Below are 57504 nucleotides of genomic sequence, written 5' to 3' on the forward strand. Positions count from 1 at the left end.
CCTGCCCTGGGCGCCTCGTCCACCAGGTCGTGCGCCCTGCGGTGAACTCGCGGACCCGCTCGTGCTTCCGGGTAGACGCCCGTGCGGGGTGGACAGCCCCCTGAGCCATCCACCCCGCACGACAGGCGATGCTGAACGCGGCGTACGTCGCCGATCGGATGGACTGGCCCGCGCGCGAGGTGAAGCGGTTCTGGAGTGCCGTCTAGTGTGTCGTGCCGGAGACCTCCGGCGTTGGGTCGAGGTCGTCCAGCTGCCGCTGGACGCGGTGAACGTCGGCGGCACGCCCTTGCTCCCGGTACAGCCGCAGGGCCTCCTGCCACGCCACGCGGACCTGCTCGCGCTGACCGAGGGCGGCGTGGGCGTGGCCGAAGTGGTCGAGGACGCCGGCGGCGTAGAACGTGTTGCCCAACTCCTGGTACAGGGTGAGGGCCTGCCGGTAGCGGTCGAGGGCTTGCTCGTGGTGGCCGGTGTGGTGGGCGATGAAGCCCAGGCTGTCCAAGGTGTGCGCCTCCCCGACGGGGTCGTGGTGGCGTCGGTGCAGGATGAGTGCCGCCTGGCAGTGGTCACGGGCGGTGTCGTACTCGCCGACGCCGGCGGCGTACCAGCCCACCGAGTTCAGCGCCACGGCTTCCCGCCCGGGCAGGTCCGCGGCGCGGTACAGGCCCAGGGCCCGCCTGGCGTGCGCCAGCGCCATGCGGTTGTCACCACCCAACTCCCAACTGGTCGCCAACTCGTGGTGGGTCAGTGCCTGTTGGGCGAGGTCGTTGTCCTCCTCGGCCAGGGCGAGAGCACGGTGCAGGTGGCCGAGCGCCTCCTCGTGGCGACCCAATCCGGCGCAGGCGAAGCCGACACCCCGGTGGGCCCGCACGGTGGAGACCGGATCGGGCAGGTCGGCGGCGGCGGTCAGCGCGGCTCGCCACGCGGTCAGGTCGCTCGAGAAGTCTCCGCGCTGGTAGTGGAAGGTCCTCAGGACCTGGGCCAGGTGCGACACCGCCCGGTGACGGCCCAGAGCGGCGGCGCTCTGCTGGGCGGCCAGCAGGTTGGTGTGCTCGGCCTGCAACCAGGCCAGCGCGGTCGGGCGGTCGGACAGCGGCTGCGCGCGCACACCCGGGACGGGCGGGCCGAGCACGGTCTGCTCGACGCGGGGGTCCAGGAGGCGGTCGGCGTCATGGGCGGTGTGCAGGTAGAAGTCGTTCACCCGCGTCAACGCCGCCTCCCGCACCGGTCGGGGGAGGGCTCGGGCGTGGGTGGTGGCGTAGGCGCGGACCAGGTCGTGCATCGTGTGCCGGCCGCCGGGAGCGCGGTCGACCAGGGAGGCGTCGGCCAAGTCGCGCAGCACGATCCGCGTCCTGGCCGAGGGCAGGCCGGTGAGGCAGGCGGCGGCGGGCAGACCGGTGTCGGGACCTGGGGCGATGCCCAGCAGCGCGAACACGGTGCGTTGCTCCTCGGTGAGCAGGCGCAGGGACCAGGACAGCACGGCGGGCAGGCCGGCAGTGGGGTCGTCGGCGTGGTCGAGGGCGTCCAAGCCGAGTTCGCGCAGTTCGGCGACGACCTCGTCCACGGGCAGGTGGGGCTGGGTACGAGCGCGAGCGGCGATCAGGCCGAGCGCGAGCGGGAAGCCACCGCACAGCGCGATCAACTCGGTGATCGCCTGCCCGGCCTCCCCGACGCGATGCGGCCCCAGTGAGGCTTGGAGCACGGCGTGGGCCTCGGCGTCGGTGAGAACTCCCAAGGGCAGCGGGTGGGCGCCGTGTCGGGCGACCAAGCCGCCCAGCCGGTTGCGGCTGGTGACCAGCACGGTGCACGAGGCACCTCCGGGCAGCAGCGGGACGACCTGCTCGGAGGTGGCGGCGTTGTCCAGCAGGACCAGCATCCGCTTGTTCGCGGCCCGGCTCCGGTACATCGCCGCCCGCGCGTCGACGTCGGCCGGGATGCGGTCGGGGTCGACCCCGAGGGCTTCGAGGAAGCCCTGCAACGCGTCCGCTGCCGACTTCGGCCGGTCCGTGGGGCTGAAGCCGTGCAGGTCCACGAACAACTGCCCGTCGGGGAACCGGTCGAGATGACGGTTGGCCCAGGACAGTGCCAGCCAGGTCTTGCCGATCCCGCCCGCGCCGCCGATCGCCGAGATCACCAGTGTCGCCCCACCCGTGGGCGCCGCACCGGTCCCCGGGGCCGACGAAACGGTCGAGGGACGCAGCGCCCGGTCCAGTTCGGTCAACTCCCCGACCCGCCCGGTGAAAGTGCCGGGCGTGGCGGGCAACTGCTGGGGCACCACGGGCGCGGGGCGCGGGTGGAAGTGCTGCTCGACGGTGACCGTGGCGTCCCGCCCCGCCTGCACCACCGTGGCGGTCGACGAGGCGACCACCCACTGCCCGACCGCACCACCACCGTCCGCATCGGCCAAGGGCCGAGGGGCGGAGAGGCGTTCCGACTCGGGCACCGCGGGCACCTCCCGACCGCTGCCGCCACCGTCGACCCCAGCGTTCCAGCCGGCCCCACCGCCCGCGGGGACGGCAACCGGAAATCACTCACTCGTGCGACCCATTCCGCAAAAACACGGGTGGAACGATGTCGTCACCGGGCTGCCAGGCGGGGTGCCGCTACTACGGGGCCCCGGAGCGCCGGTCGTCGCACCGCGCTTCGACAGGTGCCGGTCTCTGGTTTCGAGAGGGCCTCGTCGACACCTGGCTCAGGGCGGCTGCCGTGTGCGCAGGCGGTACTTCCTGGCGGAGCGCGAGCAACCCCATGCCCGACGACCGCGAGTCGCGGGTTGTCAATGTGGCCGGCCCATGCGCTGCGGCCGCGCTTGACAGCGTTCCGCCTGTCGCAACACATTCGGGTGCCGCTGCGCTTTCGTCAATCGCGACTGTTCGTCGCTTTCGGAAGGTACGGGTCGATGGGACGTGTGCGTGCTTTCGTGGCGGCTGCCGCCGCTGCGGTGACGGTCGTGACAGTGGTCCCGGGCGGGTCGGTGGCACTGGCCTGGCACCAGGGCGATACCCGGCGCACCACGTTCGAGGTCCAGGTGTCGGGCGACGGTTCGTCCTGGTCGACGGTCGTGGCCCGCAGGACGAGCGGCGGGTCGACGTCGCAGCCGGAGGTCTACGACCGGTCCGGGCAGGTGTCGCCGTCCGGACGCAGCCACGGCGAGACGTCGACCGCGAGCACCAGCCGACCGTCCGTCGCGCGGGGCAGCGGCAGCCCCGGCCAACGCGGCCCGTACTCGTTCGGTGTCGATCCGGCCGTTGTTGACCGCGTCGTACAGCCCGCCGTGCCCGCGTCGGTGCTCCGGCGCCGGCGACAGGCCGACCAGGGTCGAGATGGTGCACACTGATCACGCAGCCCTTTGGTCGATCATCCTTCTGTCGCAAGAGTGATGATCAACCAAGGGCTGCTTCCATGATCAACCGGGGTGCACGTCACCCGTCCGGGACCTAAAAAGGCAAGCTTAGTCGTCGGGCAGATTCCACCTGCCCGAGATCGACAACTGCTGCCCCAGCACGTCCAAACCGCCGTCGACCCGGATGATCTGGCCCGTCGCCGCCCCGAACGAGTCGTCCGCGACCATGCTGACCGCGTTCGCGAGTTCCTCGGGCTGGACCAGCCTGCCGAACGTCGTGTGCTCCTTGAAGTACCGGAGGGACTCGTCGTTCACCGCGACGCTGGTCGCCTCGGTGTCGACCACGCCCGCCGCGACCACGTTGACCGTCACGCCATGCCGAGCCGCGAAGCCCGCGACGTTGCGGGCGAACGTGTTGAGCGCGGCCTTGGCCGTGGCGTGCGCGATGCTGCCGCCCACGAGGTCGGCGGCGGTGCTGGAGATGTAGATGATCCGCCCGGACCGCTGCCTCTGCATGATCGCGAGCGCCTGCTTGGTGAGGAAGTACGAGCCCGCCAGCTCACCCGCGACCTTCTCGTGGAACCGGTCCCACGACAGGGAGCCGAAGTCCTCGAACGGCGGGTCGACCGTATTCGCGTTGCACACCAGCAGGTCGACGCTGCCGTGCGCCTCGTGCACCGACGTGACCAGCTTCGCGACCTCGTCCGGGTCGCACACGTCCGCCTGCCTGGCTTCCGCGCTGCCCCCGGTGGCCGCGATTTCCGCTACGACGGCGTCCGCCGCCGCCGCGTTCGAGCGGTAGTTCACCACGACGTGGTAGCCCGCTTGCCCCAAAGCCTTCGCTATCGCGGCGCCGATGCCCCGGCCCGCGCCGCTGACTATTCCGACACGCATTCCTGTCCTCCTGTTGCTAGCGCCGGACGCTGACGAACCGCTCGTACCGGGTGTTGGGGTCGGACGCCTTGACCGGCGAGGCGCTGAGCAGCCCGTTGATCAAAGTCTTCATGTGGGAGGCCGCGTGCTCCTCCGTGGTCCACTCGGAGAAGATCAGCACGTGGTGGCCCTCGGTGCTGATGTGGAAGTTGGCCGACACGGCGCCGGGGTAGGCCCGGTCCGAGCCCGTGGACCGCTCCTCGTGGCCCAGCAACCCGTCGATCCAGCCGCTCGCGGACTGGTCACCGACGTCGAAGAACGCGATGGGGAAGCACCTCGGTTCGACGCGGTGCTCCAGCCCGCCGCCCACCGCCCGGTACAGGCGGTACGGCACGTAGGGTGCGAAGTCGACGTCCGGGACGTCGGGGAACTTCAGCACGTCGTCGATGCGTGCGACGACGGGTTCGCCCGAGAACTGCGCGTATGCGAGCACGCGCATGCCGTCGGTGCTGGTGTACAGGTGCAATGACACCAGGTCGGCGGGCCATTCGCTCTGCTGCCAGTGCGCGACGACCGCCTCCGCCGCTCGCGCCTGCGCGTGCCGGTCGGGCACCTCGGTCGCGCTGAACAGCGAGTGGACGACGGCGGGGTCCTGCATTCGGGGCAGCGCGAAGGAGATGTACGGCATGGCAGGCCTCCGCGGACCGCTACAGGTGGGTGGTGTTGGGTTCGAGCCCGCACAGCACCCGGCCGTGCAGTTCGACGTTGGTCAACGGGTTGAGCAGCGCGTGCGCGGTCGTTGCGCCGAGGTCGCGCTGGATGCGCCGGATCGGCACCTCCAGGAACAGCGAGGAGCCGCCCGCGGCCTCGGCGAGGATGTCCGTGGCGCGCTTGGTCAGCTGGCCGACGCGGCCGATGTCGACGCGGGCGCGCACCCGCTCGGCCTGGGTCCACGGTTCGCCCGCGGCGACCTTGCGGTCGAACAGGTCGGCGAACCGGTGGGCCCGCTCCTCGGCCTCCTCGATCAGCAAGCTCGCCTCGCCGACCTGGAGGTGGGTGATCGGCGCCCCGGCCTGATCCGGGTAGTTCGTGTAGGAGATGCCGCGCCCGGAAATCCGCTCCAGGAACGATTCCAGCGCGTACTTGGCCGCACCGACGAGCTGTCCGATCGAGACCGCGGTGGACAGCACGGCGATCGGCGTCTGGTAGAGCTGCTTCGTCGAGTTGACCTCGGACAGGCATTGCCCCTGCACGTTGTCGGCGGTGTGGATGACGCGCCGCTCGGGCACGAACAGGTCTGCGGCCGTCGTGGTCACGCTGCCCGTTCCCTGCAGGCCGATGGTCTTCCAGTCGTCGACGACCTCCAGTTCCCGCGAGGGGATGAGGGCCATGATCATCTCGGACCCGTCGTCGAGCATGGCCGTGGTGATCTTCCAGTCGCTGTGCAGGAAGCCGCTGGTGAAACCCCATCGACCGGTGAAGAGGTACCCGCCGTCGACCTTGGTCGCGATGCCCGAGGGCGCGGTGGTGCCGCACACCTTCACGTTGGGAGTCGCGAAGACCTCGTCCAACACGTCGTCCGGCCAGAGACCCGCCATCCAGTTCAGCAGGGCGTAGACCGACACGACGAACGCCGTGGAGCTGTTGCCGCGGGCCAGTTCCGCGTGCACGTCGACCGCGGTCCGGGCGTTCGACTCGTACCCGCCGTACTGGCTGGGTGCGTACATCTTCAGCAGCCCGGAAGCGTTCAACGCTTCCACGACGTCATCGGGCAGCCTGCGGTGCTCGTCGATCGAGAGCGCGTGCGAGCGCAGCAGCGGTACGAGTTTGGCCGCGGTCTCGACCAGTTCGGCCTGCGGGGGTGTCGTGGTCTCCAATTCGACTCCTCGTTCGATGTGGGAGGTCGGGGAACGTCAGGGGATGTTGCGCTTGCGCGGGACCAGCTCGTGCGGCTCGACGTCGGGGTCCTCGATGCCGAGGCTGATGACCCGGAACGGCCTGATCCGGATGAACGGGCCCTCGCTCTGGATGTAGGCGTTGATGGAGGAGTCGCCGGTGTCCTCGACGATCTCGGCGACGCCGCGGATCTCAAGCGAGCTGATCCGCCACGGGTCGAAGGACCTGATGTTGTCGACGACGAGCGCGGCCCGACCGTTGTGCACGATGTTGCGGTACTTCTGGCTGGAAGTGAGCCGATAGCCGCCGATGTCGATGCTGTCGGTGGGCACGTTGTTGACGAACCGCACCGGGCACACCTGGACGGTTCCGTTGGCCTGCACCGTGGCGAGCCTGCCGATGGGCTGGCCGGCCAGGTACTCCGCCTCAGCGGGAGTGAAGATCATCATCGCCTCTCCGTGGAATCGTGATCGGCACCGACGGGCGGTGCTCAACCGGAATAAGGTCGCGCGGCGCGGGCGTCCCTCAGCGCGAGCGCCCACCAGAGCAGCCCGTCGAGCAGGGTTTTCGCCACGCCGGCCAGGAGATCGCGGTCCTTGGGCTTGCCGAGGTCGTCGCACACGGGCTCGCCGCCCGCGAAGCTGGCCGTGTCGCGGATGGTCACCGCGTGCAGTTCGGTGAAGACGTGCCGGAGCTGCTCCACGGCCGGCATGCCGCGGCTGATGCCCCCGCTGTAGGACACGAATCCGACCGGCTTGGCCTGCCACTCGGTCGTGTGCCAGTCGATGAAGCTCTTGAGCGAAGCGGGAAAGCTCCGGTTGTACTCCGGGGTGACCACGATGAACGCGTCCGCCGCGGCGAGCCTCGCGCTGGTGCCCGCGAGGACCCGGGCGGTCTCCTCGTCGGGGTCGAGGACCGGGCCGGTCGACGTGAGCGTCACGTGCGCCAGGTCGATCAGGTCCGACGACATCTCCTCGCGTTCGCCGATGACCTCGGCCAGCCACTCGACGAGGACCTTGCTGGTGCGCCCTCGACGGGCACTGCCGTTGACGATCACGACGCGTACGGGTTCGGTCGACACCCCGGCTCCTTCCGTGGTTCGAGTGGTCACGGCGCGACTCGGCGGGCCCGGTCCGTGGACGCCACGACGACGCCCACGACGCCGAGGCAGGTGACCAGGACCAGTGCGGTCCGATGTCCACCGACGTCGAGCAGCACTCCGGCCAACGGCAGGAAGACGACGGTGCTGACCTGGACCGAGGTCTGCAACAGGCTCTTGGCGGCCGGGTGGTTGGCCGAGGTCTCACGTGCCGCTTGGACGTTGAGCGGGGCGAACGAGCACAGGTAGGCGATACCGATGGCGAGGGCCGGGAGCAGCACGCCGAGTCCCCAGCTGCCCGGATCGGGCCTCCACAGGTAGAGCGCGCAGGTCGCGGCGGCCACGGCCGCGCCGGTCGTGATCAGCCGCGCCGTGCCCCACCGTTCGACCATCGGCTTGGCGTACCACGCCGAGAGCATGAGCGTGGCGAACGCGGGCGTGCACACCAGCGCCGCGTGCAGCGACGACCAGCGGAGTCCGTCCTGGAGCTGGAAGTTGACCACTACCACGAAGCCGAGCGAGGCGCCGTTGAGCGTCGCGGCGCCCAGGCACGCCCTGAGCAGCGGCGCGGTGATCGTGAACCGCGGCTTCGGCGCCGGGGCGGCGGACGCGCCGTCGTTCGGCACCGTCGCCAACGCGGCGATCCCCAGCGCCAGCACCACGGGCAGCGGCACCAGCAGAGCCAACCGCCAGCTCGTCTCTGTGAGCGCGCCGGACACCAGCATGCCCCCCGCGGCCCCGGCAGAGCCCGCGAGCGAGTAGACGAAGGTCGTCCGGAGGGCGTCACCCCCTGCGGTGGACGCGGCGCTCAGGATCATCATCCCGGCGGGCGCGCTCAACGCCGCGCAGGCGCCCTTCACCAGTTCCGCCAGCACCAGGACCTCGACGTTCGGCGCCGCGCCGCCCACGACCAGTGCGAGCCCGAAGGTGAACACCGCACCCAGGTACGTCCGGCGCAGCCCGACCCGTTCGACAATCGACAGGCCCGGTGCGAGCAGCGCGGCGAAGCCGGTCGCGAACGCGGCGGGCACCAGCAGCGCCGTCGCGTGCGTCAGGTCGAACGCGGACCGGATCGTCGGCAGCGCGATGACGAGCAGCGAGACCTCGAGGGTGTCGACGAGCATCGTGCCCGACAGGGCGAACAGCAGGACCCGGCGCCCGGGGCGTCGGTGTCCGGCACCGCGCGTCGGCGGTGGAACCGGGACGTCCATGCGAACACCACCGTTCTCGAATCGGCTACACCAGCACCGCGGTCGGGGACTCTCCGCGGCCGAGGAACCGGCCGTAGTCCTCCAAGGCGATGTACGGGTTGAACCTGGCGTGCCTGCTGCCGACCTCCAGGTCCCGCCAGAGGCGCTGCAGCGGATTCGAGCGCGAGAACGCGGACGCGCCGCCGAGGTCGAGCAGTTTCGACATCGCCGCGCGTGACAGCGAGATCGCCGACGACATGTCCATCCGAACCCGCAGCCGACCTTCCAGCGGCATGGGCCGGTCGGTGGGCGCCGCGTCCAACTGGTCGGCGACGACCCGCATGTGGTGGTACGCCGAATCGATTTCGTGCTTGGCCTCGGCCAGCGACTGGCGGGCCGAGGGCGAGTCGGAGATGTTCGCGTACACCGTGTCGGTTATTGGTCGGCCGACGTCGAATGAATGGCGCACCAGGTCGAACGCGCCGTGCGCGGCGCCCACCAGGGCCGGCAGCTCGATCGCGACCGCACGGAGGAGGTGCTGCGGCAGCGGCAATCCCGTGAACGAGTTCTCCTCGGTGCTGAACTCCGACACCGTGCAGTGGGAATCCGGCACGAAGACGTCTTCGGCGACCACGGTGTGGCTACCCGTTCCGTTCATGCCCGCGGCGTTCCAGGTCCTCTCCACCTTGAGGTCGGACGCGGGCAGCAGCACCGAGACCAGCCGCTGCCCGTTCGACCCGGACACCGCCACCGCCCAGATCACGACCCAGTCGGCCACCTCGCAGCCGGAGGTGAACCGGCCGCTGCCGGTGATCCGGTAGCCACCGTCGATCCTCGTCGCCGAGGCCTGCGCGTTGCCGACCGAGCTGACGAAGACGTCCGGGTCGGCGCGCAGGATGCCCTGGCTCACGAGCGGGAACCTGCCCAGCGTGAGCTGCTTGGCCGTCGAGTTGATCCCCACCAGCCACGCGGTCGACGGGCAACTGCGGGCGAGTTCGACCGCGACGGCCATCTGGGCGCGGAGGTTCGCGCCGAACCCGCCGAGCTCCACGGGGACCTCCAGCCGGAACAGACCCGCGTTCCGCAGTGCCGTGATCACCTTCTCGGTAGGCCTCGTCAACTCCTCCGTCAGCGCTGCCTGCTCGCGCAGCAGGGGCACTATGTCCCGCGCGCTTTCCAGCTCGACCGGAATGATTTCCTGCTGCTCGTGCGGAACGTGTGAAAGTGACATTCGGACTCCTGGCGCATACTTTCGAGTCGACTCCGTCTGGCTCGAACCTAAGCAACGCCTGGACCTCACGGACTAGGCTGTGTGATGCGCGCCACAGTCAATTAGTGGTGTGTCCGCAATGCTCGATGGAATGCCTTGACCGCGTCACCGGCGGGATGGGAGGGTGCGCGAACGGCCATCGTCGATCGGTCGCCGCAAGATGATTAAGGAGTAGGTGTCATGGCGCACCCTGCTGTCCACGAAGCGAGCCGCGAGGTCGTGGTGACCATGCCCGCGCCAGTCGTCCACCGGCTCGTCACCGAAGTCGGTGAATGGCCGTTGGTATTCCGGTCGGTGATTCACGTGGAGCGCGACGGCGACCCGGACCGGTTCCGCTGCTGGCACGTGGTGAATGGTCGGGTGCGGAGCACGACGCTGCTCCGAGTGTCGGACGCGGACCGGTCGACGGTCGAGTTCCGGCACGGGTCGGGGTCGGTGGCGGAGGCGTGGTCCGTCGAACCTCTGACGGCCGGGACGTGCCGGATCAGGGTGACCGAAGGGTCGCCGGCCCGGCTCGCCGAACTGCGGGCGCACGTCGATGCGCCGGAGCGCGTCCGGTTCGCGTTCTCCGAGAGCATCCGGATCGACACCGCGTCGTGGGTCCCGTACGACTTCCTCGTGCGCGCCGACCGGTGGGCGCGGGCCCTCCCGCACGTGGAGTCCGCCCGGGTGCAACAGACCGATCAGCACGATGTGCAGGTACTGGAACTGGGTGCGCGGATGCCCGGTGATCACATCCTGGCCACCACGAGCCACCGGGTCTGCCTGCCGGATCGCGGACTCTTCGGCAAGGACGTGGTGCTACCCGCCCTGATGGTGTTGCACCTGGTGAACTGGACTTTTGTAGCTGACGGAGCTGGACTTCTGGTGACCGCCGGGCACACCGCGGAGCTGGAACCGGCGAACGTGGAGGCGGTACTCGGCGTGGGCGCAGGGGTGCCGGAGGCACGCGCGCACATCCAGGACGCGCTGGCCGCGCACGACCGGGTCACCCTGCGCCACGTCAAGGACCTCGCCGAGTCGGCGAGGCCGGGCCGGTCGGACTAGCGCCCGGCGGGCGTCCTCGCGAGTTCGTCCCCGATGATCGACTCCAGTTCCTCGACCGACAGTGCGCCGCTCACGACAGTTCCCTCGTTGAAGCGGAAGGCCGGGACGCCGTGGATCCCGGCCCGGTGCGCCGCGGTCTCGTCCCGGCGGACGACGTCGCCGAACTCACCGCTCTCCAGCACCGCCCTGACTTCGGCCTCGTCCAGCCCGCCTTGGCCGCCCAGCTTGCACAACGTGTCGTGGTCGGCGATGTCCATGGTGGTCGCCACGAACGCGTGCGACACCAGTTCTCGCACTTCCTTGCCCCGCCCCTTGGAATCGGCGAAGTGCAGCAACCGGTGCGCGTCGAACGAGTTCGCGGCCCGTGATTCCTCCATCCGGTAGACCAGTCCGACCTCGGCGGCGGAACGGGCGACGAACTGTAACGTCTGCAGCGCCCGCGGCAGCGGCATGCCCAGTGCCGCCTGCATGTACTCCGGCACCGAATACCGGCCCTGCTCGGGGCCGTCCGGATTGAGTTCGAAGCTGCGGTGCCGCACCGTGATGTCCGCCACTCCGTCGAATTTGCGGGCTGCCGCCTCGAACTTGCGCTTGCCGATCAGGCACCACGGGCAAACGACGTCCGACCAGATCTCAACCTGCATCTTGACCATTGCTCCAGGCTACCCTTTCCGTCTGGTGATGTGTTCCCTATTGCCACCGAACGGGTGAACAGCTCATCGATTTGGAATAACCTCCGAACCGACTGGCCGTTCACCCGCCCGGTCGTCATGCCGGCGTCGCGGACGGTGGTCAGACCGCTCGCCAGGTCGTCGGGTTGTCGAAACCGGCGACGCGTTCGAGGCGACGCCAGAGCGCGCGCGACCGGTGGTCGGTCCGGTCGTGCCGGGCGGTCGCGGCGGCAGCCGCCCGGGTGTGCAGGACCGCCATCAGCGCGGCCAGTTCCTCGGGGCGGGGCTCGCCCTTCTCCACGATGATCGTCATGGCGGTCCGTTCACTGGGGTGGGTTGCCGTGCTTGCGGCGCGGCAGGTCGGCGTGCTTGCGGTGCAGCATCGCGAAGGCGGAGACGAGCACCGCGCGGGTGTCCCTCGGGTCGATCACGTCGTCGATCAGTCCACGTTCGGCCGCGTAGTACGGGTGCACGAGCTCTTCCCGGTACTCGGCGATCTTCCGGGCGCGGGTGGCGTCGGGGTCGGCGGCCGACGTGATCTCCCGTCGGAAGATCACGTCGGCCGCCGCCTCGGCGCCCATCACCGCGATCTCGTTGGTCGGCCAGGCGAGCGCGACGTCCGCGCCGATCGACCGCGAGTCCATCACGATGTAGGCACCGCCGTACGCCTTGCGCAGCACCACCGAGACCCGCGGCACGGTCGCGTTGCAGTAGGCGTAGAGCAGCTTCGCACCGCGCCGGATGATGCCCTCGTGCTCCTGGTCGACGCCGGGCAGGAAGCCCGGCACGTCGACCAGCGTCAGCAGCGGGATGTTGAAGGCGTCGCAGAACTGGACGAACCGCGCGCCCTTCTCGCTGGCCTTGATGTCGAGCACCCCGGCGAACACCGAGGGCTGGTTGGCGACCACGCCCACCACGCGGCCGTCGATCCGGGCCAGCGCGCAGACGATGTTCGGCGCCCACGAGGCATGCACCTCCAGGTAGTCGCCGTCGTCGACGAGCTCGGCGATCACGTCGCCGACGTCGTACGCGCGGTTCCCGTCCAGAGGCACCAGCTCCAGCAGCCGGTCGCCACGCAGGTCGGCCAGGTCGTCGCCCGGCACGACGGGCGGCAGCTCGCGGTTGTTGGCGGGCAGCATCGACAGCAGCGCGCGGACATCGGTGAGGCAGTCCACCTCGTTGTCGTGGACGAAGTGCGCGAGGCCCGACACCCCGCTGTGCACGTCCGCGCCGCCGAGGTCTTCCATCGAGACCTCCTCACCGGTCACGGCGCGCACGACGTCCGGCCCGGTGATGAACGTCTGGGAGATGTCGCGCACCACGAAGACGAAGTCGGTGAGCGCGGGGGAGTAGGCGGCGCCACCCGCGCACGGTCCGAGCATCACGCTGATCTGCGGGATGACGCCGGAGGCCCGCGTGTTGCGCTGGAAGATCCCGCCGTAGCCCGCGAGCGCCGACACACCTTCCTGGATGCGCGCGCCCGCCCCGTCGTTGAGCGAGACGAGCGGCGCGCCCGCGGCGATCGCCATGTCCATCAGCTTGTGGATCTTCTGCGCGTGCGCCTCGCCGAGCGCCCCGCCGAAAATCCGGAAGTCGTGGGCGTAGACGAACACGGTCCGGCCCTTGACCTCGCCCCACCCGGTGACCACGCCATCGCTGTACGGCCGCTTCGCCTCCAGGCCGAAACCGGAGGCGCGATGCCGCCGCAGCGGTTCCACCTCGGTGAAGGTGCCCTTGTCCAGCAGCAGGTCGATCCGCTCGTGCGCGGTGAGCTTGCCTTTGGCGTGCTGCCGTTCGGTGGCCCGCACGTCGGGCCCCAGCCGTGCCGACGCCTTGAGCTCGTGCAGCGCGTCGACCTGGTCCAGGAAACTGCCCGGTTCGTTCACGGTTGTCATCGGCCTCCCGCCCTCTCCTCCCCCGCTCAGTGGAACCGACCGCTCAGCCCAGCATCGTCCCACCGCTGGCGTCGATGAACGCGCCGGTGATCCAGCGGGCCTCGTCGGTGGCCAGGAACGTGACGACGTCGGCGACCTCGCGCGCCGTGCCGACCCGCTTGAAAGCCGAGAACTGCGCCATCTGCTCGACGACCTCGGGGATGTCGAAGACGGGGCTGCCGTTGTCGGTGATGCCCAGCGCGACGGTGTTGATCGTGATGCCGCGCGGCGCCAGGTGGCGGGCCAAGTGCAGCGTCACCTGCTCCAGCGCGCCCTTGGTCATCGCGTACGCCACCTGGTCGGGCTGCGCGACGCGGGTCAGGCCGGAGGAGATGTTGATGACGCGACCGCCCTCGGGGAGCAGGCCGAGCGCCCGCTGCACGATGAAGAACGGCGCCTTGGCGTTGACCTTGTAGAGGTTGTCGAAGGCCTCGGGCGTGACGTCCTCTGGCGCCAGGCCGGCCGGGGTCTGCGCGCCCGCGTTGTTGATCAGGATGTCGAGCCTCGTCTCACCGGTCCGCTCCTTGAGGCCCTGTTCGAGGCCGAGGAACAGCTCGTGCACGTCGCCGGGGACCCCCAGCTCGGCGCGCACGAGGAACGCGCGGCCGCCGTCGTTCTCGATCAGTGATCGGGTCTCCTCGGCCGCGTCCTCGTTCGACGCGTAGTGCACGGCGACGAGCGCGCCCTCCTCGGCCAGCCGCAGCGCCGTCGCCCGGCCGATGCCGCGGCTCGACCCGGTGACGAGTGCCGTCTTGTTCGTGAGCCTGCCCATGGTGTCGCCTCTCCGCTTCCGTCAGGGTTGTGGTCGGCCGACGCCGCTGATCGCGCCGGCCAGGTGGGTACGGACCGCGTCGATCCGCATGAGTTCGGTGAAGGTCTCGCGGATCGGTTCGATCTCCGGCCCGCCGAGCAGCAGCAACGTTTGCGCCTGGATGTTGTTCAGGGTCCGGGCGCCGACGGGGTGGCGCCGGTCGTGGTAGAGGTCGAGTTCGTCGTCACCGCCGCCACGCAGCCGGGCGAGCAGCCGCTCGGCCAGCTCGGCGGCGTCTTGCAGGCCCAGGTTCACCGCCTGCCCGCCCACCGGCATCTGCCGGTGGGCGGCATCGCCCGCGAGCAGCACCCGACCCGAGCGGTACCGCCTCACCTGGCGCCGGGTGTTGTCGAACGCGTTGAGCCAGAGGGATTTCCCGGCCGAGATGTCTTCGCCGGTGACCTTCGCCCACGCGGTCACGATCTCGTCGAACGCCGGCTGGCGCGCCGACGGCCGGGCGCCGAAGAGGTGGACCATGACCCGGGTGCTGCCGTCGGGCCGGCGGAAGGCGGTGGCGAGCCCGTCGGGATGCCGTTCGAACCGCCGGTCGGGGATGGTGATGCCGTCGACGTCGGCCCGCAGCATCTCCAGCGTCGCGTCCTCGCCCGCGAAGTCGAACTTCGCCAATGCCCGTACGGTGCTCTGCTCGCCGTCGCACCCGGCGAGGTACGCGGCAGTGAGCACCTGCCGGTCCCCGTCCGGCCCGTGGGTCTGGACCGTGACGCCGTCGGCGTCCTGCGCCAGCCCGGTGACCCGTCGTCTCCTGCGCACCCGGGCACCGAGTTCGACTGCCCGTTCGGCCAGCACCGCTTCGAGCCTGGTCTGCGGGCACTTCCACTGTCCGGCGAACCGGTGTCGCGGGTCGGCCCGCGCCAGGTCGAGCGGGATGCCACCGAAGTGCCCGGGTCCGCCGTCGGGCAGCTCACCCAGCCTGCCCAGTATCCTCCGCTCGTGCAGGAGCTCCATCGTGCGGGAGTGCAACGTCGACGCCCTGGACTCCGTGGTCGGGTCCGCCAGCTGCTCCACCACGGTGACCCGGGCGCCACCCGCGCACAGGTCGCCGGCGAGCAGCAGCCCCACCGGTCCGGCGCCCACGACCACCACATCGGTGTCCGGTTCCGCGCCCACCGGTCAGCGCCGTGCTTCCGCGTACTGCTTGGCGTGTCCCAGAGTGGCCCGGCTGTTCGTGCCGAGCGCTTCGCGGATGAACGCCCGCGCCTCGTCGACACCGGCGTCCGGCCCGAGGACCTTGGCGATGTTGTCCGAGTTGATGGTCACCGTGTGCTGCGAGCTGGCCGTGGTGACGCCGTCGGCGTCCTCCTCGAACAGCCAGTGGCCGGTGTGCAGGCTCATCAGCGCGGGCAGGGTGGTCTGCTTGTAGACGATCCGGTGGTGTGGGATGCACACCCGGACCGACTCGGTGGTGTGCTTCGAGCCGTCCTTGGTGAGCGTGTCCATCCGGAGCACCTGCAGGCCCGGCGTGTCCTCGGTCAGCCGCACGTCGGCGACGTGCGGCAGGCGCTCGGTCCACCTGTCGGCCTCGTTGATGAAGTCGTAGAGGTCCTTGCCGGAACCGTTGACCTGAAGCGAGTCCACGAACGAGAAGGTGAGCTCCGACCGTGCGGTCAGTGCTTCGGTGGTCGCCTTCAACGACGCCAGCTCACTGCGGCTGTTGCGGTCGACCGCCTGGTCGATCCACTCCAGGGCGGCTTGGTCGTCGTCGACCGCCCGGTAGGTGTGGAGCAGCCGCAGCCGGGCGCCGCCGCCGTCGAGCCGCTCGGCGATCCAGGTGCCGCTCATCTGGGCCACCGGTGGCGCGGACACCTCCTGCCAGAACGTGATCCGCAGTGCCGCCGGATCCAGCTCTCGCCGCGAGGTCCAGTTCTTGGGCTCGCCGTTGGCTGTGGCCCAGATCCGGATCCGCTCCGTGTTCCCGTGCTGCTCCACGCGGTCCACGTAGATCGACGGCGGGAAGATGTGCGGCCAGTTCTCGACCTCGGCGATGAGGCGGAACACCTCCGCCGCGTCGGCGGCGACGGTGATCTCGTGCTCCACCTGGCGAATCGGGTACCCGGTCATGCTCGTCTCCCTTCCCTGGCTGTGGCGGATCAGAAGTTGCCGAGCCCGCCGCAGACGTTCAGCGCCTGCGCGGTGATCGATCCGGCCGGGTCTGAGGCCAGGTAGCCGACCAGGCCGGCCACCTCCTCGGGTGTGGAGTACCGGCCGAGCGGGATCTTGGCGGTGAACTTCTCCATGATCGCCTGCTCGGTGGTGCCGTACGCCGCCGCGTAACCCTGCCGGACCCGTTGCGCCATCGGCGTTTCCACGTAACCGGGGCAGACGGCGTTGACCGTGATGCCGGTCGGCGCGAGCTCGTTGCCCAAGGCCTTGGTGAAGCCGACGACCCCGTGCTTGGACGCCGAGTACGGCGCGCCGAGCACCACGCCCTGCTTGCCCGCGGTGGAGGCGATGTTGATGATCCGGCCGCGGTCCTTGCCGCGCATGCCGCCGGTGGTGAGCACCTCGCGGGTGACCAGGAAGACGCTGGTGAGGTTGGTGGCGATGACGTCGAGCCACAGGTCGTCCTCGATGTCGGCGGTCACGCCGCCGCCGCTGCGGCCCGCGTTGTTCACCAGCACGTCGATCGGCCCGTAGCGGTCCACGGCGGCCCGCACGACGCGGCGGATGTCGGCCTTCTCACGCACGTCGCCGGTCGTGCCGTCGACGTCGAGGCCCTCGTCCTGGAGGTTCTTGACGGTGCGCAGCAGCGCGTCCTCGCCGCGGGCGCACAGGAAGACCCGGTGACCCTGCTCGGCGAGCAACCGCGCGGTCGCCAGGCCGATGCCGCTCGTCGCGCCGGTGACCAGCGCGACCTTCGCGTCTGCCATGGTGCTCCTGCTCTCTGGAGTGGACGGCTCAGGCCGTCTGGTTGGTCAGCTGCGTGTTCACGAGGTCGATCAGCTCGCGCGGGGTCTTGGCGGAGGCCACGGAGTCCTCGTCGAGCGAGACGCCGCACTCGCGCTCGATCCGGCTGGTCGTCTCCAGCAGCGCGATCGAGTCATAGCCGAGGTCACCGAACTCGACATCGGCGATGTCGGCGTCGAGGTCCATCTCCTCGTCGGCGCCCGCACCCGCGCGGAGGGTGCGGCGGAGGTCGTCGAGGGTGAACGGGTTCGCGGTCATCACGGTCGTCCCTTCGTCGGTGTTCAGCGGGTCGCGGCCCGGACGACCATGGCGGAGTTGAAACCGCCCTGGCCGCGGGCGAGCACGAGCGCGCAGTCGAGTGCGGCGGGGCGGGGTTCGCCCGTCACGAGGTCGAGGTCGTAGCGGCTGGACAGCGAGGTGCCGATGGTCGGCGGGATCACGCCGTCGCGCATCGAGAGGAACGCGGCGGCCAGGTCGAGCGGCGCCGCACCGGAGTACAGGCGGCCGGTCGTGGTCTTCGGCGCGGTCACGGGCACCCCGTGCGGCCCGAAGACCGCGCCGAGCGCGTCGGCCTCGGCCCGGTCCAGCTCGGGGACGGCCGCGGCGTCGGCGAAGACCACGCCGATGTCGCCGGGGGACGCATCCGCGTCGGTCAGCGCCAGCTCGATCACCCGGCGCAGCCCTGATTCCCGCCCGCTGCCCGGTGGGGGGTCCATCGTGGACGCGTGCCCGGTGATCTCTCCGTACACGTGGGGTGCGCCGCGCTCCCGTGCGCGCACCTCGTCCTCCAGCACGAGCAGCGCGCCGCCCTCACCGGTGACGTAACCCGAGGCCCGGTCGTCGAACGGGAGGTAGGCGCGGTCCGGGTCGTCGCTGACGCTCATCCGGCCGCTGGTGAGCTGCGCGACCCAGCCCCACGTGCAGATCGACGCGTCGACGGCGCCGGAGACCATCAGCGGGGTGCCCCTGCGGATCTGCCTGCGGGCCTGCGCGACCGCGTCCAGCCCACCCGCCTGGTCGGTGACCACCACGCTGCTCGGGCCGCGCAGGCCGTTGCGGATGGAGATCTGCCCGCTGTTCACCGCGTAGAACCAGGCGAACGACTGGTAGGCGCTGACGTACTGGCCGCCTTGGCTCCAGAGGGCCTTCAGCTCGTTCTGGCCGAACTCGAACCCGCCGGAGTGACTGGCCGTGATGACGCCCGCGTCGTACCCCGACAGGTCTGCGGCCACGATCCCCGCGTCCGCGAACGCCCAGTCCGCACCGACCAGCGCCATCCTGGTCATCCGGTCGGTCTGCGGGAGCAGCCGGCCGGGCAGGTGGTCCTCGGCGACGAACCCGCGGATCTCGCCCGCCAACCGGGCCGGGTACCGCGCCGGGTCGAAGCGCGTGATCCGGCCGATCGCGTTGCGCCCGGCGAGCGTCGCGGACCAGTACTCCTCCAGCCCCAGCCCCGTCGGGGCCGTCACACCCAGACCGGTCACGACGGTCTTGCCCGACGTGTTCACCGGACGCTCCGATCCGGGTTCGCGAGCACGACCGCGCTCTGGAAGCCGCCGAATCCGCTGCCGACCGACAGCACCACGTCGGTGCGCCAGTCCCGCGCGGCGAGCGGCACGTAGTCCAGGTCGCACTCGGGGTCGGCGTGGTGCAGGTTGGCCGTCGGCGGCACGACGTCGTTGGCCATCGCCAGCACGGACGCCGCGATCTCGATGGACCCGATTGCGCCCAGCGAGTGCCCGACCATCGACTTGATGGAGCTGACCGGCACCCGATAGGCGTGCTCGCCGAGGCTGCGCTTGAACGCGGCCGTCTCGTGCCGGTCGTTCTGCTTGGTGCCCGATCCGTGCGCGTTGATGTAGTCGACATCCTCGGGGTTGAGCCGCGCCTCGTCGAGCGCGACCCGGATCGCCTCGGCCATCTCGACGCCGTCCGGGCGCAAGCCGGTCATGTGGAAGGCGTTGGACCGGCTGGCGTGCCCGGCGACCTCGGCGTACATCCGCGCGCCGCGACGGCGTGCGCTCGCCAGCTCCTCGAGCACGAAGAAAGCGGCACCCTCGCCGAGCACGAACCCGTTGCGGCTCGCGTCGAACGGCCGGGACGCGTGCTCCGGGTCGTCATTGCGCGGAGTGGTGGCCTTGATCGCGTCGAAGCAGGCGACCGTGATCGGGGAGATCGGCGCATCCGTGGCGCCTGCGACCATCACGTCCGCCGAGCCGTCCATGATCAGGTCCGCGGCGTAGCCGACGGCGTCCAACCCGGACGTGCAGCCGGTGGACACCGTTGTGCCCGGTCCCTCCGCGCCGACCGCCCACGCGACCTCGGTCGCGAACGAGCTGGGCACGAGGTAGTTGTAGAGATGCGGCACCGCGTAGGTGTGGTCGACGAGGTCGAGCGCGCCACCGTCGCTGACGATGCGGTATTCCTGGTCCAACCCCATGGTCGCGCCGACGGCGCTGCCGATGGTGACGCCGGTGCGTGCCGGGTCGAGCGCGTCGAACTGCAGCCCGCTGTCCGCGACCGCCTCCCACGCGGTCACCACGGCGAACTGCGCGGCCCGGTCCATCCGCCGCACCTGCTGCGGGGTCAACCCGGACAGCTCGGCGTCGAAGTCCACCTCGGCGGCCACGCGTGAGCGGAACGACGACGCGTCGAACGTGGAGATGGGTCGGGTGGCCGTGCGGCCGTCCGCCAGCAACTGCCAGAAGTTCTTCGCACCCACACCTCCCGGCGCGGTGACACCGACTCCGGTGATGACGACTCGACGGCTCACTTCGCGGTCCAATCGTAGAAGCGACGCGCCATCGCGTCGGCGGGCGAGCGCCAGGTCTCCGGGTCGTACGGGCTGATCAGCGGCTTGAGGTCATCGCTGATCCGGATGAACCGCGGATCGGTCTTGGCGTTCTCGATCAGGTCGTGGCCGTTGTCGCGATCGAAGTCCTGCAGGTGGAAGTACAGGCCGTGAAACTCGAAGAGCTGCCTGCGCCGGGTGCCCATCAGACCTGGCATCTCGGTGTTGTCGAAGGCGTGGAACAACGCGGCGACCTCCTCGGCCGAGCCGGTCGCCATCTTGGCCACGATCAGGGTGCTGTGCATGTGGTCGAGTTCCTCCGTGTTCCAGGCGAGCGGGTGTCAGGTGGCCGGCCCGAACCAGCGGTCCAGGGCCATCGGCAGGTCGTGGTGGCTGCCGGGTGCGGCCCAGGCGACGTGGCCGTCGGGCCGGATCAGCACCGCGGTGGTCCTCGCGAGCGGGTTGTCGGGCGCCTGCTCGTCCCGTGTCGCGGTCACGATGTCGACCCGGTCGTGCCACGGCTTCGCGCGGTGCCGAAGGACCGCGTTGCCTGCCAGGTCCAGCAGCACGCCGCGGCCCGCGCGCAGCAGCTCGGTGCTGCTCGTCGGGCGACCGTCGCGGGTCAGCCCGAGGTGCGGCATCCGCAGTCCCAGCAGGGGGTGCGTGCCGCCGCCGACGTCGTAGCGGATGTCCAGCCCGGTCACCTTGGCGGCCAGGTGGCGTTGCACCTCGGGGTGTCGGACGAGTTCGGACAGCACCTCGCGCAGCGGCTGGGCCTCCTCACCACCCAGGATCAAGGTGCCCTGTGCGCGGGTGTTGGTGAGCAGCGCGCGGCCGACCGCGTGCCGCTCGTCGTGGTAGCTGTCCAAGAGGGACAGTGGTGCGGCACCCTTGAGCACGGCGGCGAGTTTCCACCCCAGGTTGAAGGAGTCCTGGATGCTGGTGTTCATGCCCTGTCCGCCGGCGGGCAGGTGCACGTGCGCGGCGTCGCCCGCCAGCAGCACACGGCCGCGGCGGTACTCGGTGACCTGCCGGGCGGCGTCACCGAACGCGCTGACCCACACCGGTTCGGCGTGGTCGATGTCGATGCCGGTCAGCCGCTTCCACATGTCAGCGACTTCCTGGAACGCGGGCGGGCCGGAGCGCCGGCGGGGCGGCACGCCGCGTTCGCCGACGATCAGCCGGTGGATGTCGCCCGGCAGCTTGGCGCTCATGACCATGCCGCCGGGAACCTGCTTGCCGATCGCGCTCGGCTCCAGGTCGATCCCCCGCACGTCCGCGACGAACAACTCGGTCGTCGCCGCCGTTCCGGGGAAGTCGAAGCCCGCGGCCTTGCGCACGGCGCTGCGGCCGCCGTCGCACCCGACGACGTAGCGGGCGCGCAGCGGTTCGCCGGAACCCCGCACGTGGACGTGCACGCCGTCGCCGTCCTCGGTGAGCCCGACGAATTCCTGGTTGTGCCGCACTTCTACGCCCAGGTCGCGGACCCACGCGGCGAGCACGTCCTCCGTGACGGACTGCGGAACCGCCCGCGCTCCCTGCTTGGCGGTGCCCAGCACGCCGAGGTCCAGCGGCACGCCACCGAAGTGCCCCATCGGGCTGGTAACGATCTCGCCGAAGCGCGGCAGCAGGCCGCGTTGGTCGAACACCTCCATCGTGCGGATGGTGAAGCCGATGGCCCGCGATTCCCCCGTGCGCTCGGGGAGGCTGTCGATGACGACGACGTCGACACCCGCCAGCCGCAACTCCCCGGCCAGCATGAGTCCCGCCGGCCCTGCTCCTACTACGGCGACCGATGAATCCATGCGTCACTCCCGAACTGTCGACGGAGAGGGGTTCGCGAACTCTTCGATCCGGCAGACGGTCACGCCGGAGACCACGGTCGAACCGGGCGTCGCGACCAGGCCGCGTACAACTCCCGCGCGGTGCGCGGTGAGGGGCTGTTCCATCTTCATGGCCTCCACCACCAGCACCAGGTCGCCCTGGACGACGTACTGGCCCTCCTCGACCGCGACCCGGACGACCGTGCCCTGCATCGGTGACACGAGGTCACCGCCGGTCAGCACCGCCACCGAGGACCGTCGGGCGGGCCGTCGCGCCTTGCGGGCGGGCGCGACCGCGGACGCGGCACGACCGATGGCGGGCAGGGACACCTCCAGCCGCCGACCCTCGATCTCCACGACCAGCGTCTCGCGCAGGGCCGAGTCGGTATTGGGCGGTGAGTCGGCGGTGCCGTGCGGTGGGATGGTGTTGGCGAAACCCGTTTCGATCCACCGGGTGTGCACGTCGAAGGGCTGGTCGGGGTCCGCGGGAGCGAACGCCGGGTCGACGACGATGGCGCGGTGGAACGGCAGTGTCGTTGCCAGCCCGCCGACCCTGAACTCGCCGAGCGCGCGGGCGGCGCGCTGCAAGGCCTGCTGACGGGTCGCGCCGGTGACGATCAGCTTGGCGAGCATCGAGTCCCAAGCCTGGCCGATGACGGTGCCGGTCTCGACGCCCGAGTCGAGCCGTACGCCTGTCCCGGTGGGTGGCGCGAACTCCGTCACGGTGCCGGGTCCGGGCAGGAAGCCGCGGCCGGGGTCCTCGCCGTTGACGCGGAACTCGAAGGAGTGCCCGTGCGGCGCGGGGTCGGTGTAGCCGATCGGTTCACCGCGAGCGATGCGGAATTGCTCGCGCACGAGGTCGACGCCGGTCACCTCCTCGGTGACGGGGTGCTCGACCTGGAGCCGGGTGTTGACCTCCAGGAATGAGATCGTCCCGTCGTCCGCGACGAGGAACTCGCAGGTCCCGGCGCCGACATAGCCGGCGTGGGCGAGGATCGCCTTCGACGACCGGTACAGCTCGGCGTTCTGCTCGGCGGTCAGGAAGGGCGCGGGCGCCTCCTCCACCAGCTTCTGGTGCCTGCGCTGCAGCGAGCAGTCCCGCGTGGAGACCACGACCACGTTGCCGTGCCGATCAGCGAGGCACTGCGTCTCGACGTGCCGCGACCGGTCCAGGTAGCGCTCGACGAAGCACTCGCCGCGGCCGAACGCGGCCACCGCTTCCCGGACCGCCGACTCGTACATCTCCGGGATCTCCTGGTGCGACCGGGCCACCTTGAGGCCGCGGCCGCCGCCACCGAACGCGGCCTTGATCGCGATCGGCAGTCCGTGCTCCTCGGCGAACGCGACGACCTCGGCGACCTCGACGACCGGGTCGGGTGTGCCCGCCGCCAGCGGCGCTCCGGTGGCCACCGCGATGCGCCGTGCGGCGACCTTGTCGCCCAGCGCGCGGATGGCGTCCGGCGGTGGTCCGATCCAGATCAACCCGGCGTCGATGACCGCTTGCGCGAAGTCCGCGTTCTCGGACAGGAAGCCATAGCCGGGGTGCACCGCGTCCGCGTCGGCGGCCGCCGCGGCCCGAAGGACCTTCTCGGGGTCGAGGTAACTGGTGGCGGCGGTGTCGCCGCCCAGCGCGAACGCCTCGTCGGCCAAGCGGACGTGCAGCGCGTCGCGGTCCGGCTCCGCGTAGACGGCCACGCTTCGGATTTCCTCATCGCGGCACGCGCGGACCACTCGGACCGCTATCTCGCCACGATTGGCGATGAGCACCTTTCGCATTCTGAAGTACTCCTTCCCGGCCGGTTGACACCGATTGGACGAGTGCGTGGGCTCGTCTTGGCGAGTGAACGCGTGCCATGAGTGCAAATCGGCAGCTTGGATTGCCTGCCGGCGTGAACGACATTCGTGCCCCCGGTGCTCGCGTTCGACTCTGGCACGGCCCGCAAACCCGGTGGAAGCGCGCGAGGGCGAGACTGGGGGCAGTCCGCACGACTGTTCGACGGGGCGGACCCCGGGCGTGATCACCGCCAAAGCGGTAACACCGTATTAGTGCACGGTGCCGTTATGGGCCGAAGCGCGAAGGGGCCAGGCGGGGGTGTGCCGAAATAGTGACATAAATCATATCTGATGCATCTTGACAAGGTCAATAGAATGTGCTTGTACGCACTATGGTCACGGTACGTGCACCGTGATGTCACTCGAGTGGCGTAGTCCGGCTGCCCGTACGCACCTGCGCTGACAAAAGCTTGCTGCATGGCGCGAGGCGGCTGTCGTACGATCGGATTGCCGACACTCTCGGGACCGGGTTCGAAAGGAAACGTTGCCTGGCTCGCGGTCGACGGACCGACGCGCTATTCCAACTCTTCCGTGCATAATCGAACCGATGGGATGCCGAGTTGTCGGTGTGAGCGTGGTGGAAGGCCGCGAACGATATCTGGGGGGATGTCGATCTTACTATGGGTAAGCACACGGGGGAAGATCCATCAGCGGAAGACCGCCAGCTCGTCTACGTGCCGGGCTGGCCGAACACGAAGATCACCAGCCCGGCCTTGCGGCGCGACGACGACCTGTCCAGGGCGCGCCTGCGCGCGACCAGGGCAGTACTGCTGGCGAACCGGGGGGTGAGCCGCGCGGAATCGGTCTCGTTGGCGTCGGAGTCGCTGGTGCTGTCCCGCCACCGCGATTCGGCCTGTGCCTGGTACTGCGTGATGGCGTTGATCTACGCCGAAGAGGTGGACCTGGCCGAAGTGGCGCTGAACCGCTTGGCGGCGGAACCGGTCTGGACCCGGTCGAGGCTGCACCGCGACGTGTTGTCGCTGCTGAGGAGCAGGGTTATGAGCCTGACCGGCCGATTGCGGGAGGCGCACGGCCTGCTGGTGACCGTGCTCGGCGGTGGTGCCGCCACCAGGTTCGACGAGGTCTCGACCGCCTGGCTGGTGGAAATCCTCGCCGAGTTGGGCGAGGTGGTGGCCGCGCGGGACCTGCTCGCCGAGCGCGGCTACTTCACGCCGGACAAGACGATCAGGGACTACCCGCTGCTGCTCGCGGCGGTGGCATCGCTGGAACTGGCGGCGGGACGGCACGAGCGAGGCCTGAACGACTACCTGGCCTGCGGTCGCCAACTGGCCGAACGCGCGGTGTTCAACCCGGCCGTGATCAGGTGGCAGTCCCAGGCGGCGATCTGTTCCGCGGCACTGCACCGTGATCATGTCGCATCGCACCTGGCCGAGGAGGAGTTGGCAGCCGCACGACACTGGGGCACCCCATGGGGCCAGGGGATGGCCTTGCACGCGCTGGCCGTGGCGCGGTCGGACGAAAGCACCTCCCAACTCTTCCGGGCGGCCTGCGCCCAGTTGGAGGTGTCGCCGGTGCGCCGTGGCCAGGTCCGGGTGCGCTACGACTTCGCCACCCATCTCTCGGAACGAAGTGATCCGGGTGAAGCGCGGCAGATGTTCGAACACTCCCTTCGGTTGGCTGAGCAGGACCGCAACGACGTCTGGTCCGCCCGCGCCCGCACCGGAATCGACCGCATGCGGGCCGCCGGTCCGGCGATGTCCTTGACGGTGGAGGAGAGGAACGTGGCCACGCTGGCGCGCATGGGCCTGACCAACGTGGAGATCTCGAGGAAGTCGAACATCACGGTGAGCACGGTGGAACAGCACTTGTCGCACGTCTACCGCAAACTCCGGATATCGAAACGGCAAGACCTGTCGTACGCGATGCTTCACTCGGCACAATCGCGGATGGCGCGGAGCAGGGCCTCATGAGCTGCGCGGTGCGCACTGTCCTGAAAGTGGAGGAGCCCGACCGCCAGAGCCGTGCGGACGTCAACCCGGCCGGTCTCGAAAGGATATTCGGCTTCCGTCCGTACGAACACCGCTCACCGGACACCGCGGGCGCGTACTGCCCCGCCTTGCAGGCGACCGGACTGCTCTTCCGGGGCGAGCAGCGCCTGTCCGCAGTGGCGCAGGCGGAGTCGGCACTGGCGAGCGACCACTGCCTGGCCCACGACAGTTGCGTCTTCTACGCCTTGCTGACCTTGATCTGCGCGGACCGCCTGCGGCTGGCGGAATCCCATTGCGCCCGGATCGCCACGCTGCCGCACTGGTCGGCCGGCACAGTGCCAGGTCGCCTGCTGGCGATCGTGCGAGCCAGGATCCGCCACCTGGCAGGCGATTCGTGCGGCGCGTTGGACATCTTCGCGGACACCATGCCGTACCTGAGCGGGCAAACGCCCACCACAGTGGCGATGACGTGGTGGTCGGAAGCACTGATCGACAGCGGCCGGCCGCGTGAAGCAGTCGGACTGCTGGAGCGCCACCGCGACGAGTTGCCGCAACGAAGCGGGATCGGGGGCTGCGCGCTGCTGGTGGGTGCGAAGGCGGCGGCCGAGGTGGCGACGGGCGACTACACGTCGGCCATCCGCGACTACGTGCTGTCCGGCCAAGACCCGTTGTCGAACCACATGCGCAACCCGGCCGTCGTCCCGTGGCAGACGGGAATCGCGTTGGCGGCCGTGGAACTGGGGGACAAGGAGCGAGCTCGGCATTTCGCCCGAATCGGCCTGACCGCGGCCAGGGCGTGGGGAACGGCGAGCGGAATAGGCCGGGCCTTGTACGTGGCTGCGGTGTCGAGCGACCGCGCCGACATGGCCGACGTGGCGTACGAGGTCGTCAACCTGCTGCGAGCAGCGGATGCGGACAACGAGATGCTGCGCATCATCGTCCCCCTGGGCAGGGCGATGGGGGCCAAGGGAGACCCGTCGATGGCGCGCAAACTCCTGGGTGAAGCCGTGAAGCTGGGCGTGGAACACCGCAACGAACACGTGGTCGTCCAGGCCAGGACGGCACTGCACGCGATCACCGCTCCTCGGAGCCTGACCCCGCAGGAGTTCGCGGTGGCCCGACTGGTGACAGCCGGATACGACAACGAGGTGATCGCCACGATGTTGTCACTGGCGAGGCGCACAGTGGAGTCCCGCCTTTCCTCCGTTTACCGGAAGCTGGGTATCTCGGGCAGGCGGGAATTGATGAACTCGGTCCTGTCGAGCTTCGACCCGAGAGGCCGCCTGTGGAGCTGAGGTGCGAGGGAACCCCATGAACGAGCAACCGAACCTGATCCACTCGACCGTGGGCGCGGTGGTGCTGACCGACGCGGTGGTGGACACCGGCGTAACCATGATCAATATCTTCGAGGTCCCGGTAGCGGAGTCGGACCGCTTCAAACGCCGCTGGCAGGACAACGCCGAAGTGATGTCCAGGCAACCCGGCTTCCAGGGCGCGCAGATGTTCGAGGCGTTGGCCGACGAAGCGCGGTTCCGCTTCGTGAACGTCGTCAAGTGGGCGACGGGGACGGACTTGGCGAACGCGCGCAAGCAGCCCGAATGGCGAGCGTCCGTACAACGTCTGATGGACGACGAGCAACTGCACGTCCGGGCGAATCCGATGGTGTACCGGACGGCGCTGGAGGTAGCCCTCGACGAACAACCGTGACGCCCGTCCCACAGCTACCGGCCCAGCCGCAGGCCCGGACGGGTTGACGGGCGGGAGGTTGGAACGAAGCAGGCGGCCGGACCACGGCCGGAGAACCACCTGCTCGACATCCACGGCGGTCGCGCTGCGCACCCTGGTCGAATCCCGCCCTGTTTGTGGTTGTGGGAACCCTGTGGCCGCACTATTAGCTTGTCTTTAACCTGTTCGGCGAGGTTTGGTGCCCTTCTTGTGGTGGGCCGGTCGGGTGTGTGCTTGGACGGCGGCCAGGACGAGTCCGACGTCGAAGCGTTGCGCGACAACACGATTCTTCGATCCGGCCGGTCGCCCTGGGCCGGGCCGAACAGGTCTGGGTGCTGCTGGGCGGGCGATCTTCGTGTGGAGGTCGCGGAACCCGCGCCGGACGCGGCCGGGGTGAGCTTGGCGGGTTCGGTGGGTCGTTCCCAGGGGTGGCGCAGGTCAGCGACCAGTGGGCGGGCCAGGCGGAGTTGGGCGTGGGCGGCGAGGATCAGCCAGGTCCAGCGGTCGGCGGCCCTCGGGTGAACGCAGCCGGGTCGGGTCCAACCCAGGTTCTGCTCGAACGGGCGGTGTGGTCGATCCAGGCGTTGCGGCGGGTCAGTCGTGGGTGCAGCCGGTTCCAGGCTTGTGCGGTGGCGGTGCCGCAGAGGCGGGTGTCGGTGCGGGTCAGCACGTCCTCGGTGTCCCAGGTGGTCGGTGAGCCGAAGACGAACTCGCCGCCGTGCTTGGGAAAGCGTTCGCCCAAAGGGTTGTGGATCGGGGGTGGGGTCGGGCGGCGCAGCACCCTGTCCGGCCGCATCCGCCCCAGCACGTGCACCGGCAGGTCATCGAGCAGATATGCGATGCGAGGCGCGTCGTAGCCGGCGTCGAGCACTACCAGGATAGCCAGGTCGCCTTGCTTCCAGTGGCTGGCGGCGATCAGTCGTTCGACCACCCAGCGCAGTTGGGCGACGGTCACCGCGGCGACGTCCGCGCCGGGTGGTAACCGGACCGCGTCCAGCGGCGCCGTCCACGAGGTACCGCCGGTCTCCAACGCGGCCGCGAACGAGTACGGCCATCCTGGGACCATGCGGTGCTCGCCTTGCCGCGTCCGTAGACGTGGCAGAACGAGCGACCCGGACAGGTGTCGCCGTCCGGGACGCAGCCAGGGCGAGACGTCCACCGCGAGCACCAGGCGACCGTCCGCCGCACGGGGCAGCGGCAGCCCGGCCAACGCGTCGCGTAACCGATCCGGGTCGATTCGGCCGTTGTTGACCGCGTCATGGAGGCCGCCGTGCCCTCGTCGATGCTCGGGTGCCAACGACAGGTCCGACCAGGGTCCGCACCGGCCCGTCGGCGCCCAGCACGGTGTCGGCCAGTTCGAACAACCCGTCCGCCCGACGGGTCAGACACCGGTGAAACTCCCGCCGGAACGCGGACAACACCCCGAGGGACCGCTTGCGGTCGAGATGGTGCACACCGATCACGCAGCCCTTGGTCGAACATCATTCTGCCGCAAGAGTGATGATCAGCCAGGAGCTGTTTCCGTGATAAACCGGGGCACGCGTCGCCGACCGAGACCTTAAAAGGCAAGCTTAGAAATGAAAAGAAATCAGCCAGTGCGGGAGGCTCACCAGTTGTGCTCGAAGTCGGCGCCGACCGCAGCTAGCCGAAAAAATCCAGAGGGGGTGCCCTGACGAAAAGACGCACAGAGACGCCAATCCCCCAGTTGATGCCGTCCCATCCAACCTCGACCGTCGTCCAAGGTCCTCCGAGTCCTGTCGAGTGGTCCCCCCACCAGCCGAGATCGTCTTTTGGTAGAAATCTGGGGTATCCATCACGGACGTGCACGTTACCGATTTTACTGTGCTCATTGGATGTGAAATACAAAACATGGACTCTGCGCAGGGTTGCCCGCTTGCCCTTGAGGAGGACTGGCGTTGGGATCGGGAAGTGAACCCACAGGTCCTTGCCGTCGGCAAGCGTTACCTCTGGTCCCCCGCCCAAGGTCATCCACGAGGGTGGCGGCGCCTGGGGTACGCCAGCTTGACCATGTACCCAGAAAGCAGATGTTTCGGCCATCGTGTCTCCCGGGGATCGTCGCACAAAGCAGCTCCAGGTGTTGCGAGTGACTACGAAGCCGCTGCGAACGACGTCAATGCAGCCTCGTGATCGGTGCCTCACGTTCCCGTGCTGGCGGTTCGTGGTGCGCAATCACCCGGTCGCTGTTGGGTTCGACGACGCGAGCGGAGGCGTGTCGGGCGTGTTCGGCGGGTCCGTCAGGCGAAGACGTAGGTGCCGACGCCCGAGGTGGTGGTGAGCCCGGGTTCGGTGAGGCAGGCGAGGAGGTCGAGGGTGAGCAGTTCGACGACGTGGGTGGTGGAGTCGCCGGTGAACTTGCCCGCGGTGACCGTCCCGGTTTCGGTGATGACCAGCGTGCCCAGGACGTAGGTGGCGGACCGGTTGTAGCTGATCGTGCTGGTCTCTCCGGTGTTCCAGGTGATGGTGTACGAGCCGCTGCCGGACGCCGCGAGGGTCGTGCACGATCGGTTGAGGCCGCGCACGGTTGCCCGCACGTACCCTCCCGTCACGGCCGGGTCGGTGGAGGACGTGCACGACAGGACGTTGTGCACGTCGACGTCCACCGGCCGTGGTGCGGTCAGCAGACCGGGGGAGTAGGACACCGACTCGTTCTCCGTGCAGAGGAGATCGACCGGTGCCGCGTGTGCGGAGGATGAGGAGAACAGCAGGGACGACGCGATCAGCGCGGTCGTGGCGGAGAAGGCAGCCTTCGCCCAGGCGGTGTTCTTCGAACCGTCGGAGCGGTTGTCCGTTTCCATCGTTGGCCGGTTCACCGGGCGGCGGTGACGGTGACGGTGCCGCTGACGTTGGTCAGGCCCTGTGGGGTGAGGCAGGCGGTGAGGTCGGCGGCGGGCAGGACCTTGGTCTGCACGACGGTCGCGCCCTGGAACAGTCCGCCGACAACGATGACGATCAGTGAACGCAGACGCATGAGGATCCCGTTCTCGCGAAACTGATGGATGGGTCGAGTTTCGCGACCGGCTCGTCCGTCCTCAATCGGCTGAACGGCTTGCGGTGGGACACGCAGACCGCGAACCTCGGTGTCAGCGCACCGGCGGCCGGCCCACAATCGCCGTGGTGGCGGGGAGATCGGCCGGAGAGCGGCGAGCCCGTACGACCGCGGGCCGAACCGCACCTCCGATCACCTTCGCCATCGCGATGGAGCAACAGCAGGCTCGGTGTGACGTTCGAAGGCCCGTGCCCGGCACGTGCTCGACCTCTGAGCTGCTGGTCGCACTTCGAGGCCTCCATCAGCGCGTCGATGGAGGTGTCGGGTCCGGATGGGCGTCACTCTGACCGGTGATCGGGGTGGAACGGTGGCAGGCGGCGGCGGGACTGCCCTTGCGCCGCCGGGGGCACGCCGGGCGTGCCTGTCCAACCCGGCATGCCTGGGGGAGCCCCCAACGCGGGTTACCGACCGTCTCGCGGAGGGCAGTGAGTCGACCGGAGCGGTTCGGTGTCGGGAATGTGGCGGATCGTGTCGACTTGTCATCCGTCCATGGTCTGAACGGGCTATCGGTTTGCAATTGGTGACCGCGGGTAATACCCGGGTCCCGACCGGTGGTGATCAAACGTGTGAGCGAGGCAGGCGATGGCGTCGTTTTCCCCTGTGCTGTGGTCTGCGGATCCGGGTGTGCCCGGTGTGCCGACAGTCGGCGTGGAAGAGGAGTTCCTGCTGGCGGACCTGTCCACCGGGCACCTGCTCCCGATCAGCGCCCACGTCGTCGAGGTGGCCGGCGATCTGGGCGGTGCGCTGGAACTGGAGCTGACCAGGGCGCAGGTGGAGATCAACACGCCGGTGTGCCGGACCATGGCGGAGGTGCGCGAGCAGTTGACGTCCCTGCGCTCCAACGCCGCCGAGGCGGCGGCGCGGTGTGGCGGCAACCTGCTCGCCGTGGGCACGGCCCTGGCCGACGACGCACCGGGACCGCCGATCACCGACGACCCGCGGTACCACAGGATCAACAACGCATACGGGCAGCTCGCGCCCGAGAACGTCGTGTGCGGGTGCCACGTCCACGTCGAGGTGCCCGACCGGGAGACCGCGGTCCAGGTCTGCAACCACGTCCGGCCGTGGTTGCCCGTGCTGCTGGCGCTCACCGCGAACTCGCCGATCCACCACGGCGTCGACACCGACTACGCCAGTTGGCGGTCGGTGATCGTCGGCCGCTGGCCGTGCGCCGGCGCTCCGCCGTACTTCGAGTCGCTCGCGCACTACGAGTCGGCCGTGGACATGGCCGTCGGCTCCGGCAGCGTGCTCGACGAGAAGATGGTCTACTGGGACATCCGGCCGTCCTCCCACCTGCCCACCGTGGAGGTCCGGGTGAGCGATGTGCAGTCCACCGTGGATGAAGCCGTGCTGTTCGCCGCTCTGGTTCGGGCGCTGGTCATGACGTCGTTGCAGTCCATCGAGGACGGTGTCGAAGCACCTCGGGTCAGCGACGACGCGCTGCGCATGGCGTACTGGCGGGCCGCGCGTGACGGACTGGACGGCGTGGGCGTCGACCTCGACACCATCCGGCCCGTTCCGGCCGTCGACCTGCTGCACCGCCTGCTGCGCCACGTCGAACCCGCGCTGACCACGACGGGTGACTTGCAGGCCGTGAAGACCCTCGTGGGCGAGTTGGTCACGGACGGCAACGGTGCGAGCCGGCAGCGACGGGTCTTCCGCCGCGACCACGCCGTGACCGACGTCGTGGCACTGGTGGCACAGCACGCCGAGCAAGACCGTTCACCGGACAACGTCGCCTGACGACGTCGGTCGGGAGAGGAGCGCTTCCCGCTCCTCTCCCGCCGCAGGCGTTATAGACCTTCTGCCGCAACAGCGACCCTGGAGGTCAGGGCTCCGGCCCGACGTGCGCGGCCGGACGACGGTCACCGGGCGATGGGCTTGTCCAGCACCAGCGCCGAGTAGCGGCAGGCGGCGCCCCAGACGAGGTGGGCGCGCACGCTCTCGTCCACGCGCCGCCAGTCGTTACGGGTCAGGTCGCGCAGTCCCGGCCAGCGCAGCCGCAACGCCCGGCGGCCGGCCTCGCTGGACGTGACGCGCAGCGCCGGGCGGGCGAGCCGCATCGGAAGTCCGAGCACCGGGCGCGTCCAGTCGTGCACGGCCCGGACGGTGAAACCGGCGTCGGCGGCCTTCCCGGTGTACCGGGCCAGGGGCTCGATCTGCTCGAAGTGCCACGCGGTCCGGACCACGCGGTCCGGGTCCACGTTGTCGATCGTGGTCGGGTCCGGATCCCGCCAGGTGAAGTCGACCAGCACCAGCCGCCCGCCCGGCCGCAGCAGCCGGAAGCACTCGGCCAGGAACGCCCGCCGCCCGTCCGGCCCGAAGTGGAAGGCGGCCTCCAGGCAGTGCACCCGGTCGAACGTGCCGTCAGCCAGCTCCACGCCGTCCGCGCTCGGCGGTGGCGCGGTGACGTCGGCGACCGCGAACCGGGTGTTCGGCCTGCTCCCGAACCGCCGGCGGGCCTCGGCGACCTGCTCGGGCTGCACGTCCAGCCCCACCGCGTCGCAGCCGCGTTCACCCAGCAGCGCGGTGGACAGACCCCGCCCGCAGCACGCGTCGAGCACCCGGTGCCCCGGCCGTGCGTCCAGCAGCGCCAGCGACCGCCGCAGCAACCTGCGCTGGAACCACCCCACCCCGCCCACGAGCAGCGGCAACGTCGGCACGGTGAAGTGGCCGACGTTGACCAGATCACCCCAGCCGACGTGCCGCAGCACGCGGAACAGCACGTTGGCGTCGCTGTAGGAATCGGCGATGTGCCACTCGTCGGTCATGGCGATGATCCTCCCCCGGTCGTTCGGAGTCGGGTGGCGAACGGCCCGGTGTCAGCGGCTTCGCCGATCAGAAATCCTCCGCCACGTCGTCAGTTCTGGCAGCCCCTCGCACCGGTGGAAGGATTGACGACCATGACCGACGCCACACCGCTGGGCGCCGACGAGGCCACGTTCATCGCGGCGGCCCGCTCAGGCGACACGGCGCGGTTCGCGCTCATCACGGAGCGCCACCGGCGTGAGCTGCAGGTGCACTGCTACCGGATGCTCGCGAACTACGAGGACGCCCAGGACATGACGCAGGAGACGTTCCTGCGAGCGTGGAACAAGCGGGAGTCGTTCAAGGGCCACGCCGCGCTGCGGACCTGGCTGTACCGGATCGCGACGAACGCCTGCCTCGACTTCCTGGACAAGCGCAACGACCGCACACCCGTGCCGTCCGGGCTGGCGGACTCCGCCTCCGAGGTGCTGTACCTGCAGCCGTACCCCGACCGGGTGCTCCCCGAGGACCCGCAGGAATCGGTGGTGGCGCGGGAGACGATCGAGCTGGCGTTCATCGTCGCCGTCCAGCACCTGCCGCCGCGGCAGCGGGCGGTGTTCATCCTGCGCGACGTCCTCGGCTGGCCGGCATCGACGGCCGCCGACGCCCTCGGGTTGACCGTCGCATCGGTGACCAGCGCACTGCAACGGGCGCGCGTGACGATGCGCGCGCAGCTGCCCGACCGCCGCCTCGACTGGCGGGGCCCCGCCACCCACGAGCTGTCGAACGACGAGCGCGGCGTGGTGAAGTCGTACATCGACGCCCATGAGCGCAACGACCTCGACGGGCTGATGTCCCTGCTGCGCCACGACCTGCGCTTCGCGATGCTGCCAGAGTCGGGCACCTCGGTCATGACGGCCGAGGACGCGGTGGACGGCTGGGTCTCCGGCGGGCTCTTCCAGCGCGGCCACGACGACTGGCGCGGTATCGCCACGACGGTCAACCGCATGCCTGCCGCCGCGCTGTACCTCCGCACTCCCGACGACCCGGAGCACCGGCTGTTCGCCATCGCGGTCCTGCGCGTCGTCGACGGGAAGATCGCCGAGCTCATCGGATTCGACGCCACCGACAAACCGTGGCTGGACCTGCCCCCGGCCCTGTGATCACACCTGTCCCATCGTCATCTCCGGCGAATCGGTCAACGGCTCGTTCGGAACGCGAGGAAGGTGCCGGGGGCAGGTTCCCTCACGAGCCCACGGTCTGGCCCGTGCTCATCGCCTCGTCTCGTAGCGGGTCAGCACCACGCCGCCGGGGAACGTCCGGGTCTCCACCAGGGCCAGGTTCACCCAGCTGTCCAGCGCGGTGAAGAACGGCGTGCCGCCACCGACCAAGACCGGCACGGTGACCAGCACGTACTCGTCGACCAGCCCGGCGCGCATAGCCGCCCCGGCGAGCGTCGCGCCGCCGATGTCCATCGGGCCGGCGTCCTCTGCCTTGAGCCGGGTGATCTCGGTGACCGCGTCGCCGGTGACCAGGCGGGTGTTCCAGTCGACCTCGTTCACCGTCGAGGAGAACACCACCTTGGGCATGTCCCGCCAGCGGCGGGCGTACTCGATCACCGCCGGTGTGGCGCCGGGCTGCTGGTCGGCGGTCGGCCAGTGGGGACTCATCGCTTCCCACAGCTTGCGCCCGTACAGCGCCAGGCCCGTCGCCGCCACCCGGTCGGACCACCACTGGAACAGCTCGTCGCCCGGTGACGAGTCCGGTCCCTCACCTCCGCTCCAGCCGAGGTCGTCGCCGGGCGCGGCGGTGTAGCCGTCCAGGGTCACATTCATGGCGAAGGTCAGTTTTCGCATGGCGTCAGCCTCCAGTGAGTCGATCTCACAGGTACAGACGGGCGCGGCGCGAAAACCTGATCTGTCCCTTGGGATGAAGCGGGAACCGCTTGGTGGCTCACTAGGATCGCCTGATGCGGACCGCCTTGGTGATCACTGCCGATCGGTATGCCGACCTTCCCCGTTTGCGCGCGCCGCGCCACGACGGACGGCGGCTCGCCAAGGTGCTGGCCGATCCCGGGATCGGCGACTTCCGGGTCGAGGTGCTGGCCGACACCAAGGCGGACCGGATCCGGCGGCGCGTGAACGAGGTGTTCGCCGGGGCGGGCCTGGACGACGTGGTGCTGCTGTACTTCTCGGGCCACGGCGTGAAGGACGTGTCGGGCGAGCTGTACCTGGCGGCCGTGGACACCCGGCGGGACCTGCTGCCCGCCACGGGCGTGTCCGCGGCGTTCGTGCGGGACCTCGTGGACCACTGCCGGGCGCGGCAGGTGCTGGTCTGGCTGGACTGCTGCTTCGGCGGGGCGTTCCCCGCGGGGCGGACGCCGAAGTCCGGCGGCGGCGACGTGGACGTCGTGCACCAGATCGAACCGGCGCAGGGCTGCGCGGTCATGGCCGCCTCCACCGCGATCGAGTACGCCTACGAACGCGGCGGTGACGTCGAGGGCGAACCGAGGAGCTCCTACTTCACCCGCGCACTGGTCGAAGGGCTCTCGACCGGTGACGCCGACCTCGACGGCGACGGGCACGTCGACGCCGACGAGTTGTACCGGTACGTCTACCAGCGGGTCGTGGCCGAGACGCCCTGGCAGCGCCCGACCCGCAGCGGCCAGGTCACCGGCGACCTGCGTGTCGCCCGAAGCCCGCGCGGCCCCCGGACCGGCGAGGCGACCGACGACGTGGCGCTGCCACCGGCACGGCGCACCCGGTGGCGACTGGCCGCGTACCCGGCCGTCGCCGTGCTGGCCGCCGCGGCGACGTGGTTCGGCATCGCCGCCACGGCCGGTGGTGACGACTGCGCGACCGGGACGGTCACGGTGGTCGGGAACACCGCGTTCGGCCCGACCCTGCGCGCGCTGGCCGGCAAGTACAAGGAGAAGTGCCCGTCGACGGCGATCTGGGTGAACGACTCCAACTGGCCGTTCTTCGACGTGGACAAGTGGCCGACCGCGAACCCCGGCCTCGCGGTGATCTCCGACGAGACCGTCACCGACCCGAAGGTGACGTCGACCCCCGTGGCCGTCGGCCTGTACTCCGTGGTGGTCAACGAGGGCGTCGGCATCACGACGCTCACCACGGAGCAGTTGCGGGAGGTCTTCACCGGCGCCCACAGCCGCTGGTCCGCGCTGGGCGGACGGGACGTGCCCATCCGCATCGTCGGCCGGAACTGGCAGTCGACGTTGCGGTCGAAGTTCGAAGAGCGGCTCGGCGCGCCCGACCCGCGGGTCACGTCGGACGACTGCGAGAACCTCGGCCGACCGGCGCCTGTGGTGCGGTGCGAGCGCTCGACCTCGGAGGAGGTGCTCGACGTGGTCGACCGGGTCGACGGCGCGGTCGGTTATGCGGTGACTTCGGACGCCACGCCGTTCTCGCACGTCATCCGGGTCAAGATCGACGGTCGGGAGCCGGACTTCGGCTTGGCGGAGGCCGGCGCCTACCCGTTCTGGAGCGTGCTGCGCCTGCACACCCTCGGCGCGCCCGACGAGGACGTGGCGTCGTTCCTCCGGTTCCTCGGCGGCGACGCCGCGGCCGGCGTGGTGCTGCGCGAGCATTTCCTGCCGTGCTCCACGGGCGGGACCCGCTCACCGCTGTGCGAACGATGAGCGGCCCCGGGGAACGCGGGCACAGGGTTTGAACCGTGGCTTTCGGGACCGGCGCCGCTCGCGCGATCGCGGAAGGGGCACTGGGCCGTGACCCTGGTCCCGTGGTGGTTGTCGACAGCAGTTCTCACCACGTGTTCGTCGGCGCCGACGTCATCGTGAAGATCATCGACGCGGCCGGCCACGCCCGGTTGGACCGGGAGATCGCGCTCGCACCCCACCTGCCCACCGGCCTCACGGCTCCGCTGCTCGCCGGCGGGCTCCACCGACTGGGCGGGCGTGAGGTCCGCTACGCCTGCTACACCCGCGTGCCGGGGACGTCACCGGGCATGGGCATGCCCGGAGTGGACGGCGCGACCGCCCGCCGGTTGGCCGAGCAAGCCGTCCAGCGGCTCGACGAACTGCACCACTGGACACCAGCCGGCCAGGCGGCGCGAACACTCGCGCAGCCCGTCGACCACGGCGGGTTCACCGGTCGGGCCGCGCTCGAAGCCGGGATCGAGAACCTCGCCGCCCGGGACCGTGACGCTGCCGTCCCCCACCGCGTGCTCGACGGTCTGGCGGCGATCGCGCAGCGCGCACCGCTGCACGCACGAGCAGCCGTCCCGGTCCACGCGGACTGCCACTGGGGCAATTGGCTCGCGCACCACCGGACCGTGACCGCGCTGCTGGACTTCGAATGGGCTCGCTTCGGCGATCCGGTCGACGACTGGTTCTTCCTGGCCCGGTTCAGCGGTCGGCACCGGGAAGCCGTCCTCGACGTGATCGCCGGCGCGTCGGCGACCTCCCCCGAGGACTTGCGCACGCAGTGCGAGGTCCGCGAAGCGGCCTACCTCACCTCCGACCTGGGCGTCGCGCTCGACCGCCGCGACCCTCCGGAACGGACCGCCTCCATCATCCGCGATCTCGAAGAACTCGTCGTCGGCCGCCTCTGGTGGCGCCACGCCCGGTGACGCCGACACCCGCTGGTGCGATGAGCACCTACGTCGCCGCGCGGTCCGGTACCGGACGCGTCCACCGGGCGTGCCGGGCATTCTGCTCCAGCGCGAACGTCTCTCACCGCTCGTGCAGCCGGGACCGAGTGGGTTGGCGTGCCTCGGTCCCGGCCGCGCTCCGTCACCGTCATCATGCCCTGGGCGTCGATGGTGATCAGGTTGTCGAGCAGGAGGTAGCGGCGGCGGCGTCACTGCGTGCGGGCGGTCGTATGGTTCGACAGGCCTCCGGGCAGCTACCGTGGGGGCACACCGCCGACAAAGGGTCCTGCTCCGCTTTGGAGGTCTTGTGGTGTTCTTGCGTTTTCTGACCCGAGTGGCCGGTGTGTCGATCCTGGTGGTCGGTCTGCTGGCCGGTGTGGTCGTCGGCACGGCCAGTGCCTGCCAGTGCCTGCCCGGCGGGGAGCCCGAGCGGTACGCGCGTGCCACCCACGTGTTCGCCGGTGAGGTGATCGGCAAGGTCTACGAGTCGCAGAGCAACCTTCGCTACACCTTCAAGGTCGGCGACGAGTACAAGGGCGACGTCCCCGACGTCGTCGTGGTCGGGACCTACGGGGTGGCGACGGCGTGCGGACTGGTCTACCTGCAGGTCGGTGACGAGTACTTGATGTTCACCACCCTCCGGGGCGACAGCCTGCGGACCAGCACCTGCGACGGGAACCGGCCCGCTTCCCTGGGCCCGCCCATCACGGAGTCGACCACCAGCGTCGCCTCCGCGGCCGTCTCCTCACCGTGTGACGCGGCCGTGGCCTGAGCACGTCGGTGCGTCCGGGAGCACGTCCTCCCGGACGCACCACCCCGTGCCCGGCGACGGCACGGATCCACCGGGTGTCGAGTGGGCGCACAGCGCGGGCGGCTCAGCCGGTGGTGCGCGCCTCGACCAGTTTCGCCAGCAGGCGTGGTGTGGGGTGTTCGAAGACGTCCCGCACGCCCAGGCGGACGCCGACGCGCTGGTGCAGGCGGGTCAGGAGTCGGACGGCGACCAGGGAGTCGCCGCCCAGGTCGAAGTAGGACGAGTCGGCGTCGACCGGGGCGTCGAGCACTTCCCGGTACGCGGCCTCGACGTGGGTCAGGACGTCGTGCGCGTCGTCCTCGACCGGTGCGGGCGGCCGGGAGGTGAACTCCGTGCGCAGGGCGGCGACGTCGACCTTGCCGGTGGCGGTGAGGGGCAGGGACGAACGGGCGTGGACGTGGTGGGGCAGCATGGTGCGGGGCAGGCGTGCCTCCAACGCGCGCATCACGTCGGCGGGGGTGGCCGGGTCGGTCGCGGACGGCAGGTAGACGCCGATGAGCGTCGGGTGCTCGCCGTCGACGGCGAACACGGTCGCGGTGGTCACGCCGGGGCACGCGGTCATGGCGCGTTCCACCTCGGCCGGTTCGACCCGGACCCCGCGCACCTTGAGCTGCCGGTCGCCGCGGCCGATGAACGACAGGCCGCCGTCCGGGCGGGTGCGCACCAGGTCGCCGGTGCGGTAGGCGCGTCCGGCGCGGCTCGGGGCGAACCGCTCGGCGGTGAGGTCCGGGCGCCGGTGGTAGCCCCAGGCGACGGTGGGTCCGGCGACGGACAGCTCGGCGACGCCGCCCTCCCGCGGTGTGAGGATCTCCTCGATGTGCGGCAGGGCGTGGCCGATCGGCACGTCGTCGGTGTCGCGCAGGGCGCGGCCGACCAGGCCGCCGATGTCGGCGGCGTGCGTGACCATCACCGTCTCGGTCTGGCCGTAGGCGTTGACCAGCCGCACGTGTTCCGGGACGTGCTCGGACCACAACCGCACGGTGCGGGCCCTCGCCTCCTCGCCGCCCATGACGACCAGGCGCAGGCTCGCCGGCAGCGGCTCGCCGGTGGTGACCAGGTGGTCCACCAGCTCGTTCCACAGGGCGGTGGCGAGGTTGACCACGGTGACGTCGCGGTCGGCGACCACGGCGAGCAGGGTGGCCATGGACGCGTCGGCCGTGCGGTCGTCGCACACCAGGGCCGCGCCGCCGAACAGCGTCGGGTAGATCTCCTCGCCGCTGGTGTCCCAGATCAGCGGGGTCAGGTTCAGCACCCGGTCCTGTTGCGTGATCCCGTACCGCTCGCGCAGCGCCGTGCCCGCGGTCAGCACCGCCCGGTGCGGCACCAGGACGCCCTTCGGGACGCCGGTGGACCCCGAGGTGAACATCAGGTAGGCGAGGTCGTCGGGCGAGACGTCCGGGGTGGACTCGTCGGCGCGCCCTTCGAACGACACCGGCGTCACGTCGAGACCGTGCAGGACGGGCGCCAGCGCGGCGAGGGTGGCGTCCCGGGCGAGCACCGCGACGGCGCCACCCGTCCTCAGCGCCGACCGCAGGCGGTCCCGGGGGTCGCCAGGGGACACCGGCAGGTACGCGGCCCCCGCGTGCAGCACGCCCAGCGCCCCGGCGACGGTGCTCCAGTGCCGTTCGGCCGGCACCGCCACCCGCGCGCCGCGGGGCACGCCGTGCGCGGTCAGCACGCCCGCGATCCGCCGCACCTCGGCCAGCAGCTGCCGGAACGTCAGCTCGCGGTCGCGGTCCAGCAGGGCGGGCGCGTCCGGTGTGGCGTCGGCGACCCGTGCCAGCTCGGCGGTGATGCTCACCGGGGATCCTCCAGGTGCTCGCGGAGCAGGGTCAGGTAGTCGTCGGCCAGCGCGGCGGCCGTGGCGTGGTCGAACAGGTCGGTGCTGTAGGCGGCGAAGCCGACCAGTCCCGCGCCGTCCCAGGCGAGTTCCAGCTCCACCTCGAACTCGCTGGTGCGGCTGGGCAGCGGCACCGGGGTGGCGGTCACGCCGGGCAGCCGCAGGTCGTCCTCGGCGAAGTCCTGGACGGTGAACACCGCCTGGAACAACGGGGTCCGGGTGAGGTCGCGCGGTGGTGAGACCGCCTCCACCACCTGCTGGAACGGCACATGCCCGTCGTCGTAGGCGTCGAACGCGGCCGACCGCACGCGGTGCAGCAGCCCGGTGAACCCGGACGTGCCGGACACGTCGACGCGCAGCACGACGGTGTTGGTGAACAGGCCGATCAGGGCTTCCTCGTCCGGACCTTCGCGACCGGACAGCGGCACGCCGACGCTCAGGTCGTCGACCCCGGATCGCCGGGCCAGCACGGCGAAGAAGTTGGCCAGCAGCACCATGAACAGCGTCGCGCCGTGCCGCCGCGCGCAGTCCCGGACGCGCCGCACGAGGTCCGGGTCGACGGTGAGCGGGACGCGCCCGCCGCGCGGCGACCGGATCCGGGGCCGCGGCCGATCGGTGGGCAGCGCGAGCGGCGGGGCGCCGCGCAGCCGCTCGCGCCACCGGGCGAGGGCCTCGACGTCGGGCGGCTCGGCGGACGCGCGCCGCACGTGCGCGGTGTAGCTGTCGCGCAGCGGCGGTGGCGGCTCGCCGCGGTAGAACGCGGCCAGGTCGCCGCAGAAGACCGGCAGCGACAGGCCGTCCGCGCAGATGTGGTGGAGCACCACCGAAAGGATGTGGTGGTCATCCGCCAATCGCACCAGCAGTACCCGGAACGGGTTCTCCGCGTCCAGTCGAAAAGGCCGTAGAACGTGATCTTCGTTTTCTCGGGCGGCCTCGGCCTCGGCATCCGGGTGCCCGGATAAATCGACCCGTTTGGCGGATGCGTGGGCCTCCGGCAGCACAACCTGTCGCGGTTCGCCGTCGCTCAGGTCGATCCGGGTGCGCAATGGTTCATGCCGTCGGACCAACGCCGACAACGCGGCGTCGAGCACATCGGCGTCGAGCGGTCCGCGCAACCGGTGGGCGAACGACATGTGGTATACGCTGGTGGGTCCGTCGAATTGTTCGGTGAACCAGATCCCGTGCTGCGCGGGGGACAGCGGCGTGCTCGTGGCCGCCATCCGGATTTCTTCCTGGGTCACATTCTCCCCCGCGAGGACGTGCGCCGGAAATCCTCAGCTGAGGATCTTCGCGACGAACTGGTTGACGTTGCCGAGCATCCGCGCGATCCGCTCGTCGTCGCCGATCGTCTCGGCGGGCTGCGGCGCCGACGGCCGCCGCTTGCGCCGCACGTAGGCGGAACAGGCCAGGTCAGCGCACACGTACGTGCCGACGGTGTTGCCTCTGCGACCGGCCGCGCCCGCCTTCGGCGCGGCGAACAACCCCACGTCGGACTGCACGTGGGTGGTCAGGCAGAACGCGCACGTGGACGACCTCAGCGAGCTCTTCGGCGGGTTGTTCGCGCGCAGCACGACGCCCACCACTCCCTCGTCCCAGGGCAGCACGAGGTAGGCGTTGTTCACCGCACGGGGGTCGACCCAACCGAGGAAGTCCGTTCCCGCCCAGTCCTGCGAATCGAGCCCGGCCGGCAGGGTGAGCTTCTTCGCTTCGCCTTTCGAGCAGTTGACGAACGACTTTCGAATTTCCTCCGCCGGGGTCGGTCGCACCCTTTTACCCTTCATTTCGCGGACGTGACGCCGAAGCCAGTATGCCCGACCGTCGGCGCGGGTCAACATGCGTCTGCGCGGCGCTTCGACTACACGCAAGATCGTGCTCGCGCAAGGGTTGCACGGCTGGTCCTGACGTCCGCTACGGGTCGTTGCCACGTGAGGTGGCCTGTGCTAGGAAGTGTTTGATCGCACTTGCCGGAAACCGGCGGGAAGGTTCTGGGGAGCTGGGCGGGGCGGCTGGCGCACATTCCGCGCCGGCTGATCACATTCTTGGGGAACGGTGGCGGTCGAGGCTGCCCCGCCCCGGTCTGTCGCGATGAGGGGCGGGTTGATCGTGCCTGGGGACTGGAATCGAACGGACTCGGCCTTTCCTGCCCACCGGGGGCTGCACGAGTTGGTCGAGGACCGCGTCGCGGACTCCGGCGACCGCACCGCCGTCGTCTTCGGCGACGAGCGGGTCACCTACGCCGAGCTGGACGCGCGGGCCAACGGGCTGGCGCACCGGCTGGTCGAGGCCGGTGTCGGCCTGGACGACGTGGTGGCCCTGTGCGTGGACCGGTCGGTGGAGATGGTGGTCGCGCTGCTGGCGATCCTCAAGGCGGGCGGGGCCTACCTGCCGCTGGACCCCGAGCTGCCCGCGAGCCGCGTCGCGCAGATCACGGCCGTCGCGCGGACCGGGGTCTGCGTGGTGGCCGACGGCTATCGCGCCCTGCTGCCCGGCGACGTGGCGGCGGTGTCGCCGTCGGCGCCGCCCCGGACCGACCGGCCGGACCGGCGCGCGTGCGGCGGGAACCTCGTCTCGGTCTACTTCACCTCCGGCTCCACTGGTGTGCCGAAGGGCGTGGCCAGCAGCCACGAGGGCTGGGTGAACCGGATGACCTGGTCGCAGCGCGAGCACCGGCTGCGGCCCGGCGACACCGTGCTGCACAAGACGACCCTGACGTTCGACGACTCGGCGCTGGAGCTGTTCTGGCCGCTGACGGTCGGCGCCCGGGTGGCCGTCCTCGAACCCGGCGCGCACCGCGACCCGCGGGCGATCCTCGACGCACTCGAAGCGCACCGCAGCGTGTACCTGCAGGTGGTGCCGAGCATGTTGACGATGCTGCTGGACGAGCTGGAGCAGCGCGGCGGCTGGGACCTGTCGGCGCTGCGCGACGTGACCTCCAGCGGCGAGGCGCTGTCGCCGGGGACCACCGGCCGGTTCCTGGCGCTGCTGCCGTCGGTCGGCCTGCACAACACGTGGGGCGCGACCGAGGTGTCGATCGACTCGACCAACCACACGTGCGGCGCGGCGGACGCGGCGGACACCGGCGCGGTGTCGGTCGGCGTGCCGTTCGACAACAACCGAGTGCACGTGCTCGACGCCGACTTCCGGGAGGTCGGGGTGGGCGAGGTCGGCGACCTGCACATCGCGGGCGTCGGACTGGCCCGCGGCTACCTCGGCGACCCGGTGGCGACCGCGCGGGCGTTCCTGCCGAACCCGTTCTCGCCCGGTGAGCGGCTCTACCGCACCGGCGACCGCGGCTACCGGCGGCCCGACGGCAGGATCAAGTTCGTCGGCCGGGACGACCACCAGGTCAAGATCCGCGGCATGCGGGTCGAGCTGGGCGAGGTCGAGTCGGCCCTGCGCCGCTCGCCGCTGGTCCGCGACGCGGTCGTGGTGCTGCGCCGCCTCGGTGAGGACGACCACCTGGTCGCCTACACCACCCCGGCCGAACCGGACCGCGCGCCCGAACCCGAGCAGCTGCGCGACCTGGTGGCCGACCGGCTGCCCCAGCACATGGTGCCGTCGGTGGTCGTCGTGCTGGACGCGTTGCCGCTCAACCCCAACGGCAAGGTCGACCGGGCGCGGCTGCCGACACCAGCCCGGCCGCGCGGCGGTGACGCCGAGTACGTGCCGTGCGAAGGTCCCGCGCAGGAGGCGGTCGCCGGGATGTGGCGCGACCTGCTCGGCCTGGACCGCGTCGGCGCGCGGGACGACTTCTTCGACCTCGGCGGCCACTCGCTCATGGCGACCCGCTTCTCGGCCAGGGTCCGGCAGCGCTTCGACGTCGACCTGCCGGTGCGCACGGTGTTCAGCACGCCGACCGTGGCGGAGCTGGCCGAGGAGATCGAGCGGCTGCTGGTGGCGAAGATCGACGACATGTCCGAGGACGAGGTGCGGGCGCTGCTCGGCGGTGCCGGGTGACGCGGCCGGACCTGGTGACGACGCAGAGGGAGTGGGCGGCATGGCCGAGCGCGAGGACGAGGACACCCGCACCTACGCGGTCGTGGTGAACGACGAGGAGCAGTACTCGGTGTGGCCCGCGGACCGGGAGGTGCCTGCGGGGTGGCGGGCCGAGGGCGTCACCGGCACGAAGGACGCGTGCCTGGCGCACATCGCCGAGGTCTGGACCGACATGCGCCCGCTGAGCCTGCGGCGAAAGATGTCCCAGGGCGTCGCGTGACGGCGCTGACCGGTCGGCTGGCCGCGAATCCGGCCGACCTGCTCCACGACGAGGTGCTGCGCCCGCAGTTCGAGCGGGAGGTCCGCCACCTGCTGCCGCACTACGTCGCGGTCGAACGGGTGCTGGTGGCGGAGTACCGGCGGATGGGCGTGCTCACGACCGGGCAGGCCGACGAGGTGGACGCCCTGCTCGCCGCGATCGGGCCGGACACCCTGACCGCCGACCCCGCCGCGAACCTGTCCGACGTCGCCTTCGCGGTGGAGCGGCACGTCGAGGCCGGGCTGTCGAACCCCGCGCCGCACTGGCACGTGGACCGCAGCCGCAACGACCTCCAAGCCTGCGCGCAGCTGATGTTCGCCCGTGAACGCCTGGTCGACCTCGCCGACGGGCTGCTCGGGCTGGCGGTGGCGGCGCACGACCTGGCCGCCGCGCACCTGACCACCCCGATGCCCGGCCACACGCACTACCAGGCCGCGCAGGTGATGACGCCCGGCTTCTACCTGGCCGCGCAGTCCGGCCGGCTGCTGCACACCGCGCGCCGGCTGCTGCACACCTACGACGGCATCGACGCCTGCCCGCTCGGCGCGGGCGCGATGACCGGGCAGAACCTGCCGTGGGACCGCGACCGGATGGCTCGGCTGCTCGGCTTCGCCGCCGCCGGGCGCAACGCGCTCACCGACGTGGCCTCGCGGGCGTGGGTCGCCGAGATCACCGCCGAGCTGTCCCTGTTCGGCGTGACCACCAGCCGGTTCGCCACCGACCTGATCACCTGGGCGGGCGCCGGGTTCGGCTTCGTCGACCTGCCCGACGAGCTGAGCGGGATCTCCTCGGCGATGCCGCAGAAGAAGAACTTCCCGGTGCTGGAACGCATCCGCGGCCGCACCGCGCACCTCACCTCGTGCCACGTGGACGCGGTGCTCGGCCAGCGCGGCACGCCGTACACGAACCTGGTCGAGGTGTCCAAGGAGGCAGGCGTCCAGCTCTACGACGCGTTGGACACCGCGCGGTCGGTGGTGCGGCTGCTCACCGCCGTGCTGCACCGGCTGGAGTTCCGGGCCGACCGGATGCGCGCGGCGTGCGAGCGGGAGTACCTGGGCGGGTTCGCGCTGGCCACGTCGTTGACGTTGCACGCGGGCGTGCCGTGGCGGCAGGCGCAGGTGCTGGCCGGTCGGTACGTCGTCGCGGCGCTCGACGCGGGCCTGCCGCCGACCGCGCCCGACGCGGACCTGCTGGCGCGCGTCGCCGCCGAGGCCGGGCACGTGGTGCCGGGGCCGGGTGCGTTGCTGGCGGAGGCGTTCGACGTCGACCGCAGCCTGCGCGCCACCCCGACCACCGGGTCGGCGCACCCGGACGCGGTCGCGGCCGAGCTGGACGTCCAGCACGCGGAGCGGGCGGCGCTGGCCGACGAGTGGGCGGCCCGGCGCGCCCGGCTCGACCGCGTGCGGGACATCGGGTAACGGCGGGAACCGGGGGAGGAGCCGACCATGATCTTCGACGACATCACCGACGCGATCGGCCACACGCCGCTGGTCCGCCTGCGCGTGCCGGCGGCCGAGGGGGTCGAGGTCTACGCGAAGCTCGAACTGCAGAACCTGTTCGGGATGAAGGACCGGGTGGCCGCGAACATCATCCTGGAGGCCAAGCGGGTCGGCGCGCTCGCCGACGGCGCGCACATCGTGGAGAGCTCGTCGGGCACGATGGCGCTCGGCGTGGCGCTGGTCGGCACCTCGCTCGGCCACCCCGTGCACATCGTCACCGACCCGCGCGTCGACCGGATGACGCTGGCCAAGCTGCGCGCCCTGGGCTGCGAGGTGCACGTCGTGGAGGCGATGACCTCGCACGGCTGGCAGAGCGCGCGCATCGAACGCCTCGAACGGCTGATGGCCGACCTGCCCGGCGCGTTCTGGCCGCAGCAGTACAGCAACCCCGACAACCCCGGCGCCTACCGCAGGCTCGCCCGCGAGGTGCTCGACGACCTCGGCGCGTTCGACGTGCTGGTCGGGTCGGTCGGCAGCGGCGGTTCGCTGTGCGGTACGTCGCGGGCGCTGCGGGAAAGCCTGCCAGACCTGCACGTGGTCGGCGTGGACTGCGTCGGCAGCGTCCTGTTCGACCAGCCCGACGAGCCGCGCCGGCTCCAGAGCGGCCTGGGCAACAGCCTGCTGCCGAAGAACCTCGACCGCACCCTGCTGGACGAGGTGCACTGGCTCAACGACCACGAGGCGTTCGCGGCGACCCGGGCGCTGGCGGTCGAGCAGCGGATCTTCGCGGGCAACACGTCCGGCTCGGTCTACCGGGTGCTCACCGACGTGGCCCGGCGTGCCGAGCCGGGCACGAAGGTGGTCGGCATCTTCCCCGACCGCGGCGACCGCTACGCCGACACCGTCTACAGCGACGGGTTCTGGGCCTCCTCCGGCCTGACCGACCTGGCCGTCGCCGACGCGCCCGAGCAGGTCGACTACGGCACCGAGGTGACCCGGTGGTCGCGGGCGGTCACCAAGTCCGGGTTGGACCTCGACCGGCACCTGGTGTTCGTGGAGTCCAACACCACCGGCACCGGCATGATCGCGCTGGACCTCGCCGCGGGACTGGGCCTGCGGCCGGTGCTGCTGACCGGCAAGCCCGAGCGGTACGCGGGGCTGGCCGCGACCGCCGCCGAGGTGCTGGTGTGCGACACGAACTCGCCGAGCGCGCTGCGCGCGGCCGTGCAGGACCGGTTCCGCCGCGAGGAGCTGGCCGGGGTGGTGAGCACCAGCGACTTCTACGCGCCCGCCGTGGCCGACTTGGCGGCGTGGCTCGGCTTGCCGCGCAACCCCGCGGACGCGGTGCGCACGTGCCGCGACAAGTCGCTGCTGCGCCGCCGGCTGGCCGACGCGGGCGTGCCGCAGCCCCGGTTCGCGGTGCTGGACGAGCCGGTGACGCCGGAGGCGGTGGCCGCGGCGGTCGCCGAGGTCGGGTTGCCGTGCGTGGTGAAGCCGGTGGACGACTCCGGCTCCAACCTCGTGCTGCTGTGCCACGACACCGCGCAGGTCGCCGCGCACGCCGACCGCGTGCTGGCCGTGCGGGAGAACGTCCGGGGCATGCCGACCGCCCGCAGCGTGCTGGTCGAGCAGTACGCGCGCGGCCCGGAGTTCAGCGTCGAGCTGTTCGGCCTGGCCGGGCGGACGGAGCTGGTCGGCGTCACCCGCAAGTCCGTCACCGGCGGGCCGCACTTCGTGGAGCACCGGCACCTGTTCCCCGCGCCGCTGGACCCCGCGGTCACCGACGCCCTGGCCGACGCCGCGCGGCGGGCGGTGCAGGCGGCCGGGATGGCGCTGGGCGCCACGCACACCGAGGTCGTGCTCACCGACGACGGCCCCGCCGTAATCGAGGTCAACCCGCGGCTCGCGGGCGGCATGATCCCCGAGCTGATCCGCCTGGCCACCGGGGTCGAGCTGCTGGAGCAGCAGCTGCGAGCGGCGGCCGGCCTGTCACCGGACCTCACGCCGTCGGACAGCGGCTGCGCCGGCATCGCGTTCCTGCTCGCGCCCGTGCCCGGTGTGCTGCGCGCGGTGGACGGCGTGAGCGACGCGGGGGCCGTGCCGGGGGTGACCGCGGTGACCGTCACCGCCCGGGTCGGCGCGACCGTGCGCCCACCCGTCAACGCCTACGACCGCCTGGGTCACGTCATCGCCCGCGGTGCGACGCCAGAGGAGGTCGACGCCGCGCTCACCGCCGCGCTCGACCGGATCGACACCCGCATCGACCCGGAGGCCGGCCAGTGATCGAGCTGCGCAGCGACACCTTCACCCTGCCCACGCCGGACATGCTCAAGGCGATGGTCGACGCGCCGCTGGGCGATGACGTCTACGGCGAGGACCCGACCGTGCGCGGGCTGGAGGAGCTGGCCGCCGAGCTGCTCGGCAAGCAGGCCGCCTGCCTCACTCCCAGCGGCACCATGGCGAACCTCGCCGCGATCATGGCCCACGCGCCGCGCGGGGCGAAGGTGCTGGTCGGAGACGAGTCCGACATCCACGTCTACGAGGCAGGCGGCGCGTCGGTGCTGGGCGGCGTGGTCTACGAGCCGGTCCGCACCGGCTCCGACGGCACGCTGGCCCTGGAGGACCTGGCCTGCGGCTTCCCCGACGACCCGGACGACCCGCAGTTCGCGCTGCCCGCGTTGATCTGCCTGGAGAACACGCACAACCGGGCGGGCGGCAAGGTGCTGCCACCGGACTACCTCGCGCGGGTGCGGCGGTTCGCCGACGAACGCGGCGTGGCCGTGCACCTGGACGGCGCGCGGGTGTTCAACGCCGCCGTGGCCTCGGGCGTGCCGGTCGCGCGGATCGCCGAGCACGCCGACTCGGTGCAGTTCTGCCTGTCCAAGGGCCTGGGCGCACCCATCGGCTCGATCGTCGTCGGGTCGGCGGAGTTCATCACCAGGGTCCGGCGGTTGCGCAAGATGCTCGGCGGGGGGATGCGCCAGGCCGGCGTGATCGCCGCGGCGGGCATCCTGGCCGTCACCGCGGCCGACCGGCTCGCCGAGGACCACGCCAACGCTCGCCGCCTCGCGGAGGGCCTGGCCGACGTGGACGGCGTCGAGGTCGACCCGGCCGCCGTGCAGACCAACATCGTGATGTTCCGCGTCACCGACCCCCGGTTCACCTGGCGGTCGTTCGTGGCCGCCGCCGCGGCCGAGGGGCTGGCCGTCGGTGAGCTGGGGCACGGCCGCATCCGCGCCGTCACGCACTCCGGCGTGAGCACGGCCGACGTGGACCGGGCGGTGGTCGTGGTCCGCGACGTGGTGAAGCGAGGGCCGAGGGGATGAGCACAGATCGGATGAACGCCGACCAGGGTGCCACGACCGGCGTCTACGTCTTCCCGGCGTCGCGCGCCCAGTACCAGATGTTCTTCGTGCAGCAGGTGGTCGGCGACGCGCCGACCTACCACGTGCCGTTGTGCTACCGGCTCAGCGGCGAGGTGGACGAGGACGCTTTGCGCCGGGCCGTCGCGGACGTCGTGGCCCGGCACGAAGCGCTGCGCACCCGCTTCGCGCTCGTCGACGGCGAGCTGGTGCAGGTGGTGGACCCGACGGCGGAGCCGGAGCTCACCGTGGCGCACGCCGTTGCGGCCGACGAGTGGGTGGCGCGCGAAGCCGCCCGACCGTTCGACCTGGAACGCGGCCCGCTGTTCCGCGCGGCCCTGCTGCGCCTGGGCGGCGCCGAGTCCGTCCTGGTCCTGACCATGCACCACATCGTGTGCGACGGCTGGTCGGCCGACCTGGTGTTCGGGGAGGTCGTCGAGGGCTACGCCGCGCACGTCGCGGGCCGCGACCCCGACCTGCCCGCGCCCGCCTTCCAGTACGCCGACTACGCCGGCTGGCAGGACGAGTGGCTGGCCGGCCCCGCGGCACGGGCGCAGCTCGCGCACTGGTGCGACGTGCTGGCGCACCCCCTGCCGACCTTGGAGCTGCCCGCCGGGGGTCCGGGCGGGCCACCGGCGGGCGCCGACCTGTCCTTCGACCTGCCGGCCGACGCGGTGGACCGGTTGCGGGCGTTGGCGGCCGAGTCCGGCGCGACGCTGTTCATGGTGCTGCTGGCGGCGTTCAAGGTCCTGCTGCGCGAGCTGTCCGGTGTGGACGACGTGATCGTCGGCACGGTGTCGGCCAACCGCGAGCGACCGGAGTTCGCCGGCACGGTCGGGTTCCTGGTCAACACCCTCGCCGTGCGCACCCGGCTGACCGGCGCGCCGACGTTCCGCGACGTGCTGCACCGGGTGCGCGGCACCGCGCTGAGCGCCTTCGCCAACCAGGACGTGCCGTTCGAGCTGGTGGTGGAGGAGGTCAAGCCGCCGCGTGCGGGCGACCGGCACCCGGTGTTCCAGGTGCTGTTCACGTTCTTCGAGCGGGGCGACGGCGCCCGCACGGCCGCCGACGTCGGCTTCACGCCGTTCCTGCTCGACTCCGGCACGGCGAAGTTCCCGCTCACGCTGGAGATCACCGACCGGGACCGCGGCGCGGGCGCGAACTTCGAGTACCGGTCGGACCTGTTCGGCGCCGAGCAGGTGGGCCGGTTCGCCGAGCGCTACGCGCGGCTGCTGGAGGACGTGGCCGCCGACCCGGACCGACCGCTGGACGCGGTCCCAACGCGACCGGTCGCGGCGGAGGACGACTGGGACGAGCCCGCGCCCTACGCCGCGCCGACCACCGCGGTGGAGGCCGTGCTGGCGGGCATCTGGTCCCAGGTCCTGGGCCGCGACCCGGTGGGCGTCGACGACAACTACTTCGAGCTCGGCGGCGACTCGATCCGCAGCGTCCAGCTGCTGGCCCGGGCGCGGGAGCACGGTCTCGGCATCAAGGTGACGGACCTCGTGCTGCACCAGACGATCCGCGAGCTCGCGCCGCGCACCACGCTGGTCGCGCCGGACCAACCCGTCGACGTCGGCCGGCTGGACCTGCTCGCGCCCGCCGACCGGGAGCTGATCGGCGACGACGTCTGCGACGCCTACCCGTTGTCGGCGTTGCAGGCGGGCATGCTCTACCACAGCGAGTCCGCCGACTCCGAGCAGATCTACCACAACGTCGCCACCTACCACCTGCGCGGCGAGTACTCGGAGGCCGCGTGGCGGGAGGCGGTGCAGACCGCCCTCGCCCGGCACGAGGTGCTGCGCACGTCGTTCGCGGTGGCCGGGTTCGGCGAACCCGTGCAGCTCGTGCACGCCGACGTGCCCACCCCGCTCACGTTCGAGGACCTGCGCGGCGAGGCCGACGTGGATGCGGCCGTGAGCGAGCGGTTCCGCGCCGAGCGGGCCCGGCCGTTCGACTGGACGCACCCGCCGCTGATCCGCTTCCACGTCCAGCGCCGCGCCGACGACGAGATCCAGCTGTGGATCGTGGAGCACCACGCGATCGTGGACGGCTGGAGCGGCCGGTCGCTGTTCGCCGAGCTGCTCACGCTCTACGTGCGGGCGCTCGGCCACGACCGCGAGGTGCCGCCGACCCCGAAGGCCCGCTTCCGCACGTTCGTCGCCCTCGAACGCGCCGCGCTCGCCGACGACGCGCAGCGGGCGTTCTGGACCGACCTGCTGCACGACGTCACGGCGGGCGCGCTCCCGCTGGGCGGGCCGGCGACGGCCGAGCCGGACATGGCGATGACGGAGTCCACCGTGCCGGCGGAGGTCGGCGCGGGCCTGCTCGCGCTGGCCAACCGGCTCAAGGTGTCGGTGCGCGTGGTGCTGCTGGCCGCCCACCTGCGCGTGGTGTCCCTGCTGTCGGGCCGCGACGACGTGGTGACCGGCGTCGTCTACAACGGCCGCGGCGAGGAGACCGACGGCGACCGCGTGCTGGGCCTGTTCCTCAACACCGTGCCCTTCCGGCTGCGGCTCGCCGACGGCACGTGGGCCGACCTGGTGCGGCAGGTGTCGGACGCGGACGTGGCGATCCAGCCGAACCGCCGCTTCCCGCTCGCCGAGCTGCAACGCGCGCACGGCGGCGAACCGCTGTTCGAGACGTTCTTCAACTACACGCACTTCCACGTCTCACGCGACCAGCCCTCCGACGACGTGCTGGAGCTGCTGGACGAGGACAGCGTGGTGCCGACCAACTTCCCGTTCGGCGCCGAGCTCCTCCGCGACGCCGAGACCGGCGAGATCGCCATCGGCCTGCGGCACGACCGGACCCGGCTGGACACCGAGCAGGTCGAACGGGTCCGCGACTACTACCTGGCCGCGCTGCACGCCCTGGTCACCGACCCCGACGCGCCGCACACCGACGCGGAGCTGCGGCCGGAGCGCGAACGGGCGCTGCTGGCGTCCTGGAACGACACCGACCGGCACTACCCGGGGCCGCACCTGCTGCACGCGCTCACCGACGGCGACCCGGACGCGCCCGCGGTGCGGTTCGAGGGCGCCGCGCTGACCTACCGGGAGTTCGACGGACGCGCCAACCGCCTCGCGCACCGGCTGATCGAGCTGGGTGTCCGCCCCGGCACGGTCGTCGGGGTCAGCGCGAAGCGGTCGGTGGAGCTGGTCGTCGCGCTGCACGCGGTCGTGCGCGCGGGCGGGGCGTACCTGCCGCTGGACCCGGACAACCCGCCGGCGCGCACCCGGGAGATGGTGGCCCAGGCGGAACCGGTGGTGCTGCTGGCCGACTGGGACCTGCCCGGCGCGCACCGGTTGGACCTCGCCACCGGCCACCCGGACACCGCGCCGGTGACGGCGGTGACGCCGGACGACCCCGCGTACCTGATCTTCACGTCCGGCTCGACCGGCCGTCCCAAGGGCGTCGTGGTCTCGCACCGCGCCATCGCCAACCGGCTGCTGTGGATGCAGGACGAGTACCCGATCGGGCCGGCCGACCGCGTGCTGCAGAAGACGCCGTACTCGTTCGACGTGTCGGTCTGGGAGTTCTTCTGGCCGCTGATGACCGGGGCGTGCCTGGTCGTCGCCCGACCGGGCGGCCACCGCGACCCCACCTACCTGACCCGGCTGATCCGGGAGGCCGGGGTGACGGTGCTGCACTTCGTGCCGTCGATGCTGCGCGCGTTCCTGGACGACGACGGCGTGCCCGCGTGCACGTCCCTGCGGCGGGTGTTCGCCAGCGGCGAGGCGTTGCCGCACGACCTGCAACAGCGGTTCTTCGCCACCCACCCGGCCGAGCTGGTCAACCTGTACGGGCCGACGGAGGCCGCGGTGGACGTCAGCCACTGGCGGTGCCGCGACGACGGTCGCGCCGTCGTGCCGATCGGCCGGCCCATCGCCAACGTCCGGCTGCACGTGCTGGACGCCCATCGCCGGCCCGTGCCGATCGGCGTGGCCGGCGAGCTGCACATCGGCGGCGCCGGCCTGGCCGACGGCTACGCGGGGCGGCCCGACCTGACCGCGGAGCGGTTCGCGGGCGGGCTGTACCGGACCGGCGACCTGGCCCGGCGCCTGCCCGGCGGTGAGCTGGAGTACCTGGGCCGGGTGGACGACCAGGTCAAGGTGCGCGGGTTCCGGGTGGAGCCGGCCGAGGTCGAGGCGGTCCTCGGCGGGCACGACGGCGTGCGGGAGTGCGCGGTCGTGGTCCGCGACGGCGCGCTGGCCGCGTTCTTCGCGGGCGACGCCGACCCGGCGCGGCTGCGGGCGTTCCTGCTGGACCGGCTGCCCGAGCACATGGTGCCGCAGCTGTGGCAGGCGGTGGACGCGATCCCGCTGTCCGCCAACGGCAAGGTGGACCGCAAGGCGCTGGCGGCCGTCGGGGTGCGACGCGACCGGACGTCCGCCGAGCCCGCGACCGAGGCCGAACGCGTGCTGCTGGACGTGTGGCGCGACGTGCTCGGCGTCGAGGACGTGGGTGTGCTGGACACGTTCAGCGAACTGGGCGGCCACTCGCTCAAGGCGCTGCGGCTGCTCACAGCGGTGCGCAAGCGGTTCGGCCGCGCGCTGCCGGTGACCGAGCTGCTCGACGGCGGCACGATCCGCTCGATCGCGGCCCTGCTCACCGGTGAGGACGCGGCCGTGGAGGACCGGCCGCGGCTGCGGGTGCTGCGCGCCGGCGGCGACGGCACGCCCGTGGTGCTCGTGCACCCGGCGGGCGGCACCCTGCTGGCCTACCGGGCGCTGGTGGAGGCGATCGACCCGCGCCACCCGGTGCACGGCGTCGCCGCGGCGGCACGACCCGCGGCCGACGTCGGCGAGACCGCCGCCACCTACCTCGACCTGCTGCGCGGGTTCCCCCGGCACCACCTGGCCGGGTGGTCGTTCGGCGCCGTCGTGGCGCACGAGATGGCGGTCCGCGCGCCGGACCGCACCGCCTCGCTGACCATGGTCGACCCGGCCTACCCGGGCCAGTACGACGCCGACGACGCGGACTTCGCCGAGCAGCTGCGCCACGAGCTCGGCGACGAGCACGTCCAGGACGCCGCCGCGCTGCTGGCCGTGTTCGAGGCCAACGTGCGCGCGCACACCCGGCACCGACCCGGGCTCCACGGCGGTGACGCGGTGTTCGTGCAGGGCGAGGAGAACCGCGAGCACGACAGCGCGGGCCGGTGGGCCGCGCACGTCGCCGGCCGCTTCACCACCCACGACCTGCCCGCCGACCACTTCGCGCTGGTGCGGCCACCGCACGCGGCGGCGGTCGCGGCCCTGATCGACCTCGGTGCCGGCTCCGACCCCGGGCTCGACCGGGGAGGCCGCACGTGACCCACATCGGCCACGGACGCGCCTCCGGCACGTTCGGCGAACTCCTCCAGGGCGCGTTGCCGGAGGACGAGCGCGACTTCCTCGTCACCCTGCCGATCACCGAGTACTCGACCGCGCGGTTCGAGCTGACCGGCGAGCACGACCCGGTGGTCGTGCGCCCGCCGAACAAGGAGAAGTCGCGGCGGCTGGTCGAGCGGATGCTCAGCGCGGGCGGCTACCGGGGCGGCGGTGTGCTCGACCTGGCCGGCAGGCTGCCCGAGGGCAAGGGGCTGGCCAGCTCGTCGGCGGACCTGGTGGCGACCGCCCGCGCGGTGGCCGCCGCGCTGGGCCAGCAGCTCGACGCGGTGGCGATCGAGGGCTTCCTGCGGCACATCGAGCCGACCGACGGCGTCATGCACGACGGCATCGTGGCGTTCTACCACCGCGAGGTGCGGCTGCGGAAACGGCTGGGCTGCCTGCCGGTGCTGACGATCGTCGGCGTCGACGAGGGCGGCCAGGTGGACACCGTGCGGCACAACCGGGTGCCCAAGCCGTACACGGCGCGGGACCGGCAGGAGTACGCCGAGCTGCTGGAGGCGCTGACCGACGCGGTGCGGGGGCACGACCTCGCCGCCGTGGGCGCGGTGTCCACCCGCAGCGCCGAGCTGAGCACGAAGGTGCGGCCCCGGCCGTTGCTGGCGGAGCTGCGCCGCATCGGCGACGAGGTCGAGGCGCTCGGCCTGGTGATCGCGCACAGCGGGACGGTGATCGGCGTGCTCATCGCCGACAGCGACCCGGCCAGGGAGGACAAGGTGCGGTTCGTGGTGGAGGAGTGCCGGGAGCTGTCCGGCGCGGTGTCCGTGCACACCTCGCTGTGCGTCGAGGCGACGTGCGCGCCGCAGAGGGTGGGCGCCTGATGGAGGTCACCATCCCGGCGCGGTTCAACGGACCGCCCGACTCCGGCCAGGGCGGGTACGTGTGCGGCCTCCTCGCGGGCCTCGCCCCGCCGGACGCCGGCCGTGCCGTGGTCACCCTGATCGCGCCGCCGCCGTTGGAGACCCCGATGCGGCTGGAGGCCGGCACGCGCCGGTCCCACCTGTGGCTGGACGACGAAGTGGTCGCCACCGTCGGCGCGGCCACCCGGCCCGTCCCGGTGGTGGGAGCGGTGCCGCCGGACGTGGCGCGACGCGCGTCCGAGGGCTACCTGGGCCACCGCGACCACCCGTTCCCGACGTGCTTCGTGTGCGGGCACGAGCGGCCGGACGGGCTGCGGCTCGCGCCCGGTCCGGTGGCCGGCCGCACCGGCGTGGTGGCCTGCGAGTGGGTGCCCGAGGACACCTCGACCGAGGTGCTGTGGGGCGTGCTGGACTGCCCGGGCGGCTGGACCGCCGACCCGCGCGCGGACCCGATGGTGCTGACCCGGATGACGGCCGAGGTGCTCCGCCCGCCGAGGCCCGGCGTGCCGCACGTCGTCGTCGCCCGCCGGGAAGAGCGTCGCGGGCGCACCGCCGTGAACCTGACCAGTGTCTACGGGAGCGACGGCGACCTGGTCGCCACCTCGACCGCCCAGTGGACGGCCCTCGACACCGAAGGGATGTGACATGCGGACGATCCCGGCGCTGTTCGCGCGCCAAGTCACGGCCGTGCCGCGGCGGACCGCGGTGACCGGCGTCGGGCAGCGGCTGTCCTACGCCGAGCTGGACGACGCGTCCGCCCGCCTCGCCCACGCCCTGCGCGGGCGCGGCGTCCGGCGCGGGGACGTGGTGGCCGTCCACTCAGGACGGTCGCCGCTGGTGGCCGTCGCGCTCCTCGGCATCGTGCGCGCCGGCGGCTGCTACCTCGCGCTGGACCCCAACGACCCGCCCGAGCGCCGTGCCGCCCTGCTCGCCGACGCGGACGCGTCCGTCGTGCTGACCGAGAACGACGTCCTGGTGGGCGGACCGCGTGGCGAGGACGTCGAAGTCGGTCCCGAAGACCTGGCCTACATCGCCTACACCTCAGGGTCCACCGGCACGCCGAAGGGCGTGTGCGTGCCGCACCGCGCCGTGGCCCGACTGGTGCACGAACCCGACTTCGTCACCCTCGGGGCCACCGACGTCGTCCTCCACCACGCCCCGGTCGCCTTCGACGCCTCCACCCTGGAGATCTGGGGAGCCCTGCTCAACGGCGCGCGCCTGGCCGTCGCGCCGCCCGGTGAGCTCGCACCCGCCGAAGTCGCGGACTTCGTGCGCGCCGAGGGCGTCACCGTGGCCTGGCTGACCGCCGGGCTGTTCCACCAGGTGGTCGACACCGCGCCGGCCGACCTCGAAGGCGTGCGGCAGCTCCTGGCCGGCGGCGACGTGCTGTCACCGTCCCACGTGGACAAGGCGGTGGCGCTGCTGCCGGACACCTCGCTGATCAACGGCTACGGCCCGACCGAGAACACCACGTTCACCTGCTGCCACCCCGTCCGCGGGCGGCTCACCACGGCGACGGTGCCGATCGGCACGCCCATCCGCGGCGGCGGGGTGCACCTGCTCGACCCCGACCTGCGACCCGTCCCGGACGGTGAGGTCGGTGAGCTGTACGCGACGGGTGACGGCTTGGCGCACGGCTACCTGAACCAACCCGCGCTGACCGCTGAGCGGTTCCTGCCCGACCCCGCCACCCCGGGCGGGCGCATGTACCGCACGGGCGACCTCGCCCGCAGGCTGCCCGACGGCGCGTACGAGTTCGTCGGCCGCGCGGACGCGCAGGTGAAGCTGCGCGGGTTCCGGGTCGAGCCCGGCGAGGTGGAGGCCGCGCTCACCGCGCACCCCGACGTGCTGGACGTCGCGGTGGTGGCGCGGCCCGACCGGACGGGAGGCAGGCGGCTCGTCGCGTTCTACACCACCGACGGGCTG

At 71.3% G+C, this 57504-nt stretch carries 49 protein-coding genes and 1 pseudogene (1 of these 50 running past the window's edge); 19 read left to right on the forward strand and 31 right to left on the reverse strand.

Annotation, left to right across the window (positions count from 1 at the left end; all coding sequences use genetic code 11):
* Positions 1-202: 202 nt before the first annotated feature.
* A complete protein-coding gene (locus tag ACQPYE_RS16655) occupies positions 203-2440 on the reverse strand; it encodes an ATP-binding protein (RefSeq protein ID WP_498722210.1) in 2238 nt (745 codons plus the stop codon).
* 507 nt (positions 2441-2947) lie between these two features.
* On the opposite strand from ACQPYE_RS16655, the gene ACQPYE_RS16660 reads away from it, so the two are divergent.
* Positions 2948-3334 (forward strand): hypothetical protein, encoded by a 387-nt coding sequence (locus ACQPYE_RS16660; RefSeq protein WP_498722211.1) that lies wholly within the window; start codon positions 2948-2950, stop codon positions 3332-3334.
* Between the two features lie 114 nt (positions 3335-3448).
* On the opposite strand, the gene ACQPYE_RS16665 is transcribed toward ACQPYE_RS16660, so the two are convergent.
* The 7 genes from ACQPYE_RS16665 to ACQPYE_RS16695 are packed head-to-tail and all read right to left on the reverse strand — an operon-like array spanning position 3449 to position 9629.
* The gene (locus tag ACQPYE_RS16665; RefSeq protein ID WP_498722212.1) at positions 3449-4234 is read right to left on the reverse strand and encodes an SDR family oxidoreductase; all 786 of its coding nucleotides are present in this window, start codon (positions 4232-4234) and stop codon (positions 3449-3451) included.
* A 16-nt stretch (positions 4235-4250) separates the two neighbouring features.
* Positions 4251-4901 carry a hypothetical protein gene (locus ACQPYE_RS16670; RefSeq protein ID WP_498722213.1) on the reverse strand — a complete coding sequence of 217 codons (651 nt, stop codon included), beginning with the start codon at positions 4899-4901 and terminating at the stop codon, positions 4251-4253.
* A 19-nt stretch (positions 4902-4920) separates the two neighbouring features.
* Positions 4921-6090, reverse strand: a complete 1170-nt coding sequence (locus ACQPYE_RS16675; RefSeq protein ID WP_498722214.1) for an acyl-CoA dehydrogenase family protein — start codon at positions 6088-6090, stop codon at positions 4921-4923.
* Between the two features lie 36 nt (positions 6091-6126).
* Entirely contained in the window at positions 6127-6558 is a 432-nt protein-coding gene (locus ACQPYE_RS16680; protein WP_498722216.1) for a PPOX class F420-dependent oxidoreductase, read from the reverse strand.
* Positions 6559-6599: 41 nt separating this feature from the next.
* Complete coding sequence (locus ACQPYE_RS16685; protein WP_498722217.1) at positions 6600-7190, reverse strand: NADPH-dependent FMN reductase; 591 nt, start codon at positions 7188-7190, stop codon at positions 6600-6602.
* Positions 7191-7216: 26 nt separating this feature from the next.
* Positions 7217-8419, reverse strand: coding sequence for an MFS transporter (locus ACQPYE_RS16690; protein ID WP_498722218.1), 1203 nt, complete (start codon positions 8417-8419; stop codon positions 7217-7219).
* A gap of 25 nt (positions 8420-8444) precedes the next feature.
* Positions 8445-9629 carry an acyl-CoA dehydrogenase family protein gene (locus ACQPYE_RS16695; RefSeq protein ID WP_498722220.1) on the reverse strand — a complete coding sequence of 395 codons (1185 nt, stop codon included), beginning with the start codon at positions 9627-9629 and terminating at the stop codon, positions 8445-8447.
* A 219-nt stretch (positions 9630-9848) separates the two neighbouring features.
* Here ACQPYE_RS16695 and ACQPYE_RS16700 point away from each other — a divergent pair, with 219 nt between their 5' ends.
* Positions 9849-10715, forward strand: a complete 867-nt coding sequence (locus ACQPYE_RS16700) for an SRPBCC family protein (RefSeq protein WP_498722221.1) — start codon at positions 9849-9851, stop codon at positions 10713-10715.
* Here ACQPYE_RS16700 and ACQPYE_RS16705 read toward each other — a convergent pair.
* The 13 genes from ACQPYE_RS16705 to ACQPYE_RS16765 form a co-directional block, all read right to left on the reverse strand.
* Positions 10712-11368: a DsbA family oxidoreductase gene (locus ACQPYE_RS16705; protein ID WP_498722222.1), complete on the reverse strand. Its 657-nt coding sequence runs from the start codon at positions 11366-11368 to the stop codon at positions 10712-10714. The genes ACQPYE_RS16700 and ACQPYE_RS16705 overlap by 4 nt on opposite strands.
* Positions 11369-11507: 139 nt before the next feature.
* Positions 11508-11699 (reverse strand): acyl-CoA carboxylase subunit epsilon, encoded by a 192-nt coding sequence (locus ACQPYE_RS16710; RefSeq protein WP_498722224.1) that lies wholly within the window; start codon positions 11697-11699, stop codon positions 11508-11510.
* 10 nt (positions 11700-11709) lie between these two features.
* Positions 11710-13281: an acyl-CoA carboxylase subunit beta gene (locus ACQPYE_RS16715; RefSeq protein WP_498722226.1), complete on the reverse strand. Its 1572-nt coding sequence runs from the start codon at positions 13279-13281 to the stop codon at positions 11710-11712.
* Positions 13282-13324: 43 nt separating this feature from the next.
* Complete coding sequence (locus tag ACQPYE_RS16720) at positions 13325-14092, reverse strand: SDR family NAD(P)-dependent oxidoreductase (RefSeq protein WP_498722228.1); 768 nt, start codon at positions 14090-14092, stop codon at positions 13325-13327.
* Positions 14093-14113: 21 nt separating this feature from the next.
* Positions 14114-15259, reverse strand: coding sequence for an FAD-dependent monooxygenase (locus ACQPYE_RS16725; protein WP_498722230.1), 1146 nt, complete (start codon positions 15257-15259; stop codon positions 14114-14116).
* Positions 15260-15262: 3 nt separating this feature from the next.
* Positions 15263-16210, reverse strand: coding sequence for an aromatase/cyclase (locus ACQPYE_RS16730; protein WP_498722231.1), 948 nt, complete (start codon positions 16208-16210; stop codon positions 15263-15265).
* Positions 16211-16239: 29 nt separating this feature from the next.
* Positions 16240-17019, reverse strand: a complete 780-nt coding sequence (fabG, locus tag ACQPYE_RS16735; protein WP_498722232.1) for a 3-oxoacyl-ACP reductase FabG — start codon at positions 17017-17019, stop codon at positions 16240-16242.
* Positions 17020-17047: 28 nt separating this feature from the next.
* Positions 17048-17314, reverse strand: coding sequence for an acyl carrier protein (locus tag ACQPYE_RS16740; protein ID WP_498722233.1), 267 nt, complete (start codon positions 17312-17314; stop codon positions 17048-17050).
* A gap of 23 nt (positions 17315-17337) precedes the next feature.
* Positions 17338-18564 carry a ketosynthase chain-length factor gene (locus ACQPYE_RS16745; protein ID WP_498722234.1) on the reverse strand — a complete coding sequence of 409 codons (1227 nt, stop codon included), beginning with the start codon at positions 18562-18564 and terminating at the stop codon, positions 17338-17340.
* Positions 18561-19829, reverse strand: coding sequence for a beta-ketoacyl-[acyl-carrier-protein] synthase family protein (locus ACQPYE_RS16750; RefSeq protein ID WP_498722235.1), 1269 nt, complete (start codon positions 19827-19829; stop codon positions 18561-18563). The genes ACQPYE_RS16745 and ACQPYE_RS16750 overlap by 4 nt, the downstream gene beginning before the upstream one ends.
* Entirely contained in the window at positions 19826-20152 is a 327-nt protein-coding gene (locus ACQPYE_RS16755) for a TcmI family type II polyketide cyclase (protein WP_498722236.1), read from the reverse strand. The genes ACQPYE_RS16750 and ACQPYE_RS16755 overlap by 4 nt, the downstream gene beginning before the upstream one ends.
* A gap of 36 nt (positions 20153-20188) precedes the next feature.
* Complete coding sequence (locus ACQPYE_RS16760; RefSeq protein WP_498722238.1) at positions 20189-21652, reverse strand: FAD-dependent monooxygenase; 1464 nt, start codon at positions 21650-21652, stop codon at positions 20189-20191.
* 3 nt (positions 21653-21655) lie between these two features.
* Positions 21656-23446 carry an acetyl/propionyl/methylcrotonyl-CoA carboxylase subunit alpha gene (locus ACQPYE_RS16765; RefSeq protein ID WP_498722239.1) on the reverse strand — a complete coding sequence of 597 codons (1791 nt, stop codon included), beginning with the start codon at positions 23444-23446 and terminating at the stop codon, positions 21656-21658.
* 677 nt (positions 23447-24123) lie between these two features.
* Here ACQPYE_RS16765 and ACQPYE_RS16770 point away from each other — a divergent pair.
* Genes ACQPYE_RS16770 through ACQPYE_RS16780 form a run of 3 tightly spaced genes read left to right on the forward strand, consistent with a single transcriptional unit; the run spans position 24124 to position 27159 of the window.
* A complete protein-coding gene (locus ACQPYE_RS16770; protein ID WP_498722240.1) occupies positions 24124-25434 on the forward strand; it encodes a helix-turn-helix transcriptional regulator in 1311 nt (436 codons plus the stop codon).
* Positions 25431-26747: a helix-turn-helix transcriptional regulator gene (locus ACQPYE_RS16775; RefSeq protein ID WP_498722241.1), complete on the forward strand. Its 1317-nt coding sequence runs from the start codon at positions 25431-25433 to the stop codon at positions 26745-26747. The genes ACQPYE_RS16770 and ACQPYE_RS16775 overlap by 4 nt, the downstream gene beginning before the upstream one ends.
* A gap of 16 nt (positions 26748-26763) precedes the next feature.
* Positions 26764-27159, forward strand: a complete 396-nt coding sequence (locus ACQPYE_RS16780; RefSeq protein WP_498722242.1) for an antibiotic biosynthesis monooxygenase family protein — start codon at positions 26764-26766, stop codon at positions 27157-27159.
* Between the two features lie 505 nt (positions 27160-27664).
* On the opposite strand, the gene ACQPYE_RS16785 is transcribed toward ACQPYE_RS16780, so the two are convergent.
* From ACQPYE_RS16785 to ACQPYE_RS16800, 4 genes are all read right to left on the reverse strand, one after another.
* On the reverse strand, positions 27665-28474 hold the full coding sequence (locus ACQPYE_RS16785; RefSeq protein ID WP_498722244.1) for a transposase: 810 nt from the start codon (positions 28472-28474) through the stop codon (positions 27665-27667).
* 344 nt (positions 28475-28818) lie between these two features.
* Positions 28819-29235, reverse strand: a complete 417-nt coding sequence (locus tag ACQPYE_RS16790) for a DUF6623 family protein (protein WP_498722245.1) — start codon at positions 29233-29235, stop codon at positions 28819-28821.
* Positions 29236-29432: 197 nt separating this feature from the next.
* Complete coding sequence (locus tag ACQPYE_RS16795; RefSeq protein WP_498722246.1) at positions 29433-29993, reverse strand: hypothetical protein; 561 nt, start codon at positions 29991-29993, stop codon at positions 29433-29435.
* 11 nt (positions 29994-30004) lie between these two features.
* Complete coding sequence (locus ACQPYE_RS16800; protein WP_498722247.1) at positions 30005-30166, reverse strand: hypothetical protein; 162 nt, start codon at positions 30164-30166, stop codon at positions 30005-30007.
* Between the two features lie 711 nt (positions 30167-30877).
* Here ACQPYE_RS16800 and ACQPYE_RS16805 point away from each other — a divergent pair.
* On the forward strand, positions 30878-31987 hold the full coding sequence (locus tag ACQPYE_RS16805; protein WP_498722249.1) for a carboxylate-amine ligase: 1110 nt from the start codon (positions 30878-30880) through the stop codon (positions 31985-31987).
* Positions 31988-32109: 122 nt separating this feature from the next.
* Here the strand turns inward: ACQPYE_RS16805 and ACQPYE_RS16810 are convergent, their stop codons facing one another.
* On the reverse strand, positions 32110-33015 hold the full coding sequence (locus ACQPYE_RS16810; RefSeq protein ID WP_498722250.1) for a class I SAM-dependent methyltransferase: 906 nt from the start codon (positions 33013-33015) through the stop codon (positions 32110-32112).
* A gap of 132 nt (positions 33016-33147) precedes the next feature.
* Here ACQPYE_RS16810 and ACQPYE_RS16815 point away from each other — a divergent pair, with 132 nt between their 5' ends.
* Positions 33148-34155, forward strand: a complete 1008-nt coding sequence (locus tag ACQPYE_RS16815) for an RNA polymerase subunit sigma-70 (RefSeq protein ID WP_498722251.1) — start codon at positions 33148-33150, stop codon at positions 34153-34155.
* A gap of 108 nt (positions 34156-34263) precedes the next feature.
* On the opposite strand, the gene ACQPYE_RS16820 is transcribed toward ACQPYE_RS16815, so the two are convergent.
* Positions 34264-34848 (reverse strand): dihydrofolate reductase family protein, encoded by a 585-nt coding sequence (locus ACQPYE_RS16820; RefSeq protein WP_498722252.1) that lies wholly within the window; start codon positions 34846-34848, stop codon positions 34264-34266.
* Between the two features lie 113 nt (positions 34849-34961).
* Here ACQPYE_RS16820 and ACQPYE_RS16825 point away from each other — a divergent pair, with 113 nt between their 5' ends.
* The 3 genes from ACQPYE_RS16825 (at position 34962) to ACQPYE_RS16835 (ending at position 38393) form a co-directional block, all read left to right on the forward strand.
* The gene (locus ACQPYE_RS16825; protein WP_498722253.1) at positions 34962-36650 is read left to right on the forward strand and encodes a caspase, EACC1-associated type; all 1689 of its coding nucleotides are present in this window, start codon (positions 34962-34964) and stop codon (positions 36648-36650) included.
* A 101-nt stretch (positions 36651-36751) separates the two neighbouring features.
* Complete coding sequence (locus tag ACQPYE_RS16830) at positions 36752-37600, forward strand: phosphotransferase family protein (RefSeq protein WP_498722254.1); 849 nt, start codon at positions 36752-36754, stop codon at positions 37598-37600.
* A gap of 331 nt (positions 37601-37931) precedes the next feature.
* On the forward strand, positions 37932-38393 hold the full coding sequence (locus tag ACQPYE_RS16835) for a hypothetical protein (protein ID WP_498722255.1): 462 nt from the start codon (positions 37932-37934) through the stop codon (positions 38391-38393).
* Between the two features lie 103 nt (positions 38394-38496).
* On the opposite strand, the gene ACQPYE_RS16840 is transcribed toward ACQPYE_RS16835, so the two are convergent.
* The 4 genes and pseudogenes from ACQPYE_RS16840 to ACQPYE_RS16855 all read right to left on the reverse strand — a co-directional run bounded on the left by ACQPYE_RS16840 (position 38497) and on the right by ACQPYE_RS16855 (position 42038).
* The gene (locus tag ACQPYE_RS16840; RefSeq protein WP_498722930.1) at positions 38497-38682 is read right to left on the reverse strand and encodes an acyl carrier protein; all 186 of its coding nucleotides are present in this window, start codon (positions 38680-38682) and stop codon (positions 38497-38499) included.
* A 117-nt stretch (positions 38683-38799) separates the two neighbouring features.
* Positions 38800-40233: pseudogene (locus tag ACQPYE_RS16845) on the reverse strand (amino acid adenylation domain-containing protein); the annotation flags it as partial.
* The gene (locus ACQPYE_RS16850) at positions 40230-41492 is read right to left on the reverse strand and encodes a condensation domain-containing protein (RefSeq protein ID WP_498722931.1); all 1263 of its coding nucleotides are present in this window, start codon (positions 41490-41492) and stop codon (positions 40230-40232) included. The gene ACQPYE_RS16850 and the pseudogene ACQPYE_RS16845, both read right to left, overlap by 4 nt.
* 54 nt (positions 41493-41546) lie before the next feature.
* Entirely contained in the window at positions 41547-42038 is a 492-nt protein-coding gene (locus ACQPYE_RS16855; RefSeq protein WP_498722256.1) for an FBP domain-containing protein, read from the reverse strand.
* Positions 42039-42435: 397 nt separating this feature from the next.
* Here ACQPYE_RS16855 and ACQPYE_RS16860 point away from each other — a divergent pair, with 397 nt between their 5' ends.
* The 9 genes in view from ACQPYE_RS16860 to ACQPYE_RS16900 are tightly spaced (at most 40 nt apart) and all read left to right on the forward strand, a layout consistent with a single transcriptional unit that may run on beyond the window.
* On the forward strand, positions 42436-44229 hold the full coding sequence (locus ACQPYE_RS16860) for a non-ribosomal peptide synthetase (RefSeq protein WP_498722257.1): 1794 nt from the start codon (positions 42436-42438) through the stop codon (positions 44227-44229).
* Positions 44230-44269: 40 nt separating this feature from the next.
* Positions 44270-44488 carry an MbtH family protein gene (locus ACQPYE_RS16865; RefSeq protein WP_498722258.1) on the forward strand — a complete coding sequence of 73 codons (219 nt, stop codon included), beginning with the start codon at positions 44270-44272 and terminating at the stop codon, positions 44486-44488.
* Entirely contained in the window at positions 44485-45945 is a 1461-nt protein-coding gene (locus ACQPYE_RS16870) for an argininosuccinate lyase (RefSeq protein WP_498722259.1), read from the forward strand. Before ACQPYE_RS16865 ends, ACQPYE_RS16870 begins: the two co-directional genes overlap by 4 nt.
* 27 nt (positions 45946-45972) lie before the next feature.
* Complete coding sequence (locus tag ACQPYE_RS16875; protein WP_498722260.1) at positions 45973-48249, forward strand: pyridoxal-phosphate dependent enzyme; 2277 nt, start codon at positions 45973-45975, stop codon at positions 48247-48249.
* A complete protein-coding gene (gene ltaE / locus ACQPYE_RS16880) occupies positions 48246-49292 on the forward strand; it encodes a low-specificity L-threonine aldolase (protein ID WP_498722261.1) in 1047 nt (348 codons plus the stop codon). Before ACQPYE_RS16875 ends, ltaE begins: the two co-directional genes overlap by 4 nt.
* Entirely contained in the window at positions 49289-54643 is a 5355-nt protein-coding gene (locus ACQPYE_RS16885) for an amino acid adenylation domain-containing protein (RefSeq protein WP_498722262.1), read from the forward strand. Before ltaE ends, ACQPYE_RS16885 begins: the two co-directional genes overlap by 4 nt.
* Complete coding sequence (locus ACQPYE_RS16890) at positions 54640-55539, forward strand: GHMP family kinase ATP-binding protein (RefSeq protein ID WP_498722263.1); 900 nt, start codon at positions 54640-54642, stop codon at positions 55537-55539. Before ACQPYE_RS16885 ends, ACQPYE_RS16890 begins: the two co-directional genes overlap by 4 nt.
* Positions 55539-56222, forward strand: coding sequence for a hypothetical protein (locus tag ACQPYE_RS16895; RefSeq protein ID WP_498722264.1), 684 nt, complete (start codon positions 55539-55541; stop codon positions 56220-56222). Before ACQPYE_RS16890 ends, ACQPYE_RS16895 begins: the two co-directional genes overlap by 1 nt.
* Position 56223: 1 nt before the next feature.
* On the forward strand, positions 56224-57504 hold the 5' portion of the coding sequence (locus ACQPYE_RS16900; protein WP_498722265.1) for a non-ribosomal peptide synthetase. The gene runs 441 nt beyond the window's last position; only the first 1281 of its 1722 coding nucleotides appear in the window; its start codon is at positions 56224-56226; its stop codon lies off the right edge, out of view.

Origin of the sequence: Actinosynnema sp. CA-299493 (assembly GCF_050946825.1) — a bacterium.
Lineage (GTDB): Bacteria > Actinomycetota > Actinomycetes > Mycobacteriales > Pseudonocardiaceae > Actinosynnema.

Bases quoted from the DNA above. Each gene is read 5' to 3' on its own strand.
- ACQPYE_RS16755 (WP_498722236.1), bottom strand. From the start codon at position 20,152: ATGCACAGCACCCTGATCGTGGCCAAGATGGCGACCGGCTCGGCCGAG.
- ACQPYE_RS16665 (WP_498722212.1), bottom strand. From the start codon at position 4,234: ATGCGTGTCGGAATAGTCAGCGGCGCGGGCCGGGGCATCGGCGCCGCG.
- ACQPYE_RS16765 (WP_498722239.1), bottom strand. From the start codon at position 23,446: ATGCGAAAGGTGCTCATCGCCAATCGTGGCGAGATAGCGGTCCGAGTG.
- ACQPYE_RS16670 (WP_498722213.1), bottom strand. From the start codon at position 4,901: ATGCCGTACATCTCCTTCGCGCTGCCCCGAATGCAGGACCCCGCCGTC.
- ACQPYE_RS16695 (WP_498722220.1), bottom strand. From the start codon at position 9,629: ATGTCACTTTCACACGTTCCGCACGAGCAGCAGGAAATCATTCCGGTC.
- ACQPYE_RS16795 (WP_498722246.1), bottom strand. From the start codon at position 29,993: ATGGAAACGGACAACCGCTCCGACGGTTCGAAGAACACCGCCTGGGCG.
- ACQPYE_RS16865 (WP_498722258.1), top strand. From the start codon at position 44,270: ATGGCCGAGCGCGAGGACGAGGACACCCGCACCTACGCGGTCGTGGTG.
- ACQPYE_RS16790 (WP_498722245.1), bottom strand. From the start codon at position 29,235: ATGGCCGAAACATCTGCTTTCTGGGTACATGGTCAAGCTGGCGTACCC.
- ACQPYE_RS16770 (WP_498722240.1), top strand. From the start codon at position 24,124: ATGGGTAAGCACACGGGGGAAGATCCATCAGCGGAAGACCGCCAGCTC.
- ACQPYE_RS16705 (WP_498722222.1), bottom strand. From the start codon at position 11,368: ATGGTCAAGATGCAGGTTGAGATCTGGTCGGACGTCGTTTGCCCGTGG.
- ACQPYE_RS16815 (WP_498722251.1), top strand. From the start codon at position 33,148: ATGACCGACGCCACACCGCTGGGCGCCGACGAGGCCACGTTCATCGCG.
- ACQPYE_RS16730 (WP_498722231.1), bottom strand. From the start codon at position 16,210: ATGACCGGGTACCCGATTCGCCAGGTGGAGCACGAGATCACCGTCGCC.
- ACQPYE_RS16885 (WP_498722262.1), top strand. From the start codon at position 49,289: ATGAGCACAGATCGGATGAACGCCGACCAGGGTGCCACGACCGGCGTC.
- ACQPYE_RS16700 (WP_498722221.1), top strand. From the start codon at position 9,849: ATGGCGCACCCTGCTGTCCACGAAGCGAGCCGCGAGGTCGTGGTGACC.
- ACQPYE_RS16680 (WP_498722216.1), bottom strand. From the start codon at position 6,558: ATGATGATCTTCACTCCCGCTGAGGCGGAGTACCTGGCCGGCCAGCCC.
- ACQPYE_RS16710 (WP_498722224.1), bottom strand. From the start codon at position 11,699: ATGACGATCATCGTGGAGAAGGGCGAGCCCCGCCCCGAGGAACTGGCC.
- ACQPYE_RS16780 (WP_498722242.1), top strand. From the start codon at position 26,764: ATGAACGAGCAACCGAACCTGATCCACTCGACCGTGGGCGCGGTGGTG.
- ACQPYE_RS16690 (WP_498722218.1), bottom strand. From the start codon at position 8,419: ATGGACGTCCCGGTTCCACCGCCGACGCGCGGTGCCGGACACCGACGC.
- ACQPYE_RS16760 (WP_498722238.1), bottom strand. From the start codon at position 21,652: ATGGATTCATCGGTCGCCGTAGTAGGAGCAGGGCCGGCGGGACTCATG.
- ACQPYE_RS16775 (WP_498722241.1), top strand. From the start codon at position 25,431: ATGAGCTGCGCGGTGCGCACTGTCCTGAAAGTGGAGGAGCCCGACCGC.
- ACQPYE_RS16850 (WP_498722931.1), bottom strand. From the start codon at position 41,492: ATGGCGGCCACGAGCACGCCGCTGTCCCCCGCGCAGCACGGGATCTGG.
- ACQPYE_RS16800 (WP_498722247.1), bottom strand. From the start codon at position 30,166: ATGCGTCTGCGTTCACTGATCGTCATCGTTGTCGGCGGACTGTTCCAG.
- ACQPYE_RS16895 (WP_498722264.1), top strand. From the start codon at position 55,539: ATGGAGGTCACCATCCCGGCGCGGTTCAACGGACCGCCCGACTCCGGC.
- ACQPYE_RS16825 (WP_498722253.1), top strand. From the start codon at position 34,962: ATGCGGACCGCCTTGGTGATCACTGCCGATCGGTATGCCGACCTTCCC.
- ACQPYE_RS16820 (WP_498722252.1), bottom strand. From the start codon at position 34,848: ATGCGAAAACTGACCTTCGCCATGAATGTGACCCTGGACGGCTACACC.
- ACQPYE_RS16715 (WP_498722226.1), bottom strand. From the start codon at position 13,281: ATGACAACCGTGAACGAACCGGGCAGTTTCCTGGACCAGGTCGACGCG.
- ACQPYE_RS16810 (WP_498722250.1), bottom strand. From the start codon at position 33,015: ATGACCGACGAGTGGCACATCGCCGATTCCTACAGCGACGCCAACGTG.
- fabG (WP_498722232.1), bottom strand. From the start codon at position 17,019: ATGGCAGACGCGAAGGTCGCGCTGGTCACCGGCGCGACGAGCGGCATC.
- ACQPYE_RS16875 (WP_498722260.1), top strand. From the start codon at position 45,973: ATGATCTTCGACGACATCACCGACGCGATCGGCCACACGCCGCTGGTC.
- ACQPYE_RS16720 (WP_498722228.1), bottom strand. From the start codon at position 14,092: ATGGGCAGGCTCACGAACAAGACGGCACTCGTCACCGGGTCGAGCCGC.
- ACQPYE_RS16740 (WP_498722233.1), bottom strand. From the start codon at position 17,314: ATGACCGCGAACCCGTTCACCCTCGACGACCTCCGCCGCACCCTCCGC.